Source organism: Microlunatus flavus (assembly GCF_900110855.1).
GTDB lineage: Bacteria > Actinomycetota > Actinomycetes > Propionibacteriales > Propionibacteriaceae > Microlunatus > Microlunatus flavus.
On sequence record NZ_FOFA01000002.1, the window covers coordinates 514051 to 571589 of the forward strand.

A 57539-nucleotide genomic window follows, 5' to 3' on the forward strand; every position below is an offset into this window, starting at 1 on the left:
GGTGGCGGAGGCCGTCGCGGTCCCGCTGGCCGCGCACCTGGCCACCCTGCCGGTGGTCGCGGCCATCTCGGGACGCGTCAGCGTCTCCGGGTTGCTGGCGAACGCGGTGGCGGGACCGTTCGTCGGTCCGGCGACCGTGCTCGGGTTCGCGGCGGCCGGCGCCTCGCTCGCGAGCGCGCACGGGGCCGCGGTGCTGGGGTTCGGCGCGGCCTGGTCGGCGCAGCCGATCCTGTGGGTCGCGCACGCCGGGGCGGTGCTGCCCGGGTCGGCGCACGACTGGCCGGCGTCGCCGTTCGCGCTCGGCTGGCTCGCGGCGGCCTGCCTCGCCGTCGGGCTGCTGCTGCCGCACGTGCTCGTCCGGCGCTGGCTCGTCGTGGCCCTCGCCGTGCTGATGGTGCTCGCCCTGCTGGCGCCGCCGCACCGCCCGGGCTGGCCCCCGCGGGACTGGGTCCTCGTGGCCTGCGACGTCGGCCAGGGCGACGGGCTGGTGCTGCGGGCGGGGGAGCGGGACGCGGTGGTGGTCGACACGGGGCCGGACCCGGCGCTGCTGCGGCGCTGCCTCGACGAGCTCGGCGTGCGGCGGGTGCCGCTGCTGGTGCTGACGCACTTCCACGACGACCACACCGGCGGGCTGGACGGGGTGCTCGGCGTGCGGCCGGTCGGGCAGGTGTGGGTGTCGCCGCTCGCCTCGCCGTCGGGCGAGGCCGCCCGGGTGCGCGCCGAGGCGGCGGGGCTGGAGGTGCCGGTGCTGACGCCGGCGCTGGGCGCCCGCGCGACGGTGGGCGCGGTCGGGCTCGAGGTCCTGGGCCCGCGGGCCGGGCCGGCGCAGGACGTGGCCGCCGAGGACGAGTCCGGCCGGCAGAACGACGCGAGCCTGGTGGTGATGGCGACCGTCTCGGGGGTGCGGGTGCTGCTGAGCGGCGACGTGGAGCCGCCGGGGCAGGAGGCGGTCGTGGCGGCGGGCGTGGACCTGCACGCCGACGTGCTCAAGGTGCCGCACCACGGCTCGTCGCGGCAGGACGAGGCGTTCCTCGCCGCGACGCACGCGCGGCTGGCGATCGCCAGTGCGGGGGTGGACAACGACTACGGCCACCCGGCGCCGAGCACGGTGGCCCGGCTGCGGGCCCTCGGCATGCAGGTCCTGGCGACCAACGAGCACGGCGCGGTGGCCGTCGAGGCCGACGGCGGCCGCGTGCTGGTGGCGAGCGAGCGATGAGCGGACCGGTGGCAGCGGCTCGGGGTGGCAGGGCCTGCTCAGCGGGCGGCGGTCAGGCCCGTCACGGGGTCGAGCCGCAGGCGGCGGGCGCCGCAGGTGAGGAGGACGACGTCGCCGGGGTCGCCGGGCGTCGTGGCGGCGGACGCCGGGTCGGGCCGGCCGCCGGCGAAGCGCGCGCGCACCTCGCGCTTGTCGCCGCAGACGAAGCGCCACAGGGCGGGGCCGCCGTGCAGCGGGACCGCGACGACCTGGTCGGCGGTCCGGTCGAAGCGGTTGGAGCCGGCCAGCACGAGCACGTCGCCGTAGCGGGCCCCGGCGAGCGGGCGCGGCTCGCCGGCCGGGCCCAGCGAGCCGGAACGGCCGGTGGGCAGGGGCAGCGTCGGCGGCGAGGAGCCGGCCGAGCGGTCGTCGGACGCGCCGGCGGGCGCGGGCCGACGCAGGGCGACGGGGGAGACCGAGACCCCGGCGACGGTGGTGCCGAGCTGGTGGTAGCCGGCGTACGCGGTGACGGTGGCGCAGCCGGACCCGCTGACGGCGACCGTCTGCGTGGGGGTCGCGGCCGGGGCGTCGGTGTCGGGCGGGTAGACCCAGGTCGCGCAGGTGAAGTGCAGCTCGTCGCCGGGACTGCCGTAGCGCAGCTGGGTGACGCGCTGGTCGGCGACGGTCTGCGCGGTCCACCACAGCTCGAGCAGGGCGACCAGGCCGACCGCGAGCGCCGCGTACCAGCGCCACCGCCGCCGAGCACCTCCCCGAGGCCACACCTGGTAGGCGAGCCAGGCGACGACGCCGAGCAGGGCGCCGAAGAGGGAGAGCCGGACGGAGGCCGCCGTCAGCAGCGCGGCGAACCGCAGCCCGACGCTGTTGCCCGCCAGGACCTCGGCCTCGGTGCGCAGGTCGCCGGCGAGGAGCCAGCGGCCGACGGCGAGCGGCCCGGGCAGCAGCAGCACCCAGACGGCGACCAGCAGCGCCCCGGTGCGGCTGGTCACCGGCCGGCGCGGCGCCAGCCCGGCGACGACGGCGTGGCTCGCGGCCCACCAGGCCGACGCCAGCCAGACGAGCAGCACCACGACCGCGAGGGCCCCGGCACCCAGACCGGCGACGGCCTGGGCGAGGAGGAGGACGAGGGCCACGACCGAGCCGACCAGCGTCGGAGGCACGAGCCAGACGGGCGCGACACGGTCGCTGCGGCGGACGAGCAGGGCCAGGGCGGCGCTGCAGAGCAGCAGCAGGCCCGCGCCGAGCGGGTGGTCCAGCACCGACACGAGGCCCAGCTGTTCCAGCCACCAGTCGCGGGCGGGCAGCGCGGTCGTCTCGGGGACGCCGCGCCCGACGACGAAGAGCCACTGGACGCCGAGCAGGAGGGCGAGCGGGACGGTGGCCGCGTGCCGCACGGTACGGCGGACCTGCCCGAGCTCGCGGCCCGGCCACGGCGACCCGAGCGCCGGCTCGACGGCCTTCGTCGCGACCCACCCCGCCGTCGCCGTCACCTCGTCACCCCTGCGGCCCGGGCAGGGCCGCGGGGGCCACGACACCGGGGACGGGCACGAGGGCAGCGGGCCACCCGCGGCCCTCGGTGGGCCAGTCGACGTCGACCACCTCGAGCGCCGACCGGTCGAGGGCCCCGCCCAGGAACGTGCGCGGCAACGCCTCGTCGAGGACCACGCCGAGGCTGCTGCTGGTGAGGTCGGCCAGCGTGCGGCGCCGGACCGCGTCCGTCGTCCGGTTGGTCACCTCGCGGGCCAGGCGCTCGAGGAGCCGGTCGCCGAACCCGTCGAGCAGGTCGGGGCCGTCGTCGCCCCCTCCGCCGCGGAAGCGGGCGTCGTCCTCGAGGAGCTCGTGCAACTCCGACGGCGACGACGCCAGCGACACCGTGAGCCGTAGCTCGACCTGGTGGACCGTGCGGTCGTCGAGCGTGTCGAACGGACCGACGCGCAGCCACACGTCGACGGGGTCGTGGGTGAGGACGACGTACGTCGGCTGGGCTCGGGTCACCAGCGGCGGCCACACGAGCCGGCCGCTCGGCAGGACCTCGGGCGCGGAGCCGGGCCGGTGCAGGAGCACGGTGGTGCCGTCAGCGACGTGGCCGAGGGTCTCGACGCGGCGGGCCCGGCTCACCAGCCGGTTGGGCGGCGAGGGCGGCTGGGCGGCGGCGCGGCGCTGCAGGACACGCAGCAGGAGCACCTCCACCAGCGGCGCGACCACGACGGAACCCCCTCGTCGGGCGGACGCCGCCCTCCTGCGGCCCAGGTATACACCGCAGGGGACCGGTGGGGCCCTCCTGCGGGCGCGCGGTCAGGGCGTGTCGGTGGGTCGGAGGGTGTCGGTGGGTCCTGGCATGCTGACGCCGTGCCCGCAGCCAGGTCGACCTCCCGCAGCGCGGCGCGGCCGTCCTCGTCCCGGGCCGCCACGGGCTCGCCGTTCGGGCGGACGACCCTGGTCACCGGGCCGGAGGGCCTGCTCGCCGACCGCGCGGTGGCCGACCTGCTCGCCCGTGCCCGCAAGGAGTCGCCCGAGGTCGAGGTCAGCCGGACCGAGGCCGCCGTCCTCGACGGGGCGCGGCTGACCGAGCTCAGCGGGTCGTCGCTCTTCGCGACCCGCAAGGCGGTCGTCGTCACCGACCTGGGCAACCTCGCGCCCGACGTCGCCCCCGAGCTGCTCGAGGTCGTCGCCGCGCGGCTCGTCGACGTGGCCCTGGTGCTGGTCCACCCTGGCGGCCAGAAGGGCAAGGGGGTCCTCGACAAGCTCAAGGCGCTGGACGTGACGGTCGTGGACTGCCCGCCGGTCAAGACCTGGGAGCTGCCGCAGTTCGTGGCCGCCGAGATCCGGCAGGCGGGCGGGACCGTGGACCCGGGTGCGGCCCAGGCGCTGGTCGACGCCGTCGGCGCCGACCTCCGGGCGCTCGCCGCCGGCGCGGCCCAGCTGGTCTCGGACACCGAGGGCCACGTTCGTACGGAGGACGTCCGCCGCTACTTCGGCGGCCGCGCCGACGTCACCAGCTTCGCCGTCACCGACTCCGTCCTGGCCGGCAGCACCGGCGTGGCGATGGAGCAGCTGCGCTGGGCCCTCACGACCGGGGTGCCGCCGGTGCTGGTCACCAGCGCGCTCGCCTCGGGCATCCGCGCGCTCGGCAAGCTCGTCGGCGCGGCGCCCGGGCAGCGCGACGTCGACCTGGCCCGCGAGGTCGGGGTCCCGCCGTGGAAGCTGAAGAGCATGCGCGCGCAGGCCCGCGGCTGGGACGCGCGGGGCCTGGCGGTCGCGCTGCGCGCGGTCGCGACGGCCGACGCGGACGTCAAGGGCGCGGCGGAGGACGCCGCGTTCTCCCTCGAGCGCGCCGTCCTCGCGGTGGCCGCCGCCCGCCGCTCCTGACCCCCGGCCTCCCGGCACCCTGGCCGGCGGCCCTCAACCGGCGGCCCTCAACCCCTCAAGTCGAGAGGTAGGTTGCCGCGCTCTTCTCGCCCGATCGGGCGCGGCAACCTACCGCTCGCAGAGTTGGACGCCGCAGATCTGGCGCGGCCAGCGGCCGCTCGACGGGCCGCGAGCGCACGCACGACGTCCCGGCCACCCAACGGGTGACCGGGACGACGGTGGAGCTGTGGAGCGCGAGGCGCTCAGACCAGGCTACTGGCCTTGGAGGCGATGGCCGACTTGCGGTTCGCGGCCTGGTTGGCGTGGATCACGCCCTTGGAGACGGCCTTGTCCAGCGCGCGGTTGGCGGCGCGGGCGGCCGTGGTCGCCTTCTCGACGTCGCCGGACTCGGCGGCCTCGCGGAAGCGACGGACGTGGGTGCGCAGGGCGGACTTGACGGCCTTGTTCTTCTGGCGCGCCTTCTCGTTCGTCTTGATGCGCTTGATCTGGGACTTGATGTTGGCCACGGGGCGACTGATCCTTGCGGGTGCGGAGCGGTGAGCTGGCAGAAGTCTGCGCGCCTGGCTCGCAGGCACGATCTGTCAGACTACCAGCGCGCCCCCGACCTGCTCAACCTCGCCGGTTCCCGGGTCCGGCGGCCGCGGCTTCGCGCGGCGGGGGAGTGGGTCGTCCGTGGAATGATTCCGTGGTGATCCCTGCCCCGACTCCCGGCCGCACCGATCCCGCGCTCGTCCGGAACTTCTGCATCATCGCGCACATCGACCACGGCAAGTCGACGCTGGCCGACCGGATGCTCGGGATCACCGGTGTCGTCGACGCGCGCTCGGCGCGCGCCCAGTACCTCGACCGGATGGACATCGAGCGCGAGCGCGGCATCACCATCAAGTCCCAGGCCGTACGGCTGCCGTGGCGGCCGACGACCGGCTCCGGCGACGACACGCCGCACATCCTCAACATGATCGACACCCCTGGCCACGTCGACTTCACCTACGAGGTGTCGCGCTCGCTGGCCGCCTGCGAGGGTGCCGTCCTGCTCGTCGACGCCGCGCAGGGCATCGAGGCGCAGACCCTCGCGAACCTCTACCTCGCGCTCGAGGCCGACCTGCACATCATCCCGGTGCTCAACAAGATCGACCTCCCCAGCGCGCAGCCCGACAAGTACGCCGCCGAGCTCGCCGGGATCATCGGCTGCGACCCCGGCGACGTGCTGCGGGTCTCGGCCAAGACCGGCACGGGCGTCGAGGCGCTGCTCGACGCGATCGTCGCGCAGGTCCCGGCCCCCGTCGGCGACCCGGACGCGCCGGCCCGCGCGCTGATCTTCGACTCGGTCTACGACACCTACCGCGGCGTCGTCACGTACGTCCGCGTCGTCGACGGCGAGCTGAACCACCGCGAGCAGGTCCTGATGATGTCGACCCGGTCGACCCACGAGGCCCTCGAGGTCGGGGTGATCTCCCCGGAGCCGGTCAAGGCGGCCTCGCTCGGCGTGGGTGAGGTCGGCTACCTGATCACCGGGGTCAAGGACGTCCGGCAGTCGCGCGTCGGCGACACGGTCACCGCGACGTCGCGGCCCGCCACGAAGGACCTCGGCGGCTACAAGAACCCCAACCCGATGGTCTACGCCGGGCTCTACCCGATCGACGCCTCCGACTACCCCGAGCTGCGCGAGGCGCTGGACAAGCTCCAGCTGAACGACGCGGCGCTGACGTACGAGCCGGAGACGTCGGGGGCCCTGGGCTTCGGGTTCCGCATCGGCTTCCTCGGCCTGCTGCACATGGAGATCGTCCGCGAGCGGCTGGAACGCGAGTTCAACCTCGACCTCATCTCCACCGCCCCCAGCGTGGTCTACCGCGTCGTGCTGGAGAACGGCACCGAGCTGAACGTGACCAACCCGTCGGAGTACCCGACGAGCGGCAAGATCGCCGAGGTCTACGAGCCCGTCGTCAAGGCGACGATCCTCACCCCGGTCGAGTTCATCGGCACGATCCTCGAGCTGTGCCAGACCCGCCGCGGCGTCCAGCACGGCATGGAGTACCTGTCGGCCGACCGGGTCGAGATCCGCTACACGCTGCCGATGGCCGAGATCATCTTCGACTTCTTCGACGCGCTGAAGTCGCGCACCAAGGGCTACGCGAGCCTCGACTACGAGCTGGACGGCGAGCAGGCCTCCGACCTGGTCAAGGTCGACGTGCTGCTGCAGGGCGAGCCGGTCGACGCGTTCTCGGCGATCGTGCACAAGGACAAGGCGTACGCCTACGGGCTGATGATGGCCGGCAAGCTCAAGCAGCTCATCCCGCGCCAGCAGTTCGAGGTGCCGATCCAGGCGGCGATCGGGGCCCGCGTCATCGCGCGGGAGACCATCAGCGCGATCCGCAAGGACGTCCTCGCCAAGTGCTACGGCGGTGACATCACCCGCAAGCGCAAGCTGCTGGAGAAGCAGAAGGAGGGCAAGAAGCGGATGAAGATGGTCGGCCGCGTCGAGGTGCCCCAGGAGGCGTTCGTCGCCGCGCTCGCGACGACGGAGCCCGCGCCCAAGAAGTGAGCACGTCGGGGGTGGGCGCGTGAGCGCCGAGGCGGAGGCGCGGCACCGCCGCATCGAGGCGCTGCTCGCGCGGCCGTCGAGCTCGGGCAGCCGCCGCCTGCTCGTCTCCGCCGGGGCGGGGCTGGTGGTCGCCGTGGTCCTCGGGGTCGTCGGGCTGCCGCGCTACGGCGTGCTCGCCGGGCTGATGTGCGTGGCCGGCGTGTACGTCGTGTGGACCTACCTCGCGCTGCGGAGGTTCCGGGGGCAGGGCACCCGTGCGCACGCCTCCCGGGAGGACCCGCGCTCGGGGCTGCGCCAGGTCGGGGCCACGGTCGTCATCCTCGGCAACCTGGCGGCCGTGGTGATCATGCTCGTGCTCGACCGCGGGCACCACGGCGACCTCGACGCCGGGCTGGCCCTGGGCAGCGTGGTGCTGTCGTGGTTCCTGCTGCACACGCTCTACGTCCCGCACTACGCGCGGCTCTACTACGCGCGCCCGTCGGACGACCACCACGGCGAGCTGCTGACCGAGCCCGCGACCGGGCGCCAGGTGCACGTGGCGGGCGGCATCGACTTCAACGCCCCGGGCTACTGGCCCGCGTACGCCGACTTCACCTACTTCGCCTTCAACCTGGGCATGACCTTCCAGGTCAGCGATACATCGGTCTCCAGCCCGGCGATCCGGCGGCTCGTGCTCGGCCACTGCCTGCTGTCGTACTTCTTCGCCACCGCCATCACCGCGACGGTGGTCAACCTGGTCGTGGGCCTCGTCAGCTGACCGCGGCCGCGGCACGACCGCTGAGGGACGACCACCCCTCGGCGCGATCGGCTGTCGTTCCTCAGCGTTTCGCGGGGAAGGGTGTTGCGGGCGAGGCTCGCGCGGAGACGGGCTCAGTCGATGCCGGAACGTTCCACGCCCTGCACGAGCTGGCGCTGCAGGACGACGAAGACGACGAGCACCGGCAGGATCGCGACGGCCGAGCCCATGAACACCTGCGCGACGTCGACGCGCTGGGAGGACGTGTACGCGCTCAGCGCCACCTGGACGGTGCGGTAGGCCGGGTCCTGGCCGATGAGCAGCGGCCACAGGAACGAGTTCCAGGCGTTGAGGAAGGTGATCACGCCGACCGCCGAGCAGATGCCCCAGGCGTTCGGCAGCACGACGCGGGTGAACGTCCGCCAGCGGCCCGCCCCGTCGATCGCGGCCGCCTCCTCGAGCTCGAGGGGGAAGCCCGCGAAGAACTGCCGGAAGAGGAAGGTCGCGAAGGCCGAGAACAGCACCGGCACGACCAGGCCGCGCAGGCTGGAGATCCAGCCGAGGCTCGACACCATGACGAACGTCGGCACGAACGTGACCGTCGTCGGCACCATCAGCGTCAGCACGGTCAGGCCCAGCACCAGCCGGCTGGCCCGTGACGGGACGCGGGCGAGGCCGTAGCCGGCCATCGCGGAGATGGCCACGGTGAGCACGGTCTGCAGCACCGAGACCACGGCGGAGTTGAGCAGGCTGCGGGCGAACCGCACGTTCTGGTCGGCGAAGAGCCGGCGCAGGTTGTCCAGCGACGGGTGGGCGGGCCACCAGACCCAGGACGCGGAGGCGAGCTCCGCCGGCGTGGCCAGCGCGTTGCGCACGACCACGTAGAAGGGCAGCAGGAACACCAGCGCGAGCACGAGGAGCAGCAGGTGGCGGGCGACCTCGGGGCCGCGCCGAACGGGCCCGCGACAGGCGAGGCTGCTCACGCGTCGTCCTTGCGGCCGCGCAGCGCCCGGAGCTGGCCGAGGCCGAGCAGCGCGACGACGATCGTGAGGATCACGGTGCCGGCGCTGCCGACGCCGAGGTCCTGGGTGCCCTGCCCGAGCGAGACGAGGTAGAGGTAGACCAGCGGCGGACGGGCGTACGGCGGGTAGGTCCCGACCTGGACCAGGGTGTTGTAGAACTCGTCGAACGCCTGGAACGCCCCCACGGTCAGCAGCAGGAGCACCGCGACGGAGGTGGCCCGCAGCTGGGGCAGCGTGATCCAGCGGACGACGCGCCACCCGGTCGCGCCGTCGAGCGCGGCCGCCTCGTACGTGTCGGTCGGAATGCGCTGCAGCCCGGCCAGGAACAGCACCATGTAGAAGCCGGCCTGCAGCCACAGCCGCAGGGTGACCAGGACGACCCAGTAGAGGTAGTGCTCGCCGCTGAGCCAGCCCACGGGCTCGAGCCCGACCGCGCGCAGCGCGGAGTTGACGAGCCCGAACCGCGCACCGTTGAAGATCGACAGGCGCCAGACCAGGGCGGCGACGACGTACGAGCAGGCGGTCGGCAGGAAGAAGGCCGAGCGGAAGAACGCCTGCGCGAACCGTGCCCGCGCGACCAGCAGCGCCAGGCCCAGCGACAGCGCGAACGTCGTCGGCACGATCAGCACGGCGAACCCGACGAAGGTCGCCATGCTGACGAGAAAGGGGCGGCTGCCCAGCAGGTAGGCGTAGTTGCCGAGGCCGACGAACCGGGTCGGCGTCACCGTGTTGCGGGCGTCGAAGAACGACAGGTAGACGCTCCACAGCACCGGGACGTAGACGAAGACCAGCAGCCCGGCGACGAAGGGCCCGACGAAGACCCAGAACCAGAGCCGGTCGGACCGGCGCCGGACGGCGGAGCGAGGTCGGTCGGCCCGACCGGGCGGGGCGAGTCCCGGGGTCGGTGCGGCGACGGCCACGACGGCTAGCTCTTGGCCCGGGCGATCTCGGTCTTGGCCGTGGCCGCGACCTGGGCGATCTCGGTCTTCGGGTCCGCGTTCTTGGTGATCACGCGGGTGAGGGCCGCGGTCAGGGCGTTCGACGTCGCGGGCGTCCACAGCTTGCTCGGCGCGTGGCCGAGCTGGTCCACGAACTTCGCCGCCTCGGCACCCGGACCGGTCGCGATCTTGGTCGCCTGCGGGACCAGCGACGGCTTGGCCGGGATGTGGGTGCCGTAGGAGTTCGAGAAGTCGACCTGGTCAGCCTCCTGGTCGACCCACAGCCACTTCACGAACGCCTTCGCCGCGTCGGGGTCCTTGCCCTTGGCGGTGACGATCGAGCCGTACGAGCCGAAGGGCACGGCCGGGCGCCCGTTCGCGCCGATCGCGGGGAAGGGCAGCACGCCGAAGTCGTCGCCGAGCGCCTTCTGCACGTCGGGCAGGGTCCACAGCCCGGTCCACTGCATCGCCGTCTCGCCGTTGGTGAGCGGGCCCGCGTCGAACCAGTCGGCCGAGGCGCTCTTGACCAGGGCGCCCGAGGTCGCGAGGTCGCGGTAGGCCGCGAAGGCCGCGTAGCCGTCGGCGTCGTCGAAGCCGATGCCGGTCTGGTCGGCGTTCAGCTGCTCCTTGCCGGCCGCCCAGACGAGCATCGAGGCGAGCACAGCGACGCCGCTGTCGTTGCCGGCGAAGAAGCCGCCCATGTCCTTCGTCGTCACCGCCTTGGCCGCCGCGACCAGGTCGGCGAACGTCTGCGGCGGCGCCACGCCGGCCTTCTCCAGCACCGACCTGCGGTAGAACACCATCTGCATGTCGACGGTCTGCGGGACCGCGTAGACCTTGCCCTCCCACGTCATCGCGTCGAGCACCGGCTTGGAGAACTGGCTCGCGGCGTCGCCCAGGACCTCGGTGAGGTCGAGGACCTGGCCGGCCCGGATCATGTCGAGCGTGGGGCCGTTGCCGTACTCGAAGACGTCGGGCACGTCGGCGGTCAGCAGCGCCGCCGAGGCGAGCTTGTCGTAGTCGCCCGGGTTCCAGCGCACGGACACGCTCGCCTGGTCGTACGCGGCCGCGTACCGCTTGACCGCGTCCTCGACCCCGTCCTCGCCGTACTCGTGGTACCACTGCGACAGCGCCGGCTTGGGGCCGCCCGACGACCCGCCGGACGCGCTCGAGGAGCTGTCGGCCGAGGGACGGCCGGTGTTGCTGCCGCAACCGGCCAGGCCGGCCGAGCCGAGGCCGGCGACGAGGGCGGAGGCGCCCAGACCCGACAGGAACCGGCGGCGGGGGAGGCCGCGCGGAGCAGACGGAATACCCATGAGCCGGACTCTAGTTGGGGTCACTGACGATCCCGGGCGGCGGACCCGGGAACCACGGACGGAGATCTGGGATGCGCGCAGTCACCTACAGCGAGCTCGGCGGGCCCGAGGTCCTCGAGGTCGCGGACGTGCCCGAGCCGCACGCCGGTCCGGGCCAGGTCCGCATCAAGGTCGCGGCGGCGAGCGTCAACCCCGTCGACTGGAAGACCTTCCGCGGGCTGATGCCCGGTGCCCAGGCGCCCGCCGGACCGACGGTCCTCGGCTGGGACGCCTCCGGCGTGGTCGACGAGGTGGGCGAGGGCGTGACCGGCGTCGCGGTCGGCGACGACGTCTTCGGCTTCGGCCGCGGGACCCAGGCCGAGCGCACGGTGCTCACCGCCTGGGCGCCGAAGCCCGCGTCGCTGGACTGGAGCGTCGCCGCGGCGGCCCCGAGCGCGCTGGAGACGAGCGAACGGGTCCTGCGGCTGCTCGACCTGCAGCCCGGCCAGACCCTGTTCGTGGCCGGCGGCGCCGGTGGTGTCGGTGCGGTCCTCGTGCAGATGGCCGTCGCGGCCGGGGTGACGGTGGTCGCCTCGGCGTCCGCCGACAACCAGGGCTACCTGGCGGAGATCGGCGCCGTCGGGGTGCCGTACGGGGAGGGCCTGGTCGACCGGGTGCGGGCCGCCGCCCCGGACGGGGTGGACGCGGTGGCCGACGTCGCGGGCAAGACCCCCGCCGCCGACCTGTTCGCGCTCGCGCCCAGCCGCGACAAGGTCCTCTCGATCGCCAACTTCGACCTCGCCGCCGAGGGCGGTCGGGTGACGGGTGGTTCCGAGAGCGAGCGGCGGCCCACCGAGGCCCTCGCACAAGGCGTCGAGCTGCTCCGCGAGAGCAAGGTCGTGATCAAGGTCCAGACCTTCCCGCTCGAGCGGGCGCGCGAGGCCTACGAGACGAGCCTGTCGGGTCACGTGCGCGGCAAGCTGGTGCTGCTGCCGTGACGCCGCGACGGAGGCGCTGAGATGCCGTCGACCCTGCCCGAGGGCGAGCCGGCACCCGCGGACGGCCGCCTCCCCGACGAGGCCGTCGCCACGGTCGGCCACCGGCCGCTCGGGATCTACCTGCACGTCCCGTTCTGCACGACGCGGTGCGGCTACTGCGACTTCAACACCTACACCGCCACCGAGCTCGGCACCGACCCCGGCGCGAGCCGCGCGGGCTACGTCGACCGGGCGATCGGCGAGCTCGACCTGGCCCGGAGGGTGCTCGGGCCGCACGCGCCGCCGGTGTCGACGGTGTTCGTCGGCGGCGGCACGCCGACGCTGCTGCCACCCGCGGACCTGGGACGGTTCCTCGCCGCGGTGGAGGAGCGGTTCGGCCTGGCCGACGACGCCGAGGTGACGACGGAGTCCAACCCGGACTCGGTTGACGCCGCCGGGCTCGCGCAGCTGCGGGAGGCCGGCTTCACGCGCGTGTCCCTCGGGATGCAGTCGGCCGTGCCGCACGTGCTGGCCACCCTCGACCGCGTGCACACGCCCGGCCGGGCGCAGCGGGCGGTGGCGGACGCCTGGGCCGCCGGCTTCGACCACGTCAGCCTCGACCTCATCTACGGCACGCCGGGGGAGTCGCCGGACGACTGGTCGACCAGCCTCGACGCGGCCCTGGACGCCGGCCCCGACCACGTCAGTGCGTACGCGCTCATCGTCGAGGAGGGCACCCGGCTGGCCGTGCGCGTCCGCCGCGGCGAGCTGCCGATGCCCGACGACGACGCCCTCGCCGACGCCTACCTGGCCGCGGACGAGCGGCTCTCGGCGGCCGGGCTGAGCGCGTACGAGGTCAGCAACTGGGCCCGTGACGACGCCGCACGCTGCCGCCACAACCTCGCCTACTGGCGCGGTGACGACTGGTGGGGCGTCGGGCCCGGCGCCCACAGCCACGTCGGCGGCGTGCGCTGGTGGAACGTCAAGCACCCGGCCGCGTACGCCGCCCGGCTCGCGTCGGGCGCCTCGCCGGCCGCGGGTCGCGAGCTGCTCGACGCGGGTTCGCGACGAGTGGAGCGCGTCCTGCTCGAGCTGCGGCTCAGCGAGGGGCTGGACGTCGACGTGCTCACCCCGACCGAGCGGCGCCGGCTGCCCGACCTCCGGGTCCGCGGGCTGCTCGAGCCCGTCGAGGACCGCGCCGTCCTCACCCGGGCCGGCCGCCTGCTGGCGGACGGCGTGGTCCGCGACCTCCTCGACTGACGGGGCACCGTTCCCAGGAGCGTCGAGGCGGGCACGTGCTCACCCGCCGCACCGGCCGATGCATGACTAGGCTCATGGACCGTGCCTCCTGCGGAACCCACCACCGACCCCGGTGACCTGACGTCGCTGACGCCGGCGTCCTCGCGGCCCACGAAGGGCAAGGACGGCAAGGAGAGCAAGGGCGGCGAGAGCCTCTTCACCGTCATCCTCGCCTTCACGGCCAACCTCGTGATCGCCGTGGCCAAGACGATCGCGGCGATGCTGACCGGGTCGGCGTCGATGCTCGCCGAGGCGGCGCACTCCTGGGCCGACACCGGCAACGAGATCTTCCTGCTCATCGCCGAGCGGCGCTCCGGACGACGCCGCGACGAGGAGCACCCGCTCGGCTACGGCCGGGAGGCGTACGTCTGGTCGATGATCGCGGCGTTCGGCCTCTTCACCGCCGGCGCGGTCGTCTCGATCAGCCACGGCATCTCCGAGCTCCGCGACCCGGAGCCGGGTGGCGACTACCTGATCGCCTACATCGTGCTGGCGATCTCGTTCGTGCTCGAGGGGACGAGCTTCCTGCAGGCGCTGCGTCAGTCGCGCAAGGACGCCAAGGCCTTCGGCCGCACCACCCTCGGCTTCGTCCTCAACACGTCCAACCCCACGCTGCGCGCCGTCTTCGCGGAGGACTCGGCGGCCCTGGTCGGACTCCTCATCGCGGGCGCCGGCATCGTCCTGCACCAGGTCACCGGCTCGCCGGTCTACGACGCCCTGGGCTCGATCGGCGTCGGGCTGCTGCTCGGGGTGGTCGCGGTCATCCTCATCGACCGCAACCGGCGCTTCCTCGTCGGCGAGGCGGTGCCCGCCGACGCGCGGGCCCGCGTGCTCGCCTTCATCCTCGCCCAGCCCGAGGTCGAGCGGGTGACCTACCTGCACCTGGAGTTCGTCGGGCCGTCCCGGCTCTACCTCGTCGCCGCGGTCGACATCACCGGCGAGGCGACCGAGACGACCGTGGCCCACCGGCTGCGCGAGGTCGAGCGCGAGCTCGAGGTCGAGGACGTCGTCGAGGAGGCCGTCCTCACGCTCAGCACCCCCGAGGAACCCGCCCTCACGCTCTGAGGGCGGACGGGGACGCGCCGAGGCGGGGTCAGCCGGTCACGATCTCCAGCGCCGCGTCGACGTCGTCGACGACGTGCACCGCGTCGGCCATCGCCGAGTCCCGGGCAAGGGCGGCCAGCAGCGGCCAGGCCGGCAGCGTGCGGGTCCAGTGCTCCACGCCGAGCAGCACCAGTGGCGCGGTCGCGAGGCCGCGGGTGGCGTAGTAGCGGTCGTTGGCCGCCTGGAACACCTCCTGCACGGTCCCCGAGGCGCCCGCCGCGAAGACGATGCCGCCGCCGCAGCGGTGCAGCAGGGTGTCCTCGCGCAGCGCGTTCGCGAAGTACTTGGCGATGGCGGTGCCGAAGACGTTCGTCGGCTCGTGGCCGTAGAACCACGTCGGGATGCTCAGGCTCAGCCCGGCCTGCCCGGCCTCGGCGCCCGGCCAGCGCCGTCGCACCGCGAAGGCCGCCTCGGCCCACGCGTCCACGTCGTCGCCGTAGTCGGCCGCCCCGGCCAGGTGGCCGAGAGCGGTGGGCAGGGCGTCGGGCCAGGGCGCCAGGTAGGCGCCGAGGTTCGCGGCCTCCATCGCCCCCGGTCCGCCGCCGGTCAGCACCACCCGGCCCGCCCGGCCCAGCCCGAGTCCGAGCCGGGCGGCGGCCGCGTACGCGGGTTCGCCCCGCCGCAGCGCGTGCCCCCCCATCACGCCGACCACCCGCGCGACGTCGAGGGCGTCGGTCGCGTCGTCCAGGGCGCCGTCGACGCTGTGGTCGTGCAGCGTCGCGGCCAGGTCCGCGGTGAGGGTCTGGCCGCGCCGCGAGCGGCTCCACGCCCAGGTCGCCGCGTCGGGGCTCTGCGCGTACGGCGGCCGGTGCCCCGAGGCGTCCACGCCGTACAGCTCCTCGGGGGAGTAGAGCGCGGGCCGGTAGGGGTCGAAGGGCACGTCGGGCAGCGCCGGGAACAGCAGCGCCCCGCGCGAGCGGAGGCTGGCCGCGACGTCGACCGGTTCGGTGGCGAAGCGGCAGCCGAGGAAGACCGAGCCACGCACGTCGCGGTGCAGCAGCTCGTCGCTGCGGCCGGTCAGGTCCACCGAGGAGACGAACCAGTCGCGCAGGGCGCCGGGCCGGCCCGCCCGCGCGTCGAACGTGGCCAGGTCGTCGACCTCGACGGTGCGGCTGCTCACCCCCTCATCCTGCGGCGGCGGACCCCGCGAACCGCACCGCCGCTCCGAAGCAGGTGAACGGCACCGGCTGGTCCGTCGCGGCAGCCGCGTCGGCCAGCGCGACCGCGCTGTCGGAACCCTCCGCCAGCCGCCGGTGGTAGCCGACCATCACCTCCGCCGCGACCTCGTCGCCGACCTCCGCGACGCCGGAGACGACGCAGCGCGCCCCGAGCTGCAGCAGCACGCTCGTCAGCCCGAGCGACTCCTCCCCGGGCCGCACGGTGGCCTGGCCGAGCTCGCAGGCCGACAGCACCACGTGATCGGGCACCTGCCCGGCCTCGAGCTCGTACGCGAACAACGGCCCGTCGGCGAGGTCGAAGGAGGAGAAGAGCGGGCTCTGCGCGACGTGGTGGCCGTGGGTGGCGAGGTGGGCGAGCGTCGCCCTGGAGGCCCGGTCGGTGAAGGCCTCCCGGGTCGCCGACGCGCCGTGCAGCACCCCGGCGCCCGGCCAGGTCGCGGCCACCTGCTCGACCTCGCGCAGGGCGGCGGGCACGTCCGGGCCGGCCACCGCGACGACGCGCGCCTCGCGCGGTCGGGCGGACGGTGGCTCGGAACGGCGCCACCACGCGCCCGCCGTCGGCGCCACCTCGACCGGCCGCCCGCGCAGGCTCGGCAGGCAGCCCCACGGCAGCGTGCTCAGGTCGGCGGTGGGCACGACGACGAGCGGGCCGTCGCCGAGCCCGAGCCCGCCGAGCAGCAGGGCGTCAAGCGCCGCGAGCTTGTGCCGCGCCGACGCCGACGCGCTCGCGCGCAGGCGCTCCGGGAGCCGCGGGCGGGCCACCACGTCGAGGTCGGCGCGCACCGTCCGGGTCAGCGCCGAGGCCCGCGCGGCCACCCCGGCCAGCCGGACCAGCCGTGGTCGGGCACGTCCGAGCACGACGACGACCAGCTCGTCGCCGTGCCGACCGAGCAGGAGCATCTGCCGCACGCACGCGGCCAGCCGCTCGCGGACCTCGACCAGGGGCGTGGCCGTGCCGACGGGGGGGAGCCCGCCGACCTGCCAGGACAGGCCGCGCAGCTCCTCGGTGACGTCCGCGACGCGCTGGCGGACGCGCTGCGCCTCGGCCCGGTGGTCCGGGTCGGCGCCGATCTCGTGCAGCGTCGTGGTCAGCTGGCGCAGCTCGACGAGCAGCGGGGCCGAGCTGCCGCTCGGGGGCGTGACGGGGACGAGCCGGCGGGAACGTTCGCGGCCCCGCTCCAGTGCGGCGAACACCGCCGCCGGTCGACCGCCGGACAGCGCCAGGTCCAGGTCGAGCGCGGCGAGCCGCCGTCCGTGCAGCGCGCTCGCCGTCTGCAGGTCGACGCTGCCGAACCGCGCCTGGTAGCGGGCCAGGTCCTCCAGCCCGAGCCGCACCTCGCGCGCGGCGGCGGCCGGGTCGCCGAGGGCGCGCTCGAGCTGTCCGGCGACGGTGCGGCGCTGCAGCCGCACCTCGAGGACGTCGGTCCGGCTGGGGCGGGGGAGCGCGGCGTACGCCCGCTCGGCCTCGGCCGGCCTGCCGGCCCTCAGCAGCGCCTCAGCGGCGACCAGCCGCGCCGTCGTCGCGTACGGCGTGAGTCCCTCCGCCGTGAACTCCTCGGCAAGGCGGAGCGCGGGGGCGACGAGCAGGCTCGCCGGCCGGCCGTCCGCGAGGTCACCGGCCAGCAGGACGAGCTCCGCCCGGCGCCGCCATGCCTCGTTTCCGCGCCGACGGAAGCGGTTGCGGGCCGAGCCGGCGAGCCGGCGGGCGAGGTCGAAGCGTCCGGTGAGCAGGGCCAGCTGGGCGCCGGACAGCTCGATCTCGGCGACCCAGGCCCAGGCCCGCCCCCGCCGGGCGGCGTCGGCCGCACGCCGCAGGGCCGTGTCCGCCTCGTCGATCAGCCCCGCCTCGGTGAGCACCCGGGCCAGGTCGAGCAGCGACGTCGCCAGCGTCGTCTCCTCGCTGCCGAGCAGCGCCTCCCGCATCAGGCGCAGGGCCGTGGGGAGGTCGCCCGCGAGGAACTCGGTGTAGCCGAGGTTGTGCCGCGCCATGGCCGCGAACTTCTGCAGGTCGGGCTTCGAGCCGGCCCGGACCAGGCACCGCTCGAAGTCCTCGCGCGCCCCCTCGAGGTCCAGCCGCTCGAGCCGGACGGTGCCGCGGTTGACCAGCATCCGGCAGACGTCGAGGTCGGTGGCGGCGTCGGCCAGCGCGTCGGCCAGCGTGAACTGCGCGAGCGCCTCGTCCCGGGCCCCGACGCGCAGGGCGCGCAGCGCCCGGGCCTGGCGGACGGCGAAGGTGAGGTCGTCGGCCCCGAGCGTGACGGCCCGCGCCGCCGCCTCCTCGAGGCGGGGCAGCCCGGCGCCCTGGCCGAAGATCTCCTGCTCCATCGCGGCCAGCAGCGTGAGCAGGCGCACCTCGAGCCGGGACAGCGACGGGTCCGCCGCCTCCGCGCCCGCCGCGCCGTCGCGGCCTGCCGCGTCCTCCGCAGCGGTCCGGCCCGGGAGCAGCCGGAGCCCCGCCTCCGCCTGCCGTCGGCTGAGGTCGTAGCGGCCGCGGTTGGCGGCGGCGACCGCGCGCGCGTGGATGAGCTCGACGCGGACCCGCACGTCCGGCGCCCGCGCCGCCGGGGCCGGCGAGCGCCTGGTCAGCGGGTCCCCGGCACGGCTCAGGCCTGCGGGGCCGCGCGGCGCAGCGAGCTCCAGCACACGTCCAGGGGGTCCTCCTGCTCGTCGGGGTCCTGGCGCAGCCGGCGCGAGGCGTTGAGGCACTGCGCGACGTCGCCGGCCAGCAGCGGCGCGGCGAACGAGGTGCCGCTCCAGGTGGCGAAGCCGGAGCGGAAGTCGTCCGGGTCGATGGTCGCCCGCACCTGCCCGCCGGCGACGAGCTCGACGCTCGGGGCGCTGCCGCCGTCGAAGGAGGTGGGCACGGTGCTGACGAGCGCGGCGCCGGGCCGCCACGTCCGCACCCACGGACCCGCGTTGGAGAACAGGGCGACCGTGCCGTCCGGGTTCGTCGCCCCCACCGCGACCAGCGGGATCTCCTCGGGCACCTCGTCGGGCAGGGGCGACCACGGCGCGAAGGCGGCCGGGTACGCCGGGCGCGACGTCGCGTCGTTGCCGGCCGAGGTGACCACGGCGACCCCGAGCCGGGCCAGCGCGCGCAGCGCGGTCCGCATCACGGGGTCGAAGTCCGCGTCGGTCGGCTGCTCGTGGTAGTAGCCCAGCGAGAGCGACACCACGTCCACGAGGTCCTCGGTGCGCCGCTCCTGCAGGGCCAGCGACTGGCGGACCCAGAGCATGCTGAGTGCCAGCAGCAGGTCGTACTCGTCGATGACGCCGTCGGGCTGGACGACCCGGACCGAGAGGATGCGGGCGTCGGGGCAGCGCTGGTGCACCAGACCCGCGATGAACGTGCCGTGGCCGGCCTCGATGTCGAGCGAGCCGGTGAGCGCCCCGCTGAGCACGCCCAGCCGCTCGACGTCGGTCGCCTCGTCGGTGAGCCCGATCGGCAGGTCCCCGCACCGCGGGGCGCGCTCCACGACGGCGTCGAGCCACGGGTGCCGGCCGGTGCCCGTGTCGAGCACGGCGACGACGGGGCGTCGGGCGCCGTCGAGGTCCGCGTCGGCGCGCCGGGTGGGCGGCGGCCCCATCCACGTCACGGGCATCCGGCCCCCGGAACCCGGCTGCGCGTACTCCGCGGTGGCCTGCGAGAAGGCGACGTGCGGCATCGGGGAGAACGGGTCGGCGCCGGCGCTGAAGGCGACGTGCGGGAAGGGCGTCGCGCCGAAGGCGACGTGCGGGTTGCCCCCGATCCCGAAGGCCACGTGCGGCTTCGGGGTGATGGCCCACGGCACGTACGGCGCGGGGTCGAGCCCGCCGGTCGTCAGCAGGTGCATCAGCGACACCGCGCCGGCACCCGGACGTCCGCGGAGCAGGCGGCGGAACCGCTGCAGCACCACCCAGGCGTCGACCGCGCCGCGCGGTTCCTCGTCGTCGTGGGGCCGGCGCAGGTGCACCCGCAGCACGAGGGGGTGGTCGTCGGAGTCGAGCAGGCCGGCGCGGCCCGCCAGCCCGGCCAGCCGGGCGTCGACGTCCTCGACCTCGAGCTCGTGGTCGGACCCGGCCGCCTGCTCGAGGGCCGCGTGGACCTCGGGCGCCATCCGTCCGTCCCGGCCGGGTCGCACGAGCAGCTCGTCCCCGGCGTACGCGGTGGGTTGGAGGGTCTCGCCGCCGAAGCGCAGCGCCGAGCCCGGGTCGAGGAACCGTGCCCCCCGCGGGTCGAGGTGGTCGCGTCGGGGGCCGTGCCGGCGCGGCGTCGGGGCCAGCGGAGGCCCCGCGAGGGCGGAGGCGGCGGCGGTTCCGGCGGGGTCGGCGGGGTCGTGCGGCATCGGCAGGCCTTCACAGGTCAGAAGGGGCGGGACCTTTCTACCGCGACGGAGGCGAAAGGGCGACGGCTGATACCTCCCCAGGGGTGCCGCGCACCCGCCGGTAGCGTCGTGACCATGGAAGAGCGCATCCTCGGTCGGACCGAACGCCCCGTCTCCGTCGTCGGTCTGGGGACCTGGCAGCTGGGGGCCGACTGGGGCGAGGTGGACGAGTCCGACGCGCTCGCGGTCCTCGACGCCGCCGTCGAGGCCGGCGTCACCGTCTTCGACACCGCCGACGTCTACGGCGACGGACGCAGCGAGAGCCTCATCGGCCGCTACCTCGTCGAGCACGACGACGTGGAGCTGACCGTCGCCACCAAGATGGGCCGCCGGGTCGACCAGGTGCCCGAGAGCTACGTCCTCGAGAACTTCCGCGGCTGGGTCGACCGTTCGCGGCGCAACCTGGGCGTCGACCAGCTCGACCTCGTCCAGCTGCACTGCCCGCCGACGCCGGTCTACTCCTCCGACGCGGTCTACGACGCGCTGGACACGCTGGTCGAGGAGGGCTCGATCGCGGCGTACGGGGTCAGCGTGGAGACCTGCGACGAGGCGCTCACGGCCATCACCCGGCGGGGGACCGCGACCGTTCAGATCATCCTCAACGTGTTCCGCCGCAAGCCGCTCGACTTCGTCCTGCCGGCCGCGCAGGAGGCGGGCGTCGGGATCATCGCCCGCGTCCCGCTGGCCAGCGGCCTGCTGAGCGGGCGCTACGACGAGAGCACGACGTTCGCGGAGAACGACCACCGCACGTACAACCGGCACGGCGAGGCGTTCGACGCCGGGGAGACGTTCTCGGGCGTGGACTACGAGACGGGCGTCCGCGCCGCGCGGGAGTTCTCGCGGCTCGTGGCGGAGCTGCCGTTCGAGGCGACGCCCGCCCAGGCGGCCCTGGCCTGGGTCGTCCAGCAGGCCGGCGTCACCACCGTCATCCCGGGTGCACGCTCGCCCGAGCAGGCCCGCGCGAACGCGGCCGCCGGCGAGCTGCCGCCGCTGGGGGAGGACTTCCTCGCCGCCGTGGCCGACCTGTACGACCGCGAGCTGCGGGAGTCGGTGCACCCGCGCTGGTGAGGCCCTGGTGAAGCCCTGGGTCAGGCGCCGTCGGGCCCGAGCATCGAGGCCAGCATCTTGTGCTCGGGGTCGAGGCGCTCGAGCAGGCGGGCGCTGATCGCCGACAGCTGGTCCAGCTGCTCGGGCTCCAGCGCGTCGACCACGAGCGCCCGCACGGTGCGCACGTGGCCGGGCGCGGCCTGCACGACCTTGGCCCAGCCCGCCTCGGTCAGCACGAGGTTCGTGGCGCGCCGGTCGCCCGGGCACGGCTCGCGCCGGACGTAGCCCGCGTCGGCGAGCCGGTTCACCACCCGCGAGAGCCGCGGCAGCGTCGCGTTGGTCATCGCCGCGAGCTCGGTCGCGCGCAGGGTCCGGTCGGGCGCCTCGGAGAGCATCGCCAGCGAGTAGTAGTCGACGTGGTTCAGCTGCTCGTCGCGCTCGAGCTGGGCGTTCAGCGCGGCGGGCAGCAGCTCCATGACCGCCGCAAGGCGCAGCCAGGCGCGGCGCTGCTCGTCGTCCAGCCAGGGCGTCTCGTCGTCCACGCAAGCCATCCTACCGAGTTGGTTGCACCTACAACCAAAGGCTGCTATCTTATTGGTTGTAGATACAACCAATCGAAGGAGCAGGGCATGAGCACCAGCAGCGTCACGATCTTCGGTTCCGGGAACATGGGCACGGCGATCGCCGACCTCGCCCGCCGGGCCGGCAGGACGGTGCAGCACATCGGCAGCGCCGACGCCGACGCGCAGGTGACGGGCGACCTCGTCGTCCTCGCCGTGCCGCACCCGGCGCTCGACCAGATCGTGTCCGCGTACGGCGACCAGCTGGCCGACCGGACCGTCGTCGACATCACCAACCCGCTCGACTTCTCGACCTTCGACTCCCTCGTGGTCCCGGCCGACGCGTCCAGGGCCGCGGAGCTCGCCGCCGCGGTCCCCGGGGCGAAGGTGCTCAAGGCCTTCAACACCAACTTCGCCGCGACGCTGGGCAGCGGGCAGGTCGGTGAGCAGCCGACCACCGTGCTCGTGGCCGGGGACGACGCCGAGGCCAAGCAGGACCTGCTGGACCTCGTGACCGCGGCCGGCCTCCACGCCGTCGACGCCGGTGCGCTGAAGCGGGCCCGCGAGCTGGAGGCGCTGGGATTCCTCCAGCTGACGCTGGCGGCCGGCGACCAGATCGGCTGGACCGGCGGCTTCGCCGTCGTCCGCTGAGCCCGGCGCGGCACCGACCGGCACCCGACGAGCACGAGACGAGGACGCGATGAGCACCGACCTGATGGCTCCTGAGACCCGGATGGGGGCCGTGACCCTCCGGGTGGCGGACCTCGACGCGATGACCGCGTACTACCGCGACGCGGTGACGCTGTCGGTGCTCCGTGCCGCCGGCGACGAGGTCGTGCTGGGGCGGGGGAGCGAGCCGGTGCTCGTCCTCGTCGCCTCCCCGGAGCTGCGCCGCGCCCCGGCCCGCTCGGCCGGGCTGTTCCACACCGCGATCCTGTTCGAGTCCGAGGCCGACCTGGCCACGGCCGTGCAGGCCGTCGCGACCCGCCACCCGGGATCGTTCACGGGCAGCGCGGACCAACTGGTCAGCCAGGCCTTCTACTTCACCGACCCCGAGGGCAACGGCGTCGAGCTCTACACCGACCGGGAACGTTCGGCCTGGAGCTGGACGCACGGGCAGGTGCAGATGGCCACCCTGGCGCTGGACCCGAACCGGTTCCTGCGCGACCACCTCGACCCCGCCGCCGTCGCCGCGGCGGCCGCGCGCCCGGCGACCGTCGGCCACGTGCACCTGTGCGTGGGCGACGTCGCCTCGGCCCGCCGCTTCTACGTCGACCAGCTCGGATTCGAGACCACGGCCGAGCTCGGCGGCAGCGCCCTGTTCGTGAGCGCGGGCGGCTACCACCACCACCTGGCCATGAACACCTGGACCAGCCGCGGCGCGACCCGGCGCCGTCAGACCCTCGGGCTCGGCCTCGTCCGCATCGAGGTGCCGACGGCCGACGACCTCGGGGCGCTGGGCGAGCGCCTGGCCCACCACGGGGTGCCGACCCGGGACGACGGCCGCACCGTCGAGCTCGAGGACCCCTGGGCCAACCGGGTCCTCGTCAGCGCGGCCGCCTGACCCCCCGGGCGGTCGCCGCCGCCGCGCTCGCCCGCCGCCCGGTCCGGGTCAGCGCCGCGGCGTCGCCAGCCGGCGCAGCCGCCCGTGCCCGAGGGGTGCGGTGTGCCAGACGACCTCCGAGCCCCCGGGCCCGGTGCGGACGCGCAGGCGGTGCGGCGACTCGACCAGGACCAGGTCCGCGACCAGGGTGCCCGACCCGTCCGCGCCCTCGAGGTGGCCGCGCGCCGCGACCAGCGCGCCCCACCCGTCGGCCACGGCGACGTCGGAGCGCCGCCAGACCTCGCGCCCGACCTCGACGCCCAGCTCCCGGCCGTCCTCCGCCAGCCGGAGCAGCCACCCGTCGGCGGTCTCCTCGACGCCGAGGACCTCCAGGTCCGAGCTCGCGGCCGCGCGCAGCCCGCGGTCGGTGACCAGGGCCGAGCGGTCCAGCCGGTCGGCCAGCTCCGCTTCCGCGGTGGCCGACGCGGGCCGGTCGAAAGCCGGCAGCAGGTGCGCCCAGGCGGCGTCGAGGACGCCCTGCATGTTCTCCGTCGCCCCGGTGAGCACGAGGACGGCGTCCTGCTCGGGCATCAGCACGACGAACTGGCCGAAAGCGCCGTCCCCGCGTACGGTGCCGTGCCGCCCGCGCCAGAACTGGAAGCCGTAGCCCTGCCGCCAGTCGGGGTTCGGCTCCGCCGGATTCGGCGTGTGCTCGGCGAGCGCCAGGCCGGCCCAGCCCTCCGGCAGGACCTGGTGGCCGGCGTACGCGCCGTCGGCGAGGTAGAGCTGCCCGAAGCGGGCCAGCGCCCCGGTGGTCAGGTGGAACCCGGTGAAGCCGATGTCACGGCCCTCCGGGTGCTGGTCCCACCAGCCCGGCTCGACGCCCAGCGGCTCGAACAGCCGCGGACGCAGGTAGTCGGTGAGCGTCTGGCCCGTGACCTCCTGGACCACGGCCCCCAACGTGTGCGTCGAGGGGTTGTTGTACGCGAAGACGCTGCCCGGGTCGGACTCCGGCTCGAGGGTGAGGAACCCGCGGGCCAGGTCGTCGGGGTCGGCGGCGTTCGCCCGCTCGAGGGTGTCCGCGTGGTGGCCGGTGGCCATCGCCGCGAGGTCCGCCAGCGTCAGGGCCGCCGTCCGGGAACCGACCTCGCCGCGCGGGGCGAGCCGGTCGACGACGCGGTCGGTGAGGGCCAGCCGGCCCTCGGCCACGGCGAAACCGAGCGCGGTGGAGGTGAAGCTCTTGCTCAGCGAGTAGAGCAGCGTCTTGTCGTCGGGGACGTACGGGTCCCACCAGCCCTGGGCGCACACGCGGCCGTGGCGCACCAGGGCGAGGCTGTGCAGCTCCAGGTCGTCGGTGGCCTCGACGGCGTCGAGGAAGGCGGTGACGCCGGCGGCGTCGAGGGCCACCTCGCTCGGCCGGGCGACGGGCAGGGCGGTCGGGTCTGGCTGGTCCACCCGGCGACTCTAGGCAGGCCGCCCGCCCGGGCGGCGGACGGGTCGCACGCGGGGCGGTCGGGCTCAGGTGGCGGAGGTGAGCAGCCGGGGAAGGGCCTCGACGCGCGTGACCCCGGGCAGCTGGACGGTGAGCTCGGCGCCGCCGTCGTCCGAGCGGCCGGCACGGACGCTGCCCCCGTGGTCCTCGACGGTCTTCGCGACGACCGAGAGCCCGAGCCCGCTGCCGGGCCTCCGCCGGGCGGCGCGGCCGCGGAAGAAGCGGTCGAACACGTACGGCAGCTCCGCTTCCGCGATGCCGGGGCCCGAGTCGGCCACCCGCAGCCGGTTGCCGTCGAGGCGGACGCGGACCGTGCTGCCGGCCGGGCTCCAGGTGACGGCGTTGTCGAGCAGGTGGACGACCGCGCGCTCCAGGGCGTCGGCGTCGCCGATGACGTGCAGCTCGTGCAGCCGCAGGTCGAAGGCGTGGTGGGGCGCCTTCGGGCGGACGCGGTCCACCGCGGCGCGGACGACGACGCGCAGGTCGAGCGGAACGAAGGCCTCGGCACCGTCGCCGCGCGTGAGGTGCACCAGGTCGCCGACCAGGCGCGTGAGCTCCTGCAGCCGGGCGCGGACCTCGCCGAGCACCGCCGCGCGGGCCTCGGGGGTCAGGCACGGCGAGCCGAGGTCGCGGGTCAGCAGGTCGACGTTCTCGGTCAGGCTCGCCAGGGGCGCGCGGAGCTCCTGCCCTGCGTCCGCCACGAGCCGGGACTGGCGCTCCCGCATGGTCGTGATCGAGCGCAGCAGCTGGTTGAACGAGGCGGCCAGCACCGCGACCTCGCCACGCGCCTCGCGCACCGGAACGGACTGGAAGTCGCGGGTGTCGGCAGCGCGCTGCACGGCCCCGGTCAGCTCCCGCACGGGGCGCAGCGCGCTGCGCGCGACGAGGCTCCCCGCGACCGTGGCCGCGAGCAGGCTGGCCAGCACCACGAGCCCGGAGATCACCCGGGCCGCCGAGAGGACCTGGAGGGCGGTGGCCAGGGGGCGCGCGACCACCAGCCCGTCGCCCGTGGTGGGCACGGGCACGACCACCACCACGTACGGCCGGCCCGCGGTGTCGACGCCGCTGCGCCGCACGGTCACTCCGTCCGGACCGGTGGCGGCGAGGTCGCGCGGCGCCAGGACGAGCGTGGCGGTCTCGCCGGGGACGCGGACCACCCGGCCCTGCGCGTCCACCGCCTCGACCACGACGCCGCCGGCCTGCCGGAGCTGCAACGAGAGCTGGTCGGTGGTCGTGAGGGAGCGCGCCGCGGGTTCGACGAGGTCGGCGGCGACACGGAGGGCGACGGACTCCGAGGCGTTCAGCAGCGTGACGCGCAGGGCGACGTAGCCGGCGAGGTTGGACGCCACGACGGCGAGCGCCACGAGCGCGACCGTGAGGACGGTGACGCGCCGCTGCAGCGGGTTGCGCCGCAGCGTGCTCCAGACGCCGTCCACGCGTGGTCTCCGTCCTGACCTGGGCGGCGTGGGGTGCCGGTCAGTGTCGTCACCACGACAGTAGGGCATGCGTTCAGGAAATGTTCAGGTTGAGCGACACGCGTCCTCACGGCGCGCGACGCAGCGCCGGCGACGGGCCTGCGGGCCCGTCGCCGGTGCGCCGTGAGGGACCGGGTGCGGTCCCCGTACGGACCTGGGGTCAGGCCGCGATCTCCCGGCGGCCGCGGCCCAGGCCGGCGCCGTGCTCGCGGGCGACCCGCTCGGCCTCGGCGCGCAGCTCGGCGGCCAGCTCCTTGAACTGGTCCATCGCCGGGTTGACGCCGACCAGCGTGAAGTCGGTCTCGGTGACGGTCAGGTCGAGGCCCCACAGGTCGGCGAGGATGCGGCGCATCCAGGGGGTGGCGTGGTCCCAGCCCTCGCGCGGCGCGCCGGCCTGGTAGTTGCCGCCGCGGACGACGACGAGCTCGGCCGCCTTGCCCGCGAGCGTCGTGGTGCCCGGGGCCATGCGCGGGTCGGTGATGACGAGGTCGACCCACGTCTTGAAGTGCTGCGAGACGCCGTAGTTGAACAGGGGCACGGCGAACAGCAGCGCGTCGGCCTCGACGAGCTCGTCGACCAGCGTCGCCGCGAGGGCCTGGGCCTCGCGCTGGGACTCGGAGCGCTGCTCGGCGGGCACGAAGCCGGCGGTGACGGCGTCACCCCAGGCGGTCGCCGGGATGACGTCGGTGCCGAGGTGGCGGCGGACGACAGCCTCGCCGGGGTTGGCCTCGGTCCAGGCGGCCTCCACCACGTCGGCGATGGCGCGGCTGTGCGAGCCCTCGACCCGGAAGCTGGCGTCCAGACGGAAGAGCGTCATGGTCTTCTCCACTAGTTCGATCTGAGTTGCTAGGTTTTTCCTAGCAGGTAGCCCGATGCTAGCACGGCTAGGATGGGGGTCAAGGAGGGACGCGATGACGCAGACGGCGGGGGCCGGGCAGGACGTGACGCCGCTCGCGGCGTGCGACGCCATGCCGACGTGCGCCGAGGTCGCGCCGACCGTGGTGCGCTGCGACGCGGCGCTGTCGCACGTCTTCGCGATCCTCGGCAAGCGCTGGAACGGCATCATCGTCGGCGCCCTGTCGGCGGGTCCGGCCTCGTTCTCCCAGCTCGGCCGTGCGGTGACCGGGATCAGCGACTCCGTGCTCTCCGACCGGCTGTCCGGCCTGGCCGACGCCGGCATCGTCCGCCGCGAGGTCGAGAGCGGGCCGCCGGTCTCGGTCACCTACGCGCTCACCGAGGCCGGCCGGGCGCTGCTGCCGGCGATGGACGAGCTCCGGCGCTGGGCCGAGGAGCACATGGAGCCGTCGGCCTGACCTGGTGCCGGCGTCCTCGACGCGGAGGGCGCCCTGAACCTGCTCGGACGAACCCCGCGCGGAGGCTGGATACCGCCGGACAGGTCAGAAATTGACGCATTCAGCAACTTCCCTGTCCTTTCTCAGTAATGGCCTGCGCGAAGCGCGCTGACCAGACAGACTGTTCTCGGCTCGGGGGGGCTGGCTGGGGCTGAGTTGCCCACTTCTCCGAGAACGCGCTCGTCGCACTCGGGGGGATCGGTCATGCGCGCACCAGGGCTCGACCCTGCCGTCTTCGTGCACCCGCAGGGGTTGTGCGACTCCGCCGACGTCGGCGCCGGCACCCGCGTGTGGGCGTTCGCCCACGTCCTCGAAGGGGCCCGCATCGGGGCCGGCTGCAACGTCTGCGACGGCGCGTACGTCGAGGGCGGCGCCGTCGTGGGGGACCGCGTCACCATCAAGAACCAGGTGATGGTCTTCGCCGGCGTCACGATCGCCGACGACGTGTTCCTGGGCCCGGGCGTCACCTTCACCAACGACTTCACGCCCCGCGCGCACCTGCACAAGTCGCCCGACGAGCTCGACCCGACCTGGGTGGGGGAGGGCGCGACCCTGGGCGCGCGCGTCACCGTCGTCTGCGGCGTCACCATCGGCGCCGACGCGTTCGTCGGTGCCGGCGCGGTCGTCACCCGCGACGTCGCGCCGCACGCCTTCGTCGTCGGCAACCCGGCGCGCCAGATCGGCTGGGCGTGCCGCTGCGGCCGGCGCCTGCCCGACGACCTGCGCTGCACGTGCGGGCGGACCTGGAGCCTCGACGACTCCGGGCTGCACGAGGGCGAGGTGCTCGCGTGTACGTGAGCCTGCGCAACGCCCCCAAGAGCGCCACGCCCGCGGCCAGCCCCGCCTCTGCCGCGGGCGTGGTCCCGACCGCCGAGGACCACGAGGCCGCCCGCAGCGGCAAGGCCGGGCGCCGTGTCCCCGGGGTCGTGCTCGCCCTGGGCCTGACCAGCCTGTTCACCGACATCTCGTCGGAGGCCGTCACCGCGATCCTGCCGCTCTACGTGACGGCGGTGCTCGGGCTCGGACCCGCCGCGTACGGGTTCGTGGACGGGATCTACCAGGGCGCTTCCTCGCTCGTACGCGTTCTCGGCGGCTGGTGGTCCGACCGCAGCGGACGGCCCAAGCTCGTCGCGTTCCTCGGCTACGGGGTCTCCGCGCTCTCCCGCTTCCTGCTGCTGCCCGTGACCGGGGTCGCCGCCCTCACCGGCGTCGTGGCGCTCGACCGGCTGGGCAAGGGCCTGCGGACCGGCCCGCGCGACGCGATGATCGCCGGCGCCAGCACCCCGGAACGGCTGGGGCGCAACTTCGGCGTGCACCGCGCGCTGGACACCGCGGGCGCCGTCGCCGGCCCGCTGCTCGCGTTCGGCGTGCTGTCCGCCGTGCCCGCCGGGCTCGCGGGCTACCGCGCGGTCTTCGTGCTCAGCATCGCCGCCGCCGTGGCCGGCCTGGCCGTCCTGCTGCTCGCCGTGCCCAACCGGGCCCGGGGCCGGGCCGAGGCCCAGGTGCTCGCCGCGGCCGACGCGGCGGCCGACGGAGCGGCCGAGCCCGTCGCCGCCGTGCCGCCGGAGCGGTGGCGCTGGCGCAACCTCGCCGACCGCCGGCTGCGCTCGCTGCTGCTCGCCGCCTCGCTGCTGGGCCTGCTCACCGTCGGCGACGGATTCCTCTACCTCGTGCTGGCCGACGCGGGCGGCATCGGCCTCACGTACTTCCCGCTGCTCATGGTGGGCACCAACGCCGCCTACTTCGCCCTCGCCGTGCCGATCGGGCGCCTCGCCGACCGCATCGGCCGGGCCCGGGTCCTGGTCGGCGGCCACGTCGTCCTCGTCGCCGCGTACGTCGTCGCCGCCACCACCGGCGCGCACATCGCCGGCGTCGTCGCGGTGCTCGCCCTGCTCGGCTGCTTCTACGCCGCCACGGACGGCGTGGTCAGTGCGCTGGCCAGCCAGGCCGTCCCGGCGAGCAGCCGCGCGACCGGCATCGCCTCGGTCCAGACCGCGGTCGGCCTCAGCCGCTTCGTCTCGTCGGTGGGCTTCGGCCTGCTGTGGCAGCTCACCAGCCGCTCCACCGCCCTGCTCGCCGTCGGCCTGGCCCTCGCGCTGGCCGTGCCGGTCGCGGCCCGCCTGCTGCGCGGCCTCCGGACGCCCGTGCCCCAGGACGCGTCGTGACCCGGGGCCGGCTGGCCGTGCTCGGCCTCGTGATCGCCGCGTGCGTCGCGCTCACCGTCGTCTACGTCCTCCAGGTCCGCCAGGCCGGCGAGGTGCGCGCCGCTACCGCGCCGCCCGTCGCCACCGTCCCGATGGCCGGCGTCCTCGCGGCGCCGCACGTGGTGTTCCGCAACACCACGCTCGGGACCGACTACGGCAAGCTCGCCGCCGTCCCGCTCTCCGACACCACCGGCCCGCGCGCGCTGGGCAGCATCAGCTGCGAGCGCGTCTACGCCACCCGGTCGGCCGGCGTCTGCGTGACCTCCTCCGGCGGCATGGCCCCCACGTACGCGGTCGACGCGCTCGACGCCGACCTCACCAAGACGTCCTCGGCCGCGCTGGCCGGCCTGCCCAGCCGGGCGCGGATGTCGGTCGACGGCCGGCTGGTCTCGACGACCACGTTCATCAGCGGCCACTCCTACGCCTCGTCGTCCTTCTCGACCGCGACCGTGATCCGGGTCGAGGGCAAGGCGCTGTCCAACCTCGAGTCCTGGACGACGCTGCTGCCGGACGGCCAGCGCCTCGTCGCCGCCGACCGGAACTTCTGGGGCGTCACCTTCGCCCCGGACGACGACACCTTCTACGCGACGGCGGCCTCGGGCGGGACGACCTGGCTCGTGCGCGGCAGCATCAAGGAGCGCACGATGCGCGCGCTGCGCACCGACGCCGAGTGCCCGTCGCTGTCGCCGGACGGGCGCCACGTCGCGTACAAGAAGCGCCTCGGCAACCCGACGCCCGGCGTCTGGCGGCTCGCCACCCTCGACCTCACCACCGGCGCCGAGACGCTGCTGGCCGAGACCCGCAACGTCGACGACCAGATGGAGTGGCTCGACGACTCCACGGTCCTCTACGGCATGCCCCGCGCCGGCACGGAGGCCACGACCTCCGACGTCTGGCGCGTCCCCGCCGACGGGAGCGGCACACCCACCGTCCTCGTCCCCAACGCCTCCTCGCCCGCGGTCGTGACCGCGTCCGCCACCGTGCCGGCCGCCACCCAGACCCCCCTGTCCAGCACCACCACACCCAAGGAGTAGTCACTGATGACCATCCGAACGTTCTCGTCGCTTCCGCTCCGGCCGGTGCTCTGACATGGCCACGTTGTTCAAGGTGAGTCCGCGTCGCGCGTCGTCCAGACGCTCCGTCCCCGAGGTCGTCTCGGGGCTGCTCCGCCGGCCGAAGCACGACGCCGCGCCCGAGCGGTCCGGGGGACCCCGCCCGCACGTGCTGATGATCGTGCAGAACCTGCCCGTCCCGCTGGACCGTCGGGTCTGGCTGGAGTGCCAGACCCTGAAGAAGGCCGGCTACGACGTCACGGTCATCTGCCCGAAGGGGCCCGGCGACCCGTCGTTCCAGGAGATCGACGGCATCCGGATCCACAAGTACCGCCCGGCACCGCCGACGAACGGCTTCGTCAGCTACGTCTGGGAGTTCGGCTACAGCTGGGCCCGGACGGCCGTGCTCTCGGCCAAGGTCTGGCGCCACCACCACTTCTCGGTGATGCAGGCGTGCAACCCGCCGGACACCTACTGGCTGCTCGCGCGCCTGTGGCGCGACCGTGGGGTCAAGTTCGTCTTCGACCAGCACGACCTCAACCCGGAGCTGTTCGAGTCCCGCTTCGGCATGCCGAAGCGGTTCCGGGACCGCGCGCAGTACTACGTGCTGCGCTGGCTGGAGCAGATGACCTACCGCACCGCTGACATGGTCATCTCCACCAACGAGTCGTACCGCGCCATCGCCATGGGCCGCGGCCAGCGGGCCGGCGAGGACGTGGTCGTGGTGCGCAGCGGTCCCGAGACCCACCGGATGCGTCCGCTGACGCCCGACCCGGCCCGGCCCCGCGACTCCCGCAAGACGCTCGCGTACCTGGGGATCATGGGTCCGCAGGACGGGGTCGACCAGGTCCTCGTCGTCATGCACGAGCTGGTGCACAACCGGGGTCGCAAGGACGTCCGTGCGGTGCTGATGGGCTTCGGCGACTGCTTCGACGACCTGAAGGCCATCTGCACCCGGCTGGACCTCGACGACTGCGTCACCTTCACCGGCCGGGCGAACCTCGACATGATCGCCGACGAGCTGAGCCTCGCCGACGTCGGCGTCTGCCCCGACCTGAAGTCGCCGCTGAACGACGTCTCGACCATGAACAAGACGATGGAGTACATGGCGTACGCGCTGCCGTCGGTCGCCTACGACCTGGTCGAGACCCGCGTCTCGGGCGGGGACTCGACGCTCTACGTCCCCTCCGGCGACACGACCGGCTTCGCCGACGCCGTCGAGCGGCTGCTCGACGACGAGGACCTGCGCTGCACCATGGGCCGCGAGGCCCGGCGCCGCGTGTCGGAGGAGCTCGACTGGCGCCAGCAGGCCGTCAAGTACCGCTCGGTCTTCTCCCGGTTGACCGGGTGGAGCGAGCAGGACGCCTGGGAGGCCGACGAGGACGGCTCCGTCCTCATGGGCGAGATCGTCGAGCCCGACTGCGACCACCGCGGCCGCAGGTACGTCGACCTCGACGAGACGACCCTGCGCACGTTCATCGCCGACCGCAGCCTGGTGTGACCCTGCTGCTCGACACGACGCCGACACCGGAGCCCGACCCGTCGGGTCCGGTGCCGGCGTTCGACCGAGCAGCGTGCACCCTCGACGAGCACCGTTCCCTGAGCACGCACCACGCACGAGCACGAAGGACCAGACGATGAGGACGAACCTCCACCACCTGCTCGAGGAGGCCGCGGCCAGCCGACCCGAGGCCCCCGCGCTGACGTGGAAGGACACCACCGTCAGCTACGGCGAGCTCTGGCAGACCTGCGAGGCCGCCGCCGGCGGGCTGGCCGCGCTCGGCCTGCGCCGTGGCGAGCGGGTGGCGGTGTTCCTCGACAAGCGTGTCGAGACCGTCGCCGCGTACATGGCGACCTCGGCCGCGGGCGGCGTGTTCGTCCCGGTCAACCCGGTGCTCAAGGCCCCGCAGGTCTCCTACATCCTCGGCAACTGCGACGTCCGGGTGCTCGTCACGAGCGCGGACCGGCTCCTCGCCGTCGCCGGCGAGCTGGCGTCCTGCCCGGCGCTCGAGCACGTGGTCGTCGTCGGCGAGCCGGACCGCGAGCTGCCCGCGGTCGACGCGCAGGTCACCCTCACGCGCTGGGAGAAGCTGCTCGTCCCCGGGGTCGGCCCGACCGGGGCGCGCCCGCTCGACCTGGACGTCGCCGCGATCTTCTACACCTCGGGCAGCACCGGCAAGCCCAAGGGCGTCGTGCTCAGCCACCGCAACCTGGTCGTCGGGGCCGAGAGCGTCAGCTCCTACCTGCACAACACCGCGGACGACGTGATCCTGTCCGCCCTGCCGCTCAGCTTCGACGCCGGGTTCAGCCAGATCACCACCGCCTTCGCCGTCGGCGCGCACGTCGTGCTGCACAACCACCTCGTCGCCTCCGACATCCCCAAGCTCGTCGCCAAGCACCGCGTCACCGGCCTCACCGCCGTGCCGCCGTTGTGGCTGCAGATCATCGGCACCACTTGGCCCGAGGGCAGCACGCAGACCCTGCGCTACTTCGCGAACACCGGTGGCCGGATGCCGCGCACCACGCTCGACCGCCTCCGCGCGCTGTTCCCGGACGCGCTGCCGTACCTCATGTACGGGCTCACCGAGGCCTTCCGCTCGACCTACCTGGACCCGTCCGAGGTCGACCGCCGGCCCGACTCGATCGGCAAGGCGATCCCGGACGCCGAGATCCTCGTCGTGCGTCCGGACGGGACGCTGTGCGACCCGGGGGAGCCCGGCGAGCTGGTCCACCGCGGAGCCCTCGTCGCTCTCGGCTACTGGGAGGACGAGGCCAAGACCGCCGAGCGGTTCAAGCCCGTCCCTGGCGACCGGCCAGCGTGGCGCGCCCCGGAGATGGCCGTCTACTCCGGTGACACCGTCGTCGCCGACGAGGAGGGCTTCCTGTACTTCGTCGGGCGGGCCGACGAGATGATCAAGACCTCCGGCTACCGCGTCAGCCCGACCGAGGTGGAGGAGGCTGCGTACGGCACCGGGCTCGTCGCCGACGCGGTCGCCCTCGGCGTCCCCGATGAGCGGCTGGGCGACGCGATCGCGCTCGTCGTCACGCCGGCCACCGGCACCGAGCTCGAGCCGAAGACCCTGGTCGCCGCGCTGCGTAAGCAGCTTCCGCTCTACATGGTCCCGACGCACGTCGTGGTCCGCGCGACCATGCCTCGTTCGCCCAACGGCAAGTACGACCGGCCCCTCGTCAGGCAAGATCTCCTGTCATGAGCACCGCTGACCTGCTGGCGTCCTTCGGGACGGTCAAGGGCGAGCTCGCCGTGGGTGGCGTGCCGCTGAGCCTGCTGGCCGCCCGGGTCGGGTCGACACCGTTCTTCGCCTACGACCGCAGGCTGCTGACGGAGCGCGTCGCGATGCTGCGCTCGGTGCTGCCCGCCGGGCTCGACCTCACGTACGCGATGAAGGCCAACCCCATGCCGGCGGTGGTGCAGCACCTGGCCGGGCTCGTGGACTCGATCGACGTAGCCTCCGCCGGCGAGATGGCCGTCGCGCTGGACACGGGCATGGACCCCGAGCGCGTCAGCTTCGCCGGGCCCGGCAAGACGGCGGCCGAGCTGCGCCGCGCGGTCGCGGCCGGGATCGTCGTCGAGCTCGAGTCGATCACCGAGGCCCGCCGTGTGCTGGCCGCCGGCAACGAGCTGGGCGTCCGGCCCCGGGTGGCCGTGCGCGTGAACCCCGACTTCGCGGTCAAGGGGTCCGGGATGCGGATGGGCGGCGGCCCGCAGCAGTTCGGCACGGACGTCGAGCAGGTGCCCGAGCTCGTCGCCGAGCTCGTCGGGGCCGATGTGGACCTCCTCGGCTTCCACGTCTTTGCCGGCTCGCAGAACCTGCGGGCCGAGATCATTGCGGAGGCCCAGAGCAGGACCGTCGACCTCGTCGTCGGCCTCGCCGACCTGCTGCCGACGCCGGTGCGCTACCTCAACCTCGGCGGCGGCTTCGGGATCCCGTACTTCCCGGCCGACACCCCGCTCGACCTCCGTGTGGTCGCGGACAACCTCGCGCGCCTGCTCGACGGGCCGATCGCCAGCCACCTCCCGGAGGCGCGAACCGTGGTCGAGCTGGGGCGCTACATCGTGGGGGAGTGCGGCGTCTACGTCACCGAGGTGGTCGACCGCAAGGTCTCCCGCGGCAAGACCTATCTTGTCGTCGACGGCGGCATGCACCACCAGCTCGCCGCCTCGGGCAACCTGGGGCAGGTCATCCGGCGCAACTACCCGCTCGTCGTGGGGAGCCGTGCGGAGCAGGAGGCCACGGAGACGGCCAGCGTCGTCGGCTGCCTGTGCACCCCGCTCGACCTGCTCGGCTCCGACGTCGAGCTGCCGCGCACCGAGGTCGGCGACCTCGTGGTCCTCTTCCAGGCGGGCGCGTACGGCCTCACCGCCAGCCCCACCCAGTTCCTCGGGCACCCGGCTCCGGCCGAGGTGCTCGTCTGAGCCCGATCCCGCACGACCCGCACGACCACCCCGAGCAGAAGGACCGAACCATGAGCACCGCCACCGGCCAGACCACCCTCGCCGAGGTCACCGACGTCGTCGTCGAGACCCTCGGCATCCAGGACCGCGCCGACTCCCTCGACGCCTCCACCCCGTTGTTCGGCGCGATGCCCGAGCTCGACTCGCTCGCCGTCCTCGAGCTCGTCTCCGCCCTCGAGGACCGCTTCGGCATCGTCGTCGAGGACGAGGAGTTCGGCGGGGAGATCTTCGAAACCATCGGCTCGCTGTCCGAGTTCGTCGACGGCAAGCGCGGCTGAAGCCCCCCTCGGCCCTGCGCGGCCGTCCGACGAGCCCGGCCGCGACGGTGTCTGCCGTCGCGACCGGGCTTCAAGCTGCTTCCTCCGGACCGGTGCTCAGCCCACCGACGCGCCGGCGTTCGGGCCGTCGTACCAGGTGTTGCCCGAGACGCTGACGGGCGAGTCGGTCGAGGTGAGCGGGCCGAACGCGCCGCTCTTGGGGTGGATCCTGGTCGAGAAGCGGTTGTCGGTGATCGCGATGCCCGAGACCTTCGACTTGGCGTCGGTGCCGGCCTGGTAGCCCCCGTACACGGTGAACGCGCCCCCGCCAAGCAGGTTGCCGTCGATGCTGACGTTGCGCATGGCGTCGGCGCTGCCCGTCGAGAGCATGACCGCCGACGTCGCCCCGTCGCCCAGCACGATCGTGTTGTGCTGGACCTTCAGCGACGTCGTGCCCAGCGACTGGATGCCGTCGTTGTGCGAGTCGTCCGTCATGGCCAGGTCGTGGATCCAGGAGTCCTTGATGGTCACGTCCGTCCCGGCCTTGAAGCCGTCGATCGTCCCGTGGACGTCGCAGCGCAGGCACGTGTAGCCGCCCCCGGCGACGGCGGAGTCGCTGCCGGCGTTGTTGCGGCCGTCGATCTCGACGTCGGAGAGCAGGAGCCGCCGCCCGCCGTCGTCGGCCAGCACGTTGAAGAAGCACGACGACGAGATGAGCGAGTTCTTGATGGTGACGTCGTCGGCCTTGACCACCAGGCAGCTGGTGATCTTCTTCCCGTCGATGACCGTCCCGTCGGCGGTGATGGTGGACGGTCCGCTGTAGGCCTTCAGCGTGGTGCCGGCCGGGACGCCCGTGCTGGACGCGTCGGGGAAGCCCGCGGGCTTGGGCGGGTTGGTCGTGGGCGACGAGCTCGGCGAGGGCTTCGAGGTGGACGTCGGGCTGGCGGACGGCTTCGGGGACGTGGTGGGGCTTTCGGCGCCCGTGGTTGGCATCGCCGCGAGCCGGGCCTCGATCCGGGCGAGGGCGGCGTCCTGCCGGTCCTCCCGGCAGTCGAGGTAGGCCTTCAGCTTGGACGTGCTGGACTTCGTGAAGAGCTTGTCGCAGGTGTCCTTCGGTGCGGCCACCGCGACGGCGGAGCCGCCGAGGAGGAGGCCGGCGACGAGACCGAGCAGGACGAGCAGGGCGGGGTGGCGGCGCATGAGGACCTCGATCGTGGCGTTCGGGGGCTGGGCACGGACTGCCGTCCCCCGGCCGGGTCCTTGATCTGCTGACGATCGCGCAGATCATCGCTGGTCGGCGACCACGCGTTACACCTGCCGGACCAGCGGTTCCGCCGCCGAGGCTCGTGCCCGACGACCAGGCGCTGCCGGGCAGGGGCTCAGGACCTGCGCCTCAGGACCCGCCCCTCAAGACAGCGATCGGCCTGCCTCGGGACCGTCGTACCAGGTGTTGCCGCTGACGACGACCGGCGGGTCCGCCGAGGTGATGGGGCCGTACGCGCCGCTCCTCGGATGGATCTTGGTCGAGAAGCGGTTGTTGGTGATCGCGATGCCCGAGACCTTGGCCACGTCGTCCTCGCCGGCCGAGTAGCCCCCGTACACCGTGAAGGCGCCACCGCCCAGCACGTTGTCGGAGATGCTGACGTTGCGCATCGCGCTGGCGCTGCCCGTCGAGAGGATCACGGCCGACGTCGCGCCGTCGGCAAGCACGATCGTGCTGCCCCCGATCGTGAGCCGGTTGGTCCCCAGCGACTGCACGCCGTCGTTGTGGGACTCCTTCGTCATCGCCAGGTCGTGGATCCAGCTGTCCTGGATGGTCACGTCGCTCCCGGCCTTGAACCCGTCCGTGGTGCCCTGCACGTCGCAGCGCAGGCAGGTGTAGCCGGCGCCCGCGACGGCGGAGTCTCCGGTGGTGTTGTCCTGCCCGTCGATCTCGACGTCGACGAGCCGCAGGCCGGTGTTGCCGGCGTCAGACAGCACGTTGAACTGGCAGCCCGGCGACGTGATCCGCGAGCGCGAGATGGTGACGTCGTCGGCCTTGATCACAAGGCAGTCCGTGATGGTCGCGGCGTCGATGACCGTCCCGGGCGTCGTGATCGTCGTCGGCCCTGTGTACGGCTTCAGCCCGGTCCCCGGTGGGACGCCCGTCGTGGCGGGTCCGGCGACGACGGGCGTCGAGGCGGCGCTCGCGCTCGCCGGCGGGTTCGAGGGCTGCACCGGCGCCGGCGCGGGGCTGCGCGCGGACGAGCCGCCGGAGGTGGCGCAGCCGGCTGCGAGCAGCAGGGCCGCTCCGCCAGCGGCGAGCCGGAGCCCCGTGCGCGTGGACGAGACCTGCACGGTCTGGGCCTCCTCGAGGTTCGCGTCACGCCGGGAAGCCCCGAGCACGAGATGCACGAGGAACGGTCGCCGTGCCGTCGGACGGGTGCCCCTCATGCTACGGAGCAGGGCGTGCACATGCCGGTTTTGTGACTTTGTGCCGTGATTCGGAGACTGTGGCAGACATCACCACCAGGTGTGGAGGCGGCCCCGCGGTAGTTTCGGGAAAGTGCCCGCGGTGCACCGCCGAGGCCGGCGATGTTCTCTTGCTTGCAAGGGAAGTAAGCCTTCGAACGGGTGCTTTGGGTGACTATTGATGTGAATGGCGTCGAATTGCGAGAACCCGGCGCTGCATTTGTTGATCTTTACCGATCGTCACTGGCGCGGGCGCAAGATGACAGACCGTTATGCGACTGTTATAGTCGCCGCCGTCTCTAAGTCTTGCATTTCTATTTCCCAAGATGGAATTAGATTCGTCCGGAACGCGTCAGGCGCGACGGGTGTCAGCGGGCCTGAGACGTCGAACCCCGACGACCGACCCCCTACCGGTCTCGACAGAAACGGACACCGATGGTGATCACGACGCCTGCTCGGCGCCAGCCCGCCCACCGGCCAAACCCCGGCCCCCGGCCGGCCGGGTCGGCGCGCAGCCTGCCCCGCTCCCTCGCCGGCTCCACCCTCGCGCTGCTGCTCGGCGTGGTGGCCCTCCTGCTGCCCACGAGCAGCCCGACCGCGGCCGCCGCGGAGACGGTGCTCGGCAGTGGCAGCCCCTCGATCTCCAGCTACAACGACGGCGACTCGCTGACCGTCGGCGTGAAGTTCACCCCGAAGTCCTCGGGCGTCGTCACGGGCGTGCGCTTCTACAAGGGCAACGGCAACACCGGCACCCACGTCGGTGCGCTCTACACCGCCGACGGCACGCTGCTCGCCAAGGCGACGTACGGCTCGGAGTCCTCGAGCGGCTGGCAGCGCGTCACCTTCTCCAGCCCGGTGGCGGTCAAGAGCGGAGTCAGCTACACGGCCGCGACCTTCATGCCCGACGGGCACTACTCCGTCACGAACCCCTACGGCTGGCCCGACGAGGGCGCGACCATCACCGGCACCGCCGGCACCTACTCCTACGGGTCCGGTCTGCGCTTCCCGGCGTCCGTCTGGCAGAAGTCGAACTACTACGTCGACGTGACCTTCGAGGCGGCCACCACCGCGGCACCCGCTCCGACGCCGACCCCGACGCCCACGCCCACGCCGACGTCCAGCCCGACGAGCCCGACGGGCTTCCCGAGCTCGTCGACCACGGGCGTGCCCGACGGCACCTCGCTCGGCGCCTACACCGGACCGTCGACGATCACCCAGGACGGGACGGTCATCGACTCGAAGAAGATCACCAGCTGCCTCGTGATCAAGGCGGACGACGTCACCATCAAGAACTCGCTGCTGCAGACCGACCGCTGCTTCTTCAACGTGCTCAGCGACAACGGCAACACCGGCCTGCGCATGACCGACGTGGAGATCGACGGCCAGGGCAACACCGACGGTGACGCGGCGATCGGCGGCGGTGGCTACACCTGCACGCGCTGCGACATCCACGGGACGGTGGACGGGGCCAAGGCCGGCGACGACGTCGTCTTCCGCGACTCCTACATCCACGACCTGGCCATGTCCGGCGACTCGCACAACGACGGCATCCAGTCTCTGGGGACCGACAACCTGCAGGTCCTGCACAGCACGATCATCTCGCCCAAGGGCTCGACGTCGGCCATCATCCTCTCGACCGGCTCGGCCTGGGAGATGCGCAACATCACCATCGACAACAACCTGCTCGGCGGTGGTGCGTACACGGTCTACGGCGGGTTCCTCTCCGGCGTCGACGTGCTGTCGAAGATCTCGAACATCGACATCACGAACAACAAGTTCACGACGCAGGTGTACGCCCGGTCGGGTGCGTACGGCCCGCTGACCTCGGTCGACAACCCGGTCGTCACCAGCGGGAACGTCTGGTACGACGGCCCGAACGCGGGCAGGCCCGCGTACTGATCCGTCCGCCAGGACGACCGCTCCACGGCACCTTCCACCGGCCGTCGGACCTCGGGGTCCGGCGGCCGGTGGCCGCCCGGACGAGTTCTCGGTCCCGGACCTGCGCCACCGGCAGCGGTGAGAGCATGACCCGGTGCGCAGCCCGACCGAGCGGACCGTCGGCTCGCCCGTCACGGTGCTGACCTACGCGCCCTACTCGTTCAACGGCAACGGCCCCGCGCAGACCTGCGCGGCGATCCTGGGGGCGTGGGCTTCCCCAACGGTCACCACGGCGCTCCACGCCGGACGGTTCCGTCGCCGGCCGAAGGGTGTCGTGCTGCGGCCGGGCGTCGCCGGAGCCGGCTCCCTGGTGCCGTGGCGCCTGGTCGAGGAGCGGGCGCTGCGGCGTCTGGACGACCAGTTCGCGGCGGCCCTGGACCGCGTGGACCCGGGGCGCACCGTCGCGTACTTCTGGCCGGACCCTCCCCTCGCGCTGGTCGAGCGGGCGCAGGCGCGCGGGGTGCTCTGCGTCCGCGAGATGATCAACACCGCCCTCGCCACCTCGGGACCGCTGCTCGACGACGCCTACGCCCGGCTCGGGCTCGCGCCGACCCACGGGATCGGCCCCGAGCGGATCGCCTCGGAGTCGGACGCGCTACGCCGCTACGACGCCGTCTTCGCCCCCAACCCCGAGGTCGAGGCCTCGCTGCGCCGGCTGGGTCTGGACCAGGCGCGGATCCTGCCGACGAGCTTCGGCTGGTCCCCCGAACGCCTCGCAGGGGAACCGGAGGAGCGCGACCGGTCCGTCGTCCGCTTCCTGTTCGTGGGCAGCGTGAACGTCCGCAAGGGGGTGCCCGAGCTCCTCGAGGCCTGGGCGCGCGCCGACCTCGGGGCGGGAGCGGAGCTCGTGCTGGTCGGTCGGGTGGCCCCCGAGGTGGCCGGGCGGGTGGCCCAGGCCGAGGCGCTGGGCAACGTCCGGGCCGTGGGCTTCCAGGACCGGGTCGGCGACGCATTCCGCTCCGCCGACGTCTTCGTCTTCCCGACCCTCGAGGAGGGCGGTCCGCAGGTCACGTACGAGGCTGCCGGCTGCGGGCTGCCTGTCATCACGACGCCGATGGGCGCGGCACGCCTGGTCGAGACCGGGCGGTCGGGCGTGGTGGCGGAGCCGGGTTCGGTGGACCAGCTGGCCAGCGCGCTCGTCGACCTCGCCGCCGACCCGGGACGCCGCCGGTCGTTCGGGGCCGAGGCCCGGCGCCGTGCCGCCGACTTCACCTACGCGCGTGTCGGTCCCCGGCGGCTCGAGCAGCTGCGGGTCCTCCTGGACGCCCGTCAGCGCTGAACGCCGGCAGCGTGGTCAGCGCAGCCGCTTGACCGCCGTCTTGATCCGACCGAAGGCGAGCCGGGGGCGCGGTTGGGTGGTGAGCACCTCGGCGCGCAAGCCCTCGAGGGTGTCGTCGGAGCGCAGGCTGAACCGGTGCTGCAACCAGCTGCCTGGCTCCGACGGCTGCCGGTCGCTCGTGAACACGTGGCGGTAGCCGAGCCGGCGCAGGGTGGTGAGGCTGGCTCGCTCGTAGCGTCCGAGAGGGAACGCCGCCTCGTCCACCGACGCCCCCACGACCTCGGCGAGCACCTGGCGCGCGTCCACCAGCTCGCGCTGCTCGTCGGCGGGGGACAGCCCGCGCCAGGGCACGTGGTCCATGCCGTGGGTCCCGATCGTCATCCCGGCGTCCCGCAGGGCGCGGACGTCGCCCGCGGAGAGGCTGTCCGGCCGGTCGAGCCGGCCGGCGATCACAAAGAAGGTGGCGGTGCGCCCATGGGCGAGCACCGCGTCCAGCGCCGTCTCGACGTCGGAGCGGTTGCCGTCGTCGAAGCTGAGGCGCACGTCGTCGCGTCCGTCGACCTCGTCGAGCACGCGGGCGAAGAGCTCGCGGCTGATCCAGTAGCGGCTTTCGCCCGGCTCGCGCTCGCGCACCGGCACCCCGACGCCGTGGAAGCACAGGTGGATCACCGCGTGGCCTCCGGCGCGCGGCCCGCCGGAACAGGTCCGCGCGAGGTCTGGTCCTGGCCCCACGACGGCGGCCGCCTGGACCCCACCCGGGCCAGGACCGCGGCGAGCAGCGTGAATGACGCGTAGACGGCGCCGGCGGGCGCGAGGACAGGACGCTGCAGGACCACGTCCGTCAGCCAGGAGAGCTTGTCCGACCGACGGACGGTCGGGCCCTCCGCCACGGTGCCGCGGCTGGGCACCGAGCCCGGGGCCGTGGCCCGCAGATCGGCGTTGCCGCGCCGTACGCGTACGAGACGGCGCAGGAGCGAGCGTGCGGTGGCCGGTGCGACGACCCCGACGTCGACCGACGGGATGGGCCGCTTCTCGTCGGCGGAGAAGAGCGAGTCGAGGAAGAGGTCGTCGGCCACGACCCCCGGGAAGGTGTCGAAGCGACGCCGACCCGTCTTGGAGAGCACGACCATGCCGCGGCCGAACAGGCTGTTGCGGTAGGCGGGCAGCCGGCTGCTCACCGCCATGTACGCACGGACCAGAAGGCTGCTGCGGGTCGTGACCACGTGGCGCAGCGGTGCGCAAGCGAGCACCGACGGGTCGGCGAGCACCTCGAGGGCGGCCGCCAGCGCGTGCGGCGGGAGCACGATGTCCGCGTCCAGGTAGACGCGGGGGAACCCGTGGGCCACGGCGTCGCCGGCCACCAGGGCGGCGGACTTGCCGGGTTCGGACAGGTCCAGGACCTTCACCCCCGGACGCGTCGCGGCGGCGACCGTGGCGTCGCTGCAGCCGTTGGCCACGACCACCACCTCGAGGTCGCCCGCACCCTGCTGCGCACGCAGCGCGTCGAGGCAGCGCCCGACGACCGCGGCCTCGTTGTGCGCAGCGATGACCACGCTGACCATGCCCACGTCCCGTCCCCCCCGGCTCCGACGTCGCTGGCAGGCCCCGGATCCGCAGGGCCGCCTCGGCGCGAGGCCACGCTAGCGGGCGACTCGGCGGCCTGGGTCGAGTTCGTGGGTTTCGACCGCGGCGCAGGAGGCGGGACCGTATGCTCGCCGCCGTGCCCGGAGGGAAGGACGTGGTCATCCGACCGGTCGCCGACGAGGACGTCGGTCGGGTCGCCGACTACCTCCACCGCGCGCTCAACCCGCGCCTGGACGTCGAGGCCTGGGCGGCGGCGATCGTGCCGTCCTGGGTCGGCGCGGGCCCCAACCACGGGTTCATGCTGCTGCTCGCCAACCGGGTCGTCGGGGTCAACGTGGCCTACTACGCCACACGCGAGGTGGCCGGCGAGACACGCACCTTCTGCAACGTGGCCGCGCTCTGCGTGGACGAGCCGCACCGCCTGCACACCGTCCGGCTGATCCGCGCGCTCCTGCGGCAGCCGGGTCTCGAGTTCACCGACTTCTCCCCGAGCGGCAACGTCGTAGAGCTGGACCGTCGCCTCGGCTTCCGACCTCTGGAGCACCGCACCTGGTTGGTCGCGAACCTGCCCACGCCGACCCGTGGGACGCGCGTCGTGACCGAGCCGGACGAGATCGCCCGGCTGCTCGTCGGGACGGACCGTCAGCACTTCGAGGACCACCGTCGCGCGCTGGCCGCCCACCACCTCGTCCTGGTCCGAGGGGCGCGGACGTGCTACGTGGTCTACCGGCGGGACCGTCGCAAGGGTCTGCCGCTCTTCGCGACGATCCTGCACGTCAGCGACGCGGGGCTGTTCCGGTCGGCGTACGGAGCGGTTGCAGGTCATCTCCTCCGACGCGGGGCCGTGGCCTCGATCCTGGAGAGCAGGGTCGCCGACGTGTCGCCGCCCCTGGGGCGACCGTTCCACCAGAACCGGCCGAAGATGGTCAAGAGCTCGGCGGTCGACGAGCGCGACGTCGACTACCTCTACAGCGAGCTGACCTGCGTGCCCTGGTGATCGGTCGCTACCACCGGTCCGGCCTCGCCGTCCAGGTCCGCCTCGGCTCCGCGTCGGCGCCTGCGCGCCACCAACCGGTCCCAGCTCCAGGCGAGGAGCCCGGTCGCGAGGGCGCCGACGAGCCCGGTCGCGGCGAGCGCGCGGGTGCGGCTGCCCGTCATGTGCTGCACGTCGAGCGCCTCGGGTGACGAGATCGCCCGGACGCGGTTGCGGTCCGCCACGCCGGCCAGCGCCTGCCGCCGTTGGAGCAGCTCCTGGACCTGGCCCCTCACCTGCTCGGCCCGGACCGTCACCTCCTGCTCGCTGCTGCCGACCACCTGGACGTCGAGGGTGGGGGCGGTGAAGAGGGGTTGGAACTGCGAGCCCTGGTTGGGCAACCGGACCTGCACGCCGTCGCGCACGCCGAGACCGAAGAGGGTCGTCGTCGCGTACGACGTGAGCAGCGGGGGCCGCGGGCCGTTGAAGTCGCTCACCACGAGCGCCGCCAGGGGTGCCAGGCTGTGCGGCGCGTCCGCGACGGTGTTCGGGTAGTACGGCTCCGCCGGCGCCACCAGGACGAGCTCCATCTGGGCCCAGTAGACGCCGGGGCGGACGAAGACGCCGCCCAGCGCCACGAGGGTGAGGAGGCCGCCGGCGACGAGGACGTACCAGCGCCGCACGAGCACGTGCACCAGCTCGCGAGAAGTCATCTGTCCCTGCCACCCCCGCGAAGGATCCTCCCACGCGCGCGAGGGCCTCGTCCCGGGTTCGACCAGATCGTCGAGGCCGGGGCGGCTTTTCCCCGATCTCTGCGGGAGCCGTTCCCAGGCTCTACCCTTTCGTGAGGGTGCCGGAGACGGCACCGGGGGATGCAGGGGGGACCTGGTGGTCCGCGAGGCGCGTCGGCGACAGTCGACGCAGCCCCGCGCAGACCGGGCGACCTCGGCTTGTGCTCCTGACGCGTCGTCCTGCGTCGTCAGGTCCAGGGGGGTTTGTCCATGCAGGTCCAGGACTTCATCCTGGCGATCCGACGGCGCTGGTACCTCGCGCTGGCAGCGCTCGTGCTGTCCGTCGTCGCGACCGTCGCCGCGCTCGCGCTGGTCGGTCCGACGTACGAGGCGAAGGGCACCACGCTGCTCGTGCCGCCCGGCGCGACCCTGCAGCAGCAGCGTCCGGGTGAGGCCGTCTCCACGGGCAACCCGTACCTCGAGCTGAGCGGTCTCGGCCAGGCCCGCGACATCGTCATCCGCTCGATGACCTCGCAGTCGACCTTCCTGGCGCTCTGCTCGGCGACGGGGGACGCGAAATACCTCGCGATGCGCGACTCCCTGTGCCAGTCGCACCCCAAGGTGAAGTACACCGTGACGCCGGACTACGAGAGCAGCGCTCCCGTGATCATGGTGACGATCGAAGCGAACAGCCAGCAGGACGCCATCACCGCGCTCGGTGCCGTGATGAATCAGGTCCCGGCCTCGCTCCGCTCGCTGCAGGGCAGCCTCAACCTGCGGGCCCGCGCCGACATCACCTCCACCCCGGTCACCGCCGACGTGGTGCCGGTCGTCGTGCGCAAGAACCAGATCAGGGCGGGCATCCTCGTCGGCGGCGGTTCGCTGGCCCTGTTCCTGCTCGCCATCGGGCTGCTGGACAGTTTGCTGCTGTCCCGAGGCACCCGCCCCGAGCGACCTGTCGCGGCGTCCGGTCCGGCGCAGGAGGCCGAGGAGGCCGACGCGGGCTGGGGCTGGACCGACGACGACGCGGCTGCCGGCACGCCGGTGGCGGCCGAACCGACGGTCGAGGAGGCCGACGGCTGGGGGTCCATCGGGCCCGAGGTCGAGCAGTCCGACGACCCCCGCGCGCCCGGCGGCAAGGTGCCCCAGCCGACCAGCGCGGGCTGGGGCTGATCGGTGACCGGGCTCGTCCTCAGCGAGCTGGGCCCCGAACGCTCGGTGCCCCAGCGGGTCCGGAGCAGGGGAGTCGACGGCGCCACGGTCCTGACCGTCTACCTCGTCCTGCTGCTCGCCATCCCCTCCGTGATGGTCCTCGGCCCCCTCGGGAGCGCCGGGGCCCCCTCGACCGTCACGGCTGTCGCGCTCTTCCTCGTCTGGCTGTGGTTCCAGGTGGACCGCACGACGCCCGGCCTGCCCTTCGCCAGACCGGTCCGACGCGCCGCGCTCGTCTGGCTGCTGGTGATGGTCGTGGTCTACGCCCACGCGATGGCCTCACCCATCCCCTTCGACGAGATCAGCCCGGCCGACTTCGGCATGCTCAAGCTCGTCGGCTTCACGGGCGTCCTCCTCGTCGCCAGCGACGGCTTGTCGAACCGGGACCGGTACCGGACCTTCGTCTCGCGTCTCGTCCTGGCGGTGTTCCTGGTGGCGCTCCTCGGCCTCCTGCAGTTCGTGACGAAGGACGTGCTGGTCGATCGGATCCACATCCCCGGGCTCACCTCGAACGGGACGGGCGAGCTGATCAACCGCGGTGGGCTCCCTCGACCGAGCGGCACGTCGACGCACCCCATCGAGTACGGGGTGGTGCTGTCGATGGCGTTTCCGCTCGCAGTGGTCCACGCACTGAAGGCCCCACGTCTGCGCTGGCTGTACGCGGCCGTCACGGCGGTGATCGCGCTCGACATCGTCCTCTCGAGCTCACGTTCTGCCCTCGTGTGCTCCGGCATCGCGATCGTCGTGCTCGCGCTGAGCTGGTCGGGCGCTCTGCGTCTGAAAGCGCTCGCCGTCGCGGCGGTGCTCGGCGGGCTGGTGTACGTCGTCGTGCCGAGCTCGCTGGGTGCGACCACCAAGCTCTTCACCCAGGCGGGGGACGACCCCAGCATCGCGTCGCGGACCGGCAGCTACGACCTGGTCGCCACCTTCTTCGCCCACAGCCCGGTCCTCGGCCGGGGGTTCGGGACCTTCCTGCCCAAGTACTGGATCCTCGACAACGGCTACCTCGGCCTCCTGATCGAGGGTGGTGTCCTCGGGCTCGGCGGCCTCCTCGTCCTCATCCTCACGGCCGCCTGGTGCGCGAGAGCAGCTCGCCGACGGCTGACCGACGACTTCGACCGGCAGCTCGCTCAGGGCCTCCTGGCTGCGGTGCTCAGCGGCGCTGCCGGCCTCGCCTTCTTCGACACCTTCGGCTTCCCGCAGTCCGCGGGGTGCTTCTTCCTCGTCCTCGGGCTGGCGGGCGGGCTCTACCGGCTGTCGCGCGAGGAGGTCGAGGCCGCGTGAGCGCGGGGTCGGCGCCGGGTGAGCGGCTGGCGCGCGAGCACGTCGCCGTCGTGGTCGTCCTGTACAACAGCGCACCCCTGCTCGCCGACCTGGTGGCCTCGCTGCCCGGAGGCCTGCGCGGAGTCTCCTACCAGCTGGTCGGCGTGGACAACGACTCCGACGACGACGGTCCCGACGTGCTGGAGTCCCTCGCGCCCGACGCCCTCGTGGTGCGCACCGGGCGCAACGGCGGTTACGCCGCCGGCTTGAACGCCGGGGTGGCGGTGGCGGACCCGCACACCGCCGTGCTGCTCCTCAACTCCGACGTGCGGCTCGAGGAGGGCTGCGTCGCCGAGCTCCTGCTCCGGCTCCGCGACCGGGGGGCCGGGATCGCGGTGCCGCGGCTGACTGGTGCGCAGGGAGAGCTGATCGCCTCGATCCGGCGCGAGCCGAGCTGCGTCCGGTCCTTCTTCGACGCCGTGCTCAGCGCCAAGGTCGCCGGGCGTGTCCTGCGGCTCGGCGAGGTGGTCACGGACCCGCGTGCGTACGAGCACGAGCAGCTCGTGGACTGGGCGGAGGGGTCGACGCAGCTCGTCAGCGCGGAGTGCTGGCAGACCTGCGGGCCCTGGGACGAGTCGTTCTTCCTCTACTGCGAGGAGACCGACTACGGCCTCCGCGCCCGCGACGCGGGGCTGGGCACGCTCTACGTCCCGACCGCGCGCGCGATCCACCTCGAGGGCGGTTCGTCGACCTCGGTCGACTGGCTGTGGAGCCTGCAGACGGTGAACCGGCTGAAGCTCTACCGACGCCGTCACGGTGGCGTCCCGTCCTTCCTCTTCTGGGCGGTCACGCTGCTGCGGGAGGTCACGCGCGCTGCTCTGGGACGGACCAAGAACCGGGCGGCGGCACGAGCCCTGCTCGACCCGCGACTGCTCAGCGAGAGCTAGGAGGATGACCGTGGCGCCCACCGGCGACCGATCGGCCGCAGGGATCTCGATCGTCTGCGTGTTCAACGACCCCGCGGTCCGCACCGAGTGCCTGGATAGCTCGGTCGCGGCCTACCGCGGCGACCTCGACGTCGACTACATCCCCGTCGACAACACGACGCACCGCTTCACGAGCGCGGGTGCCGCCCTCAACCACGGCGCCTCCCTGGCTCGGCACCCACTCGTGGTCTTCGTGCACCAGGACGTCTACCTGCACTCGATCGACCGGCTCGTCGAGGCGGGCTCGCACCTCGAGGGCGGGCGCTGGGGGGTCCTGGGCGCGAATGGCGTGACCGACAGCGGGCTGAACGTCGGTCGGCTGCGCGACCGCACGCAGCTGATCGGCGAGCACGCCCCCGAGCCCGTCGAGGTCCAGACGCTCGACGAGGTCCTGTTCATGGTCCGTCGGGAGCAGGTCCTGGAGCACCCCCTCACCGAGGACCCGGACCTGGCCTGGCACGCGTACGCCGTGGAGTACAGCCTCCGGGTCGTCGGGCTCGGCCTGGCGGCGGGTGCGGTCGACCTCGCGGTCACCCACAACAGCCTCAGCATCAACATGGCGCGACTCGATGTCGCGCACGGCCGGGTGGGCGAGCTGTACCCGACGCTGCGGCCGATCTGCACGACCTGCGGCACGATCGGCGCGGGTAGCTCCCGACTGCGGCGCACCCGACTCGTCCGTGCCCACGGCTGGCGGCTGCGCTGGTTGCGCCACTCGCTGCTCGCCCGCCGCGCCCGCCGACGGCTGCAGGTCCCGGTCGTCCTGAGCGACATCCGTGAGGAGGTGGACCTGCTGGAGCCGGGGACGCCCCTGCGGCTCGTCGACGTCGACCGGGCGGGGGGCTTCGTCGAGCACGGGCGCGAACCGTTGCGCCTGACCCGCTTCGGCCGCCCTGTCACCATGTCCGCGGTCTCGACGGTCGCCGAGGTCCCCGACGTCCTCGCCGGCGTCGGGGTGGAGGAGATCGTGCTCGTCGTCGGACTCGATCTCGACGACCTGGCCGACGCGGCGCTGTTCACGACCGGTGACCGCCCGTGGCTGCTCGGCATCTACCCCGACGAGATGTGGCTGCTGGGCGGTTTGCCGCTGGACCGCCTGCCCGAGGCGTGGTCGCGCCGCGCGGCGCAGCCTCTCGGGGGGTCGACCCTGGTGGCTTGAGCCGGGGCTAGCGCCCGGGTGCGACGACGAGCTCTTCGAGGCGCTCGGCGAAGACCCTGCTCGAGTACAGGCCGTCGACCCGGCGGGCGGCCGCTGTTCCGAGGCGGTGGCGCTCGTCGGCGTCGACCAGGAGCTCGGTCACCGCTGCGGCGAAGGCGTCGACGTCTTCGGCCGGCACCACCCGCCCGCCGTCGCCGACCTGCTGGGCGACCCCGCCGACGTCGAAGGCGACGACGGGTGTCCCGAGCAGCATCGACTCGAGCACCACGAGCGGGAACGGGTCGTCGCGCGACGGCAGCGTCGCGACGTCGAAGCGCCGCATGTGGGGGTACGGGTTGGTGGTGGGGCCCACGAACTCGGCCCCGGCCTCGTCGGCGCCGGGCACGGGTGCGGCGAGGTCGCCGAGCCACACGAAGCGCACGGCGCGCTGCGGCAGGGCCTCGCGCACCCGCCGCGCGACCTGGACCCACAGATCCGGGCCCTTGCGGTGCTCGACGCTGCCGCAGCACCCTACGACCAGATCGTCCGCCGCGTAGGGGCGGTCGGGGTCGAGATCGGCGAGCCGGGCGACGAGGTCGTCGTCCGGGACCGACGGCAGCAGCACCACCGCCTCCGGCGGCCTCCCGGTGAGGACGGCCAGGTCGGCGCGCACGCTGGGCGAGCAGGCCACGAGGGTGGTCCGTTCGAGCTCTGCCGCCGCGTGCTCGTGCCGGAGGAAGGAGGACGCCACCGCGCCGGACTCGTGCACGTGCAGCACACGAGGCAGGCGCAGCCACCGAGCCGGGCGCAGGTAGACGGCGGCCGCGGTCGAGTTGACGTAGACGAGACCGGGCCGGTGCCGCAGCAGCTCGAGCGCGGCGACCGCGGTGTCCAGCGCGAAGGTGACGCCGCGCAGGCCCCGTGTGCGTCGCAGCCGACGCCGCACGCGAGGCAGCGGTTCGACGGCCGCGGGTGCCGCTGTCCCGAGGTCGGCCATCAGCGGCCCGGGCAGGCGCGACAGCACCGCGACCTCGTGCCCGGCCTCCACGAGGTCGCGGGACACCATCGCGGCGACCCGGGGCGCACCGCTGCGCGACGCCTCGTGGCTGATGACAAGGACCCGCACGGGAGTCACCAAGTCCTGGCGTGCCGGAGGTCGTGCGCGGCCGCACGCAGCACGAGGGCACCGGCGTCGGTCAGCCTGCGCGGTAGCCCGGGCAGCTGGCGGAGCTCGGTCCGGTAGAGGGCTTCGAGCTGGTCGGCGCCGGCCTGCAGCCCGTAGCGCTGAACCTCGGCGTGCCCGAAGGCCGCGAGCTCGGCGCGGTGCACCGGGTCCAGCAGGCGCTCGAGCTGGTGGGCGAGGTGGCCTGCCGGGTCCGCAACCGGCTCCTCGCCGAAGAACCCCTCGGTCGCGAAGTGCTCGCGGGTGCCGACGTCGAAGGTCGCGGCGTACCCGTTCTGGCCGAGCACGACGAGCGGGCGCGCGTGGGCCAGCGCCCGGAGCGCGGACCCGCCCATGCCGAGGGCGACGTCGGCGGCGTCGTAGGCCGGCCTCGGGTCCTGCCGGGAGCCGGTGAGAACGACGGCCGGGCGCCCGAGCCGCTCGTTCGCCGCAGCAGCCCGACCCGCGACCCGCTCGAACGCATCGCCGTCACCGACCACGACCAGCCGCAACGCGGGCAGGTCCAGGCGCTCGACCGCGTCGATGGCGTGCCCCAGCCCCTCTTCCTTCAGGTGAGCGTCCACGCGGCCGACCACCACGACCGCCAGCTCGTCGTCGCCGATCCCTACCTCGCGGCGGAAGCGGCGCCCGGCCTCCGGGTCGGCGGCATCGGCGTCGAGGTCGACAGGAGGCTCCATCAGCCAGACGTGGCGGCCCTGCATGCGCTCGGCCTCGTCGCGCAGCGACCTCGTGCCGAGGACGAGCGGCGTCCTCCGCGGCACGTAGGGGACGTTCTCCATCATCCAGTTGGTTACGACGGCCGACCGCGGCGTGGCCCCTGCGACCGCCATCGTCGCGGCGCGCCCGAGCCACGGCCCGAAGACGTGGACGACGTCGGCTGAGGACTCGAGCGCCAGTCGCCGGATCTGCCGAGCGCGTTCCAACGTCCCTGCGTGCTGGGGAAGGACTGTGGGCGTGAAGCCGGAGCGTTCCGCGTAGGGCAGCAGCGAGGTCTTGACCTGCTCGTCGATGGCGAAGACCTCGACCCGGTGCCCGCGGGCGCGCAGCGTCCGGCCCAGGTCCAGGGCGTTGATCGGGCAGCCGCCCAGCGCGAGACCCTCCAGCCCGACCAGGACGCTGAGGCGGCGCCCGTCGTCCGCGGTGCCCGGACCGGCGGGCGTCGTGACGATAGAGGTCACGGGCTCGGACACCTGGGTCACGGGGCTGCGACCTCGCGCCGCGCCTGGAGCGCCCACCCGGGGACCCAGCCGGGCACGAACCGGTCGGGCAGCTGCCGCAGCGCCATGGGGGCGATGGCCAGCGCGTACACGACCCCTCCGGCGAGGCAACCCACGAGCAGGGCGAGCCAGGGCGTGGTGAAGGGCTGGCTGGCCAGGCGGGCCGCGGCCGCGGCGAGCGTCGCCGCCACCAGCGGCGCTACCACGGCGCGCAGCAGCAGGAGAGGGTGCCGGCCGGTGGCTCGCACGACGGCGACGCCGTACGCCGGCACCGCGATCAGGCCGATGGTGACGACGTGCGCCCACGCCACACCACGCAGCCCCGCCCAGTGCTCTCCGAGCACCATGCCCGGGACGAGGACGACCACCCAGCCGAGCTGGATCAGCAGGAGCCGCACGGTCTGCCCGGTCGCGACCAGGACGTTCGCGAAAAGCAGCGAGAAGGCGTAGAGGGCACCGTAGCCGGCGAGGACCACGAGCACCGGCGCCGCCTCGGCCCACCGCGCGCCGAAGACGGTGTCGACCAGCGGGCGGGAGAGGGCGGCGCTGATCGCTGCGGTGGGGAGCGCGACGGCGGCCACGAGCCCCGTGGACGACGTCAGGGCCGCGCCGAGGCGTTCCCGGTCGTCGGCGACGCGGCCGAAGGCGGGCACGACCACGCTGTTGAGCACCGAGCCGAGGACGGCAGTGGACCAGTTCGCGACGTTGAAGGCGATCACGTAGACGCCGATCTGCGCCGCGTCGACCAGCCGCCCGAGGATCATGTAGTCCGCGTTCAGCAGCGTCCAGTTGACCAGGTTGGCCAGCGACAGGGGCAGGCCGAAGCGCAGCAGCGGACGGACGACCTCACGGCGCCAGCGCGGCCAGTAGCGCCGCGACGTGCTGAGCACGAAGACGAGCCCGGTGGCGAGCTGCCCGACCACGCGCGACCAGGCGAAGGCGGTGGCGCCCCCGCCGTGCAGCGCCAGCAGGACCAGGAGCGGGTTGGCGACGAGGAACCCGACCACGGTGCCGAGGAAGATCTTGTCCTGGCGGAACTCGCGGACCAGCTGGGCGCCGGGCACCGCGAACACGCCGGTGAGCACCAGGCACAGCGCGAGGATGCGGATGGGCTGCGCGGCGCCGGGTTGTCCCAGTGCGGAGGCGATCAGCGGTGCGCCGCTCGCCATGAGCACCGCGATGCCGACGCTGGCCAGGATCGAGATCGAGGAGATGGTCGGAGCGATCTCCTCGGGCTCCAGCGGTGACCGCGCGACGGCCGAGGCCATCCCGAGCTCGGCGAGGCTCGCGACCACGAGGTAGACGGCGAGCGCGACCGCGAAGATCCCGAAGTCCTCCTTCGACAGCAGCCGCGCGAGGATCGCCGTCACCGCCACGCTCGCGAACCGCATGGTGATGTTCGCCGCGAGCGCCCACGCCGCGCCGCGGCCCACCGACCGGGCGAGCGTGGGCTCCGCCGCGGCCGGTGCGTCCTGCGCCGACGGCGCCGCCGCCGTCGACGGCCCTGCGCCGTCGGTCACGATGCGGTCGACACCTCGGTCCGGACGCCGTGCGCGGCCACCGCTGCGCGGAGCGCCGCCACGACCTGCTCCTGCTGCGCCTGCGTGATGTGCGGGTAGAGCGGGAGCGACAGGATCTGGTCCGCGGCCTGCTCGGCGACCGGGAACGAGCCCCGCTCGAGGCCGAGGTCGGCGTACGCGCGGGTCAGGTGCACCGGGGTGGGGTAGTGGATGCCGGCACCGATGCCGGCCTCGTTGAGGCTGCGCAGGACGGCGTCGCGCTCGGCGACCCGGACGACGTAGAGGTGCCAGACGTCGACGTTGCCCTCGGCCGAGCGCGGGGCCCGGACGCCGTCGACGTCGGCGAGCAGGGTGGCGTAGCGGGCGGCGGCCTCGCGGCGCCGCTCGTTCCAGCCGGCCAGGCGGCGCAGCTTGGCGTTGAGCACCACGGCCTGGACGGTGTCGAGGCGGGAGTTCATGCCCACGACCTCGTGGTCGTACTTGCGCGCGGAGCCGTGGCTCGCGATGACCCTGATGCGCCCGGCCATCTCGCCGTCCTGCGTGGTCACGGCGCCGGCGTCGCCGGCCGCCCCGAGGTTCTTGCCCGGGTAGAAGCTCGTGCCCGCCACCGCTCCGAGGCTGCCGGCGAAGCGGCCGAACCGGGTCGCGCCCTGGGACTGGGCGGCGTCCTCGACGACCGGGATGTCCCCGGCGACCTCGAGGACCCGCTCGACGGGGGCCACCTGGCCGAACAGGTGCACCGGGACGATGGCCTGCGTCCGTCCGGTGACGGCCGCGGCGATCAGGTCGGGGTCGATGAGCAGGTGCTCGTCGTCGACGTCGACCAGCACGGGGACGGCGCCGATGCGCGAGATCGCCTCGGCCGTCGCGACGAAGGTGTTGGCCGGGATGATGACCTCGCCGCCGGCCCGGACCCCGACCCCGCGCAGCGCGAGCTCGACGGCGTCGGTGCCGTTGGCGACCCCGACGCAGTGGGCGACGTCGGTGGCCTCGGCGTAGGCCCGCTCGAACTCGCCCACCGGCTTGCCGCCGATGAAGGCGGTGGTCGCGAAGACCTCGTCGAGGCCGGCCATCACCTCCTCGTGGATCTCCTTCTGCTGCGCAGCGAGGTCGACCAGTGGAATGGCGGTGTTCACGAGAGGCTCCCCATCGAGGTGGTGTCGTAGGTCGTGCCGGTCACCGGGGTGGACTGGCGCGGTCGGGCCGGCACACCGACCCAGGTCTGGCCGTCGGGCAGGTCGGCGACCAGGGCCGCCCCCATCCCGAGGACCGCGTCGAAGCCGACCGTGGTGTGCTCCCGCACGCTGCTGTTCATGCCGAGGTAGGCGGCGCGCCCGACGCGCACGCTGCCCCCGAGGCTGACCCCGGCGCAGAGCGTCGCGAAGTCGGCCACGGAGTCGTCGTGGGTCAGCGTGACGTTCGGCATCGCCACGACATGCCTGCCCACGTTGACGTCCGTGGTGAGGACGGTACCGGCGAGGATCACGCTGCCGCAGCCGATCCGACAAGTTCCCGGGACCGAGGCGCGCGGGTGCACGAACGTCGCGTACCCGTCCTGCGCGACCCCGAGCCGGGTGAGCCGCTCGACGATCGAGGCCCGGCTCGAGCCCTTCCCGGCGCAGACCAGGAACCGGGCGTCGAGGTGAGCCGCGGCCACGTCGAGCGTCCCCAGGACGGGGAACCCGCCGACAGTCGTGCCCTGCAGGTTCGGCGCGTCGTCGAGCAGGCCGCGCACCTCGAACCCGCATCCGTCGTGGGCCAGCGCGGCGAGGACCTCGCGCGCGAGGCCGCTCGCGGCGACGAGGACGAGGGGGACGCTCATGCCCGGGCGGCCTCGACGAGCACGTCGACCACCCGGCCCTGCTGCGTCTCGTCCATCTGGTGGAAGAGGGGCAGGATCAGCGTGGAGTCCGTGAGGTGCTCGGTGACGGGCAGCGAGCCGGGCGCGGCCACGCCGACGTACGGCGGCTGCCGGTGCGTCGACATGATCCCGCGCCGCGCGGAGATGTCGGCGTGCGCGAGCCGCTCGAGCAGCCCCTCGCGGTCGAGCGGGTACGCGTCGCCGACCTCGACCCAGAAGGACTGGAAGTTGCTCTCGCCCCACGCGGGGTCGATGACGGTGCGCAGCCCGGGGACCTCGGCGAGGAACTTCGTGTACGTCGCCGCCAGCTCGCGCCGGCGCGCCACGACCTCGGGCAGGCGCCCGAGCTGCACGATGCCGACCGCCGCCTGGAGGTCGGTCATGCGGAAGTTGTAGCCCACCTCGTCGTAGGTCTCGGGCGGCGCCAGCACGGAGGCGTGGCGGTCCGCGGCGGACACGCTCATGGCGTGCTCCCGGAGCTTGTGAGCCCGGTCCGCCCAGTCCTGCCGGGAGGTCGTGATCATCCCGCCCTCACCGGTGGTGAGGATCTTGCGCGGGTGGAACGACCAGGCGGCGATCTCCGCGCCGGCTCCGACGGGCCGCCCGCGGTAGGTCGAGCCGGCGCCGCACGCGGCGTCCTCGATGACGGCGATCCCGCGGGGGTCGCACACCGCGCGGATCGCGTCGAGGTCGACCGGGACGCCGCCCTGGTCGACGACCACGACGGCCTTCGTGCGGTCGGTCAGCTCGGCCTCGACCGTCTCCGGCGTGAGGTTGCCCGTGGTGACGTCGACGTCGGCGAAGACGGGCGTCGCACCGACGTAGCGGACGGCGTTGGTGGTGGCGATGAACGAGAACGACGGCACGACGACCTCGTCGCCGGCACCGACGCCCACCACGACCATGGCGAGGTGCAGCCCGGTGGTGCACGAGGAGACGGCGACCGCGTGCTCGGCCTGCATCGACGCGGCGAACAGGCGCTCGAACTCGGCCACCCGCGGGCCCTGGGCCACCCAGCCCGAGCGGAGGACCTCGGCGACCGCCTCGACCTCCTCCTCGCCCAGGTAGGGGAGCATCACGTTCACGCGGCTCATGCCATGGCTCCGGCCGGCTCGGGGGTCGTGTCGTCCTGCGCGTCCTTGCCGGGGTCGTTGCCCAGGGCCTTCTCCGAGCGCCACCAGTCGACGAGCTGACGCAGCCCCTCGTCGAGGCCGATCTCGGCGGTGAAGCCGAGGTCGCGGGTGGCGGCCTCGGTGCTGGCCAGGCGGCGGGTGACGCCGTTGACCGGGCGGTCCGGACCGTGCTCGACGCCGAGGTCGGACCCCATCACCGCGAGAAGGCGCTCGGCCAGCTGCAGCAGCGAGGTCTCCTCGCCGCGGGCGACGTTGTAGACGCCCTCGGCGATCGGGCTCGCCGCCGCGAGCAGGTTGGCCCGGGCGATGTCGGTGGTGAAGACGAAGTCCATCGTCTGCGCACCGCTGCCGAAGATCAGCGGCGGCTTGCCGTCGACGATGCGCTCCATCCAGCGGATCAGCACCTCGGTGTAGAGCCCATGGATGTCCATCCGCGGGCCGTACACGTTGAAGTAGCGCAGGGCGACGTAGTCGAGGCCGGACATCGCCCGGAAGCTGCGGAGCATGCCCTCGTTGAACGTCTTGGCCGCGCCGTAGAAGGTGTCGTTGTCGTACGGGTGCTGGTGCTCGGTCGTCGGGAACTCCTCGGCGAGGCCGTAGACCGACGCCGATGAGGCGGCGACGAGCTTGCCGACCTTGTGCTGGGCAGCCGCCTCGATGACGTTGAACGTCCCGTCGACGAGCACCTCGAGGGCCAGCCGGGGCTCCTCGGCGCACTGCGTGATCCGGATGGCGGCCTGGTGGAAGACGACGTCCGCGCCCCGGGTCAGGTCGTTGACCAGGTCGCGGTCGCGCAGGTCGCCGACCACGAGCCGGACGCGCGGGTCGTCGAGGACGCCGCGGAGGTTGGCCCGTCGGCCCCGGACGAGGTTGTCGAGGATGCGGACCTCGCCGGCCCCGGCCGCGAGCAGCTGGTCGACGATGGTGGAGCCGATGGTGCCGGCGCCGCCGGTGACGAGCGTGGTCGCGCCACGCAGCCCGTTGTCGGGCAGCTCGGGGGCGATCACGCGACGAGCTCGCGGTCGGCGACGGTCGCGCCGTCGGTCCGGACCGGCCCACCGCTGGCGAGGCTCGCGCTGGCGGCCTCGAGGACGGACAGGACGCGCAGGCCCGAGCGGCCGTCGGTCTGCGGCGCGCGGCCCGCCTCGATGGCGGCGGCGAACTCGGTCGCGACGCCCGCGAGGGCCTCGGTCTCCTTCAGCGCCGGGACGACGACGTCGCCCATCCGGTACGAGACGGTGACGGCCTCGCGGCGGGCTGCATCGGCGGCCTGCGTACGCAGGTCGACGCCACGGTCGTGGATCGAGATCCGCTGGGCCGGGTTCATGTCGTCCCACACGAGGGTCCGGCGGCTGCCGCCGATCACCATCTGGCGGATCTTCGTGGGGGACAGCCAGTTCACGTTGATGTGGGCGATCCCTCCGTTGCCCAGCGGCAGCGTCAGGTAGCCGACGCAGGCCTTGCCCGCGCCGAGCGGGTCGGCCCCGCTCGCGGTCACGGTCTCCGGGCGCAGCCCACCGGGCAGGATGAAGTCGAGGATCGACAGGTCGTGCGGCGCCAGGTCCCAGAAGACGTCG

The 57539-nt window shown here is 73.7% G+C and carries 51 protein-coding genes (2 of these 51 only partly in view); 25 read left to right on the forward strand and 26 right to left on the reverse strand.

Going from position 1 to position 57539, the window contains the following annotated elements; genetic code table 11:
• Positions 1-1216, forward strand: the 3' portion of a protein-coding gene (locus BMY04_RS06790; RefSeq protein WP_091178349.1) for a ComEC/Rec2 family competence protein. The gene continues 1100 nt to the left of window position 1, outside the view; only the last 1216 of its 2316 coding nucleotides appear in the window; its start codon lies off the left edge, out of view; it ends in the stop codon at positions 1214-1216.
• Positions 1217-1254: 38 nt separating this feature from the next.
• On the opposite strand, the gene BMY04_RS06795 is transcribed toward BMY04_RS06790, so the two are convergent.
• Positions 1255-2703 carry a hypothetical protein gene (locus BMY04_RS06795; protein ID WP_139209779.1) on the reverse strand — a complete coding sequence of 483 codons (1449 nt, stop codon included), beginning with the start codon at positions 2701-2703 and terminating at the stop codon, positions 1255-1257.
• A gap of 4 nt (positions 2704-2707) precedes the next feature.
• On the reverse strand, positions 2708-3418 hold the full coding sequence (locus BMY04_RS06800) for a hypothetical protein (protein WP_091178351.1): 711 nt from the start codon (positions 3416-3418) through the stop codon (positions 2708-2710).
• 144 nt (positions 3419-3562) lie between these two features.
• Between BMY04_RS06800 and holA the strand changes: the two genes are divergently transcribed.
• The gene (gene holA, locus BMY04_RS06805; protein WP_170854030.1) at positions 3563-4582 is read left to right on the forward strand and encodes a DNA polymerase III subunit delta; all 1020 of its coding nucleotides are present in this window, start codon (positions 3563-3565) and stop codon (positions 4580-4582) included.
• A gap of 242 nt (positions 4583-4824) precedes the next feature.
• Here the strand turns inward: holA and rpsT are convergent, their stop codons facing one another.
• On the reverse strand, positions 4825-5088 hold the full coding sequence (rpsT, locus tag BMY04_RS06810) for a 30S ribosomal protein S20 (RefSeq protein WP_091178352.1): 264 nt from the start codon (positions 5086-5088) through the stop codon (positions 4825-4827).
• A gap of 185 nt (positions 5089-5273) precedes the next feature.
• Here rpsT and lepA point away from each other — a divergent pair, with 185 nt between their 5' ends.
• Complete coding sequence (lepA, locus tag BMY04_RS06815) at positions 5274-7124, forward strand: translation elongation factor 4 (RefSeq protein WP_091178569.1); 1851 nt, start codon at positions 5274-5276, stop codon at positions 7122-7124.
• A gap of 19 nt (positions 7125-7143) precedes the next feature.
• A complete protein-coding gene (locus BMY04_RS06820) occupies positions 7144-7881 on the forward strand; it encodes a DUF1345 domain-containing protein (protein ID WP_198409967.1) in 738 nt (245 codons plus the stop codon).
• Between the two features lie 113 nt (positions 7882-7994).
• Here the strand turns inward: BMY04_RS06820 and BMY04_RS06825 are convergent, their stop codons facing one another.
• Genes BMY04_RS06825 through BMY04_RS06835 form a run of 3 tightly spaced genes read right to left on the reverse strand, consistent with a single transcriptional unit; the run spans position 7995 to position 11136 of the window.
• Complete coding sequence (locus tag BMY04_RS06825) at positions 7995-8843, reverse strand: carbohydrate ABC transporter permease (RefSeq protein ID WP_091178353.1); 849 nt, start codon at positions 8841-8843, stop codon at positions 7995-7997.
• Positions 8840-9802: a carbohydrate ABC transporter permease gene (locus BMY04_RS06830; RefSeq protein WP_091178354.1), complete on the reverse strand. Its 963-nt coding sequence runs from the start codon at positions 9800-9802 to the stop codon at positions 8840-8842. Before BMY04_RS06830 ends, BMY04_RS06825 begins: the two co-directional genes overlap by 4 nt.
• A gap of 5 nt (positions 9803-9807) precedes the next feature.
• A complete protein-coding gene (locus tag BMY04_RS06835; RefSeq protein WP_091178355.1) occupies positions 9808-11136 on the reverse strand; it encodes an ABC transporter substrate-binding protein in 1329 nt (442 codons plus the stop codon).
• Positions 11137-11207: 71 nt separating this feature from the next.
• On the opposite strand from BMY04_RS06835, the gene BMY04_RS06840 reads away from it, so the two are divergent.
• The 3 genes from BMY04_RS06840 to BMY04_RS06850 all read left to right on the forward strand — a co-directional run bounded on the left by BMY04_RS06840 (position 11208) and on the right by BMY04_RS06850 (position 14456).
• On the forward strand, positions 11208-12113 hold the full coding sequence (locus BMY04_RS06840) for an NADP-dependent oxidoreductase (RefSeq protein WP_091178356.1): 906 nt from the start codon (positions 11208-11210) through the stop codon (positions 12111-12113).
• Between the two features lie 21 nt (positions 12114-12134).
• On the forward strand, positions 12135-13352 hold the full coding sequence (gene hemW, locus BMY04_RS06845) for a radical SAM family heme chaperone HemW (RefSeq protein ID WP_091178357.1): 1218 nt from the start codon (positions 12135-12137) through the stop codon (positions 13350-13352).
• An 81-nt stretch (positions 13353-13433) separates the two neighbouring features.
• Positions 13434-14456, forward strand: coding sequence for a cation diffusion facilitator family transporter (locus tag BMY04_RS06850; protein WP_232506150.1), 1023 nt, complete (start codon positions 13434-13436; stop codon positions 14454-14456).
• 28 nt (positions 14457-14484) lie between these two features.
• On the opposite strand, the gene BMY04_RS06855 is transcribed toward BMY04_RS06850, so the two are convergent.
• From BMY04_RS06855 to BMY04_RS06865, 3 genes are read right to left on the reverse strand one after another with little or no spacing between them, the layout of a single operon-like run.
• Positions 14485-15615 carry an LOG family protein gene (locus BMY04_RS06855; protein ID WP_091178358.1) on the reverse strand — a complete coding sequence of 377 codons (1131 nt, stop codon included), beginning with the start codon at positions 15613-15615 and terminating at the stop codon, positions 14485-14487.
• A gap of 4 nt (positions 15616-15619) precedes the next feature.
• Entirely contained in the window at positions 15620-18316 is a 2697-nt protein-coding gene (locus tag BMY04_RS06860) for a CHAT domain-containing protein (protein ID WP_091178359.1), read from the reverse strand.
• A complete protein-coding gene (locus BMY04_RS06865) occupies positions 18277-19998 on the reverse strand; it encodes a S8 family peptidase (protein WP_091178360.1) in 1722 nt (573 codons plus the stop codon). Before BMY04_RS06865 ends, BMY04_RS06860 begins: the two co-directional genes overlap by 40 nt.
• 114 nt (positions 19999-20112) lie before the next feature.
• Here BMY04_RS06865 and BMY04_RS06870 point away from each other — a divergent pair, with 114 nt between their 5' ends.
• The gene (locus BMY04_RS06870; protein WP_091178572.1) at positions 20113-21105 is read left to right on the forward strand and encodes an aldo/keto reductase; all 993 of its coding nucleotides are present in this window, start codon (positions 20113-20115) and stop codon (positions 21103-21105) included.
• A 20-nt stretch (positions 21106-21125) separates the two neighbouring features.
• Here BMY04_RS06870 and BMY04_RS06875 read toward each other — a convergent pair whose 3' ends face one another.
• Positions 21126-21626 carry a MarR family winged helix-turn-helix transcriptional regulator gene (locus BMY04_RS06875; RefSeq protein WP_232506151.1) on the reverse strand — a complete coding sequence of 167 codons (501 nt, stop codon included), beginning with the start codon at positions 21624-21626 and terminating at the stop codon, positions 21126-21128.
• An 87-nt stretch (positions 21627-21713) separates the two neighbouring features.
• On the opposite strand from BMY04_RS06875, the gene BMY04_RS06880 reads away from it, so the two are divergent.
• Together BMY04_RS06880 and BMY04_RS06885 are read left to right on the forward strand one after the other, a co-directional pair.
• Positions 21714-22295 carry an NADPH-dependent F420 reductase gene (locus BMY04_RS06880; RefSeq protein ID WP_091178362.1) on the forward strand — a complete coding sequence of 194 codons (582 nt, stop codon included), beginning with the start codon at positions 21714-21716 and terminating at the stop codon, positions 22293-22295.
• A gap of 49 nt (positions 22296-22344) precedes the next feature.
• Positions 22345-23208, forward strand: a complete 864-nt coding sequence (locus BMY04_RS06885) for a VOC family protein (RefSeq protein WP_198409968.1) — start codon at positions 22345-22347, stop codon at positions 23206-23208.
• Between the two features lie 48 nt (positions 23209-23256).
• On the opposite strand, the gene BMY04_RS06890 is transcribed toward BMY04_RS06885, so the two are convergent.
• The 3 genes from BMY04_RS06890 to BMY04_RS06900 form a co-directional block, all read right to left on the reverse strand.
• Complete coding sequence (locus BMY04_RS06890) at positions 23257-24642, reverse strand: serine hydrolase domain-containing protein (protein WP_091178363.1); 1386 nt, start codon at positions 24640-24642, stop codon at positions 23257-23259.
• Between the two features lie 63 nt (positions 24643-24705).
• Positions 24706-26115, reverse strand: coding sequence for a sensor histidine kinase (locus tag BMY04_RS06895; RefSeq protein WP_170854031.1), 1410 nt, complete (start codon positions 26113-26115; stop codon positions 24706-24708).
• A gap of 199 nt (positions 26116-26314) precedes the next feature.
• Entirely contained in the window at positions 26315-26971 is a 657-nt protein-coding gene (locus tag BMY04_RS06900; protein WP_091178574.1) for an FMN-dependent NADH-azoreductase, read from the reverse strand.
• A gap of 94 nt (positions 26972-27065) precedes the next feature.
• Between BMY04_RS06900 and BMY04_RS06905 the strand changes: the two genes are divergently transcribed.
• The 8 genes from BMY04_RS06905 to BMY04_RS06940 all read left to right on the forward strand — a co-directional run bounded on the left by BMY04_RS06905 (position 27066) and on the right by BMY04_RS06940 (position 35514).
• On the forward strand, positions 27066-27467 hold the full coding sequence (locus BMY04_RS06905; RefSeq protein WP_091178365.1) for a winged helix-turn-helix transcriptional regulator: 402 nt from the start codon (positions 27066-27068) through the stop codon (positions 27465-27467).
• Positions 27468-27710: 243 nt separating this feature from the next.
• On the forward strand, positions 27711-28304 hold the full coding sequence (locus tag BMY04_RS06910) for an acyltransferase (RefSeq protein WP_091178366.1): 594 nt from the start codon (positions 27711-27713) through the stop codon (positions 28302-28304).
• The gene (locus tag BMY04_RS06915; protein ID WP_198409969.1) at positions 28295-29671 is read left to right on the forward strand and encodes an MFS transporter; all 1377 of its coding nucleotides are present in this window, start codon (positions 28295-28297) and stop codon (positions 29669-29671) included. The genes BMY04_RS06910 and BMY04_RS06915 overlap by 10 nt, the downstream gene beginning before the upstream one ends.
• Positions 29668-30744, forward strand: coding sequence for a TolB-like translocation protein (locus BMY04_RS06920; RefSeq protein ID WP_091178367.1), 1077 nt, complete (start codon positions 29668-29670; stop codon positions 30742-30744). The genes BMY04_RS06915 and BMY04_RS06920 overlap by 4 nt, the downstream gene beginning before the upstream one ends.
• Before the next feature lie 73 nt (positions 30745-30817).
• Positions 30818-32263 carry a glycosyltransferase family 4 protein gene (locus BMY04_RS06925; protein ID WP_232506152.1) on the forward strand — a complete coding sequence of 482 codons (1446 nt, stop codon included), beginning with the start codon at positions 30818-30820 and terminating at the stop codon, positions 32261-32263.
• A 136-nt stretch (positions 32264-32399) separates the two neighbouring features.
• Entirely contained in the window at positions 32400-33974 is a 1575-nt protein-coding gene (locus tag BMY04_RS06930; protein ID WP_091178369.1) for an acyl-CoA ligase (AMP-forming), exosortase A system-associated, read from the forward strand.
• Positions 33971-35197 carry a pyridoxal-dependent decarboxylase, exosortase A system-associated gene (locus BMY04_RS06935; protein ID WP_091178370.1) on the forward strand — a complete coding sequence of 409 codons (1227 nt, stop codon included), beginning with the start codon at positions 33971-33973 and terminating at the stop codon, positions 35195-35197. Before BMY04_RS06930 ends, BMY04_RS06935 begins: the two co-directional genes overlap by 4 nt.
• A 50-nt stretch (positions 35198-35247) precedes the next feature.
• Complete coding sequence (locus BMY04_RS06940) at positions 35248-35514, forward strand: acyl carrier protein (RefSeq protein WP_091178371.1); 267 nt, start codon at positions 35248-35250, stop codon at positions 35512-35514.
• Between the two features lie 96 nt (positions 35515-35610).
• On the opposite strand, the gene BMY04_RS06945 is transcribed toward BMY04_RS06940, so the two are convergent.
• Positions 35611-36693 (reverse strand): right-handed parallel beta-helix repeat-containing protein, encoded by a 1083-nt coding sequence (locus BMY04_RS06945; protein ID WP_091178372.1) that lies wholly within the window; start codon positions 36691-36693, stop codon positions 35611-35613.
• A 207-nt stretch (positions 36694-36900) separates the two neighbouring features.
• Positions 36901-37926 carry a hypothetical protein gene (locus BMY04_RS06950; RefSeq protein WP_139209780.1) on the reverse strand — a complete coding sequence of 342 codons (1026 nt, stop codon included), beginning with the start codon at positions 37924-37926 and terminating at the stop codon, positions 36901-36903.
• A 453-nt stretch (positions 37927-38379) separates the two neighbouring features.
• Between BMY04_RS06950 and BMY04_RS06955 the strand changes: the two genes are divergently transcribed.
• Both BMY04_RS06955 and BMY04_RS06960 read left to right on the forward strand, forming a co-directional pair.
• Positions 38380-39843 (forward strand): DUF4082 domain-containing protein, encoded by a 1464-nt coding sequence (locus tag BMY04_RS06955; RefSeq protein WP_091178374.1) that lies wholly within the window; start codon positions 38380-38382, stop codon positions 39841-39843.
• Positions 39844-39976: 133 nt separating this feature from the next.
• On the forward strand, positions 39977-41161 hold the full coding sequence (locus tag BMY04_RS06960) for a glycosyltransferase family 4 protein (RefSeq protein WP_091178375.1): 1185 nt from the start codon (positions 39977-39979) through the stop codon (positions 41159-41161).
• Positions 41162-41176: 15 nt separating this feature from the next.
• On the opposite strand, the gene BMY04_RS06965 is transcribed toward BMY04_RS06960, so the two are convergent.
• Together BMY04_RS06965 and BMY04_RS06970 are read right to left on the reverse strand one after the other, a co-directional pair.
• On the reverse strand, positions 41177-41830 hold the full coding sequence (locus BMY04_RS06965; RefSeq protein WP_091178376.1) for a polysaccharide deacetylase family protein: 654 nt from the start codon (positions 41828-41830) through the stop codon (positions 41177-41179).
• Positions 41827-42723 carry a glycosyltransferase family 2 protein gene (locus BMY04_RS06970; protein WP_091178576.1) on the reverse strand — a complete coding sequence of 299 codons (897 nt, stop codon included), beginning with the start codon at positions 42721-42723 and terminating at the stop codon, positions 41827-41829. The genes BMY04_RS06965 and BMY04_RS06970 overlap by 4 nt, the downstream gene beginning before the upstream one ends.
• A 158-nt stretch (positions 42724-42881) precedes the next feature.
• Here BMY04_RS06970 and BMY04_RS06975 point away from each other — a divergent pair, with 158 nt between their 5' ends.
• A complete protein-coding gene (locus BMY04_RS06975; protein ID WP_198409970.1) occupies positions 42882-43742 on the forward strand; it encodes a hypothetical protein in 861 nt (286 codons plus the stop codon).
• Here BMY04_RS06975 and BMY04_RS06980 read toward each other — a convergent pair.
• Positions 43712-44431: a hypothetical protein gene (locus tag BMY04_RS06980; RefSeq protein WP_091178377.1), complete on the reverse strand. Its 720-nt coding sequence runs from the start codon at positions 44429-44431 to the stop codon at positions 43712-43714. The genes BMY04_RS06975 and BMY04_RS06980 overlap by 31 nt on opposite strands.
• Positions 44432-44719: 288 nt before the next feature.
• Between BMY04_RS06980 and BMY04_RS06985 the strand changes: the two genes are divergently transcribed.
• The 4 genes from BMY04_RS06985 to BMY04_RS07000 are packed head-to-tail and all read left to right on the forward strand — an operon-like array spanning position 44720 to position 49069.
• Complete coding sequence (locus tag BMY04_RS06985) at positions 44720-45622, forward strand: hypothetical protein (protein WP_091178378.1); 903 nt, start codon at positions 44720-44722, stop codon at positions 45620-45622.
• Positions 45623-45625: 3 nt separating this feature from the next.
• On the forward strand, positions 45626-46945 hold the full coding sequence (locus tag BMY04_RS06990; RefSeq protein ID WP_091178379.1) for an O-antigen ligase family protein: 1320 nt from the start codon (positions 45626-45628) through the stop codon (positions 46943-46945).
• Positions 46942-47871 carry a glycosyltransferase gene (locus tag BMY04_RS06995; RefSeq protein ID WP_232506153.1) on the forward strand — a complete coding sequence of 310 codons (930 nt, stop codon included), beginning with the start codon at positions 46942-46944 and terminating at the stop codon, positions 47869-47871. Before BMY04_RS06990 ends, BMY04_RS06995 begins: the two co-directional genes overlap by 4 nt.
• A gap of 10 nt (positions 47872-47881) precedes the next feature.
• A complete protein-coding gene (locus BMY04_RS07000; RefSeq protein ID WP_170854032.1) occupies positions 47882-49069 on the forward strand; it encodes a glycosyltransferase family protein in 1188 nt (395 codons plus the stop codon).
• Positions 49070-49076: 7 nt separating this feature from the next.
• On the opposite strand, the gene BMY04_RS07005 is transcribed toward BMY04_RS07000, so the two are convergent.
• The 8 genes in view from BMY04_RS07005 to BMY04_RS07040 are tightly spaced (at most 17 nt apart) and all read right to left on the reverse strand, a layout consistent with a single transcriptional unit that may run on beyond the window.
• Entirely contained in the window at positions 49077-50174 is a 1098-nt protein-coding gene (locus BMY04_RS07005) for a glycosyltransferase family 4 protein (RefSeq protein ID WP_091178381.1), read from the reverse strand.
• A 5-nt stretch (positions 50175-50179) separates the two neighbouring features.
• Positions 50180-51409 (reverse strand): glycosyltransferase family 4 protein, encoded by a 1230-nt coding sequence (locus BMY04_RS07010; RefSeq protein ID WP_139209781.1) that lies wholly within the window; start codon positions 51407-51409, stop codon positions 50180-50182.
• 17 nt (positions 51410-51426) lie between these two features.
• Positions 51427-52968: a lipopolysaccharide biosynthesis protein gene (locus BMY04_RS07015; protein ID WP_091178383.1), complete on the reverse strand. Its 1542-nt coding sequence runs from the start codon at positions 52966-52968 to the stop codon at positions 51427-51429.
• Entirely contained in the window at positions 52965-54104 is a 1140-nt protein-coding gene (locus BMY04_RS07020) for a DegT/DnrJ/EryC1/StrS family aminotransferase (protein WP_232506154.1), read from the reverse strand. Before BMY04_RS07020 ends, BMY04_RS07015 begins: the two co-directional genes overlap by 4 nt.
• Complete coding sequence (locus BMY04_RS07025; protein WP_091178384.1) at positions 54101-54790, reverse strand: NeuD/PglB/VioB family sugar acetyltransferase; 690 nt, start codon at positions 54788-54790, stop codon at positions 54101-54103. The genes BMY04_RS07020 and BMY04_RS07025 overlap by 4 nt, the downstream gene beginning before the upstream one ends.
• The gene (locus BMY04_RS07030; RefSeq protein WP_091178385.1) at positions 54787-55923 is read right to left on the reverse strand and encodes a DegT/DnrJ/EryC1/StrS family aminotransferase; all 1137 of its coding nucleotides are present in this window, start codon (positions 55921-55923) and stop codon (positions 54787-54789) included. Before BMY04_RS07030 ends, BMY04_RS07025 begins: the two co-directional genes overlap by 4 nt.
• On the reverse strand, positions 55920-56969 hold the full coding sequence (locus BMY04_RS07035; RefSeq protein ID WP_232506155.1) for an NAD-dependent epimerase/dehydratase family protein: 1050 nt from the start codon (positions 56967-56969) through the stop codon (positions 55920-55922). Before BMY04_RS07035 ends, BMY04_RS07030 begins: the two co-directional genes overlap by 4 nt.
• Positions 56966-57539: the 3' portion of a Gfo/Idh/MocA family protein gene (locus tag BMY04_RS07040; RefSeq protein ID WP_091178386.1), read on the reverse strand. 482 nt of this gene lie beyond the right edge of the window; the window shows 574 of its 1056 coding nt (coding positions 483-1056); its start codon lies off the right edge, out of view; its stop codon occupies positions 56966-56968. Before BMY04_RS07040 ends, BMY04_RS07035 begins: the two co-directional genes overlap by 4 nt.

What these genes read in the sequence shown, in the direction of transcription:
- BMY04_RS06835 (WP_091178355.1), bottom strand. Translation starts at nt 11,136, where the DNA reads ATGGGTATTCCGTCTGCTCCGCGCGGCCTCCCCCGCCGCCGGTTCCTG.
- BMY04_RS06840 (WP_091178356.1), top strand. Translation starts at nt 11,208, where the DNA reads ATGCGCGCAGTCACCTACAGCGAGCTCGGCGGGCCCGAGGTCCTCGAG.
- hemW (WP_091178357.1), top strand. Translation starts at nt 12,135, where the DNA reads ATGCCGTCGACCCTGCCCGAGGGCGAGCCGGCACCCGCGGACGGCCGC.
- BMY04_RS06865 (WP_091178360.1), bottom strand. Translation starts at nt 19,998, where the DNA reads ATGCCGCACGACCCCGCCGACCCCGCCGGAACCGCCGCCGCCTCCGCC.
- BMY04_RS06870 (WP_091178572.1), top strand. Translation starts at nt 20,113, where the DNA reads ATGGAAGAGCGCATCCTCGGTCGGACCGAACGCCCCGTCTCCGTCGTC.
- BMY04_RS06880 (WP_091178362.1), top strand. Translation starts at nt 21,714, where the DNA reads ATGAGCACCAGCAGCGTCACGATCTTCGGTTCCGGGAACATGGGCACG.
- BMY04_RS06885 (WP_198409968.1), top strand. Translation starts at nt 22,345, where the DNA reads ATGAGCACCGACCTGATGGCTCCTGAGACCCGGATGGGGGCCGTGACC.
- BMY04_RS06900 (WP_091178574.1), bottom strand. Translation starts at nt 26,971, where the DNA reads ATGACGCTCTTCCGTCTGGACGCCAGCTTCCGGGTCGAGGGCTCGCAC.
- BMY04_RS06905 (WP_091178365.1), top strand. Translation starts at nt 27,066, where the DNA reads ATGACGCAGACGGCGGGGGCCGGGCAGGACGTGACGCCGCTCGCGGCG.
- BMY04_RS06910 (WP_091178366.1), top strand. Translation starts at nt 27,711, where the DNA reads ATGCGCGCACCAGGGCTCGACCCTGCCGTCTTCGTGCACCCGCAGGGG.
- BMY04_RS06930 (WP_091178369.1), top strand. Translation starts at nt 32,400, where the DNA reads ATGAGGACGAACCTCCACCACCTGCTCGAGGAGGCCGCGGCCAGCCGA.
- BMY04_RS06935 (WP_091178370.1), top strand. Translation starts at nt 33,971, where the DNA reads ATGAGCACCGCTGACCTGCTGGCGTCCTTCGGGACGGTCAAGGGCGAG.
- BMY04_RS06940 (WP_091178371.1), top strand. Translation starts at nt 35,248, where the DNA reads ATGAGCACCGCCACCGGCCAGACCACCCTCGCCGAGGTCACCGACGTC.
- BMY04_RS06945 (WP_091178372.1), bottom strand. Translation starts at nt 36,693, where the DNA reads ATGCGCCGCCACCCCGCCCTGCTCGTCCTGCTCGGTCTCGTCGCCGGC.
- BMY04_RS06950 (WP_139209780.1), bottom strand. Translation starts at nt 37,926, where the DNA reads ATGAGGGGCACCCGTCCGACGGCACGGCGACCGTTCCTCGTGCATCTC.
- BMY04_RS06955 (WP_091178374.1), top strand. Translation starts at nt 38,380, where the DNA reads ATGGTGATCACGACGCCTGCTCGGCGCCAGCCCGCCCACCGGCCAAAC.
- BMY04_RS06970 (WP_091178576.1), bottom strand. Translation starts at nt 42,723, where the DNA reads ATGGTCAGCGTGGTCATCGCTGCGCACAACGAGGCCGCGGTCGTCGGG.
- BMY04_RS06980 (WP_091178377.1), bottom strand. Translation starts at nt 44,431, where the DNA reads ATGACTTCTCGCGAGCTGGTGCACGTGCTCGTGCGGCGCTGGTACGTC.
- BMY04_RS06985 (WP_091178378.1), top strand. Translation starts at nt 44,720, where the DNA reads ATGCAGGTCCAGGACTTCATCCTGGCGATCCGACGGCGCTGGTACCTC.
- BMY04_RS07025 (WP_091178384.1), bottom strand. Translation starts at nt 54,790, where the DNA reads ATGAGCGTCCCCCTCGTCCTCGTCGCCGCGAGCGGCCTCGCGCGCGAG.
- BMY04_RS07030 (WP_091178385.1), bottom strand. Translation starts at nt 55,923, where the DNA reads ATGAGCCGCGTGAACGTGATGCTCCCCTACCTGGGCGAGGAGGAGGTC.